The sequence below is a fragment of the Nostoc sp. C117 genome (assembly GCF_043099735.1).
Taxonomy (GTDB): Bacteria; Cyanobacteriota; Cyanobacteriia; order Cyanobacteriales; family Nostocaceae; genus Nostoc.
In genome coordinates, this window is the sequence record NZ_CP170991.1 from 2,574,699 (window position 1) to 2,632,369 (window position 57,671).

The 57,671-nt window shown below is 39.9% G+C and carries 45 protein-coding genes and 2 pseudogenes (2 of these 47 cut by a window edge); 32 read left to right on the forward strand and 15 right to left on the reverse strand.

The window, feature by feature from the left end; translation table 11 throughout:
• The 6 genes and pseudogenes from ACFG4S_RS11625 to ACFG4S_RS11650 form a co-directional block, all read left to right on the forward strand.
• Positions 1-1,557 carry the 3' portion of a hypothetical protein gene (locus ACFG4S_RS11625; protein WP_392534943.1) on the forward strand. 576 nt of this gene lie to the left of the window's left edge, so only the last 1,557 of its 2,133 coding nucleotides appear in the window; its start codon lies beyond the left edge, outside the window; the stop codon is at positions 1,555-1,557.
• 600 nt (positions 1,558-2,157) lie between these two features.
• A complete protein-coding gene (locus ACFG4S_RS11630; RefSeq protein ID WP_392534944.1) occupies positions 2,158-2,373 on the forward strand; it encodes a hypothetical protein in 216 nt (71 codons plus the stop codon).
• A gap of 6 nt (positions 2,374-2,379) precedes the next feature.
• Positions 2,380-2,784, forward strand: a complete 405-nt coding sequence (locus tag ACFG4S_RS11635) for a type II toxin-antitoxin system VapC family toxin (protein WP_392534945.1) — start codon at positions 2,380-2,382, stop codon at positions 2,782-2,784.
• A 650-nt stretch (positions 2,785-3,434) separates the two neighbouring features.
• Positions 3,435-4,010 (forward strand): Uma2 family endonuclease, encoded by a 576-nt coding sequence (locus ACFG4S_RS11640; protein WP_392534946.1) that lies wholly within the window; start codon positions 3,435-3,437, stop codon positions 4,008-4,010.
• Between the two features lie 325 nt (positions 4,011-4,335).
• Positions 4,336-4,851: a DUF6756 family protein gene (locus tag ACFG4S_RS11645; RefSeq protein WP_392534947.1), complete on the forward strand. Its 516-nt coding sequence runs from the start codon at positions 4,336-4,338 to the stop codon at positions 4,849-4,851.
• 65 nt (positions 4,852-4,916) lie between these two features.
• A pseudogene (locus tag ACFG4S_RS11650) lies at positions 4,917-5,090 on the forward strand (DUF433 domain-containing protein); the annotation flags it as partial.
• A gap of 13 nt (positions 5,091-5,103) precedes the next feature.
• On the opposite strand, the gene crtR reads toward ACFG4S_RS11650, so the two are convergent.
• Positions 5,104-5,994: a beta-carotene hydroxylase gene (crtR, locus tag ACFG4S_RS11655; protein WP_392535963.1), complete on the reverse strand. Its 891-nt coding sequence runs from the start codon at positions 5,992-5,994 to the stop codon at positions 5,104-5,106.
• A 391-nt stretch (positions 5,995-6,385) separates the two neighbouring features.
• Between crtR and pyk the strand changes: the two genes are divergently transcribed.
• Positions 6,386-8,155: a pyruvate kinase gene (pyk, locus tag ACFG4S_RS11660; RefSeq protein ID WP_392534948.1), complete on the forward strand. Its 1,770-nt coding sequence runs from the start codon at positions 6,386-6,388 to the stop codon at positions 8,153-8,155.
• Between the two features lie 106 nt (positions 8,156-8,261).
• Here the strand turns inward: pyk and ACFG4S_RS11665 are convergent, their stop codons facing one another.
• Complete coding sequence (locus ACFG4S_RS11665) at positions 8,262-10,043, reverse strand: M61 family metallopeptidase (protein WP_392534949.1); 1,782 nt, start codon at positions 10,041-10,043, stop codon at positions 8,262-8,264.
• Positions 10,044-10,526: 483 nt separating this feature from the next.
• Positions 10,527-13,889, reverse strand: coding sequence for a pentapeptide repeat-containing protein (locus tag ACFG4S_RS11670; RefSeq protein WP_392534950.1), 3,363 nt, complete (start codon positions 13,887-13,889; stop codon positions 10,527-10,529).
• Between the two features lie 348 nt (positions 13,890-14,237).
• On the opposite strand from ACFG4S_RS11670, the gene ACFG4S_RS11675 reads away from it, so the two are divergent.
• Both ACFG4S_RS11675 and ACFG4S_RS11680 read left to right on the forward strand, forming a co-directional pair.
• Positions 14,238-14,639 (forward strand): CU044_2847 family protein, encoded by a 402-nt coding sequence (locus tag ACFG4S_RS11675; protein ID WP_392534951.1) that lies wholly within the window; start codon positions 14,238-14,240, stop codon positions 14,637-14,639.
• On the forward strand, positions 14,636-15,346 hold the full coding sequence (locus ACFG4S_RS11680) for a TIGR04283 family arsenosugar biosynthesis glycosyltransferase (protein WP_392534952.1): 711 nt from the start codon (positions 14,636-14,638) through the stop codon (positions 15,344-15,346). The genes ACFG4S_RS11675 and ACFG4S_RS11680 overlap by 4 nt, the downstream gene beginning before the upstream one ends.
• 142 nt (positions 15,347-15,488) lie before the next feature.
• On the opposite strand, the gene ACFG4S_RS11685 is transcribed toward ACFG4S_RS11680, so the two are convergent.
• The 5 genes from ACFG4S_RS11685 to ACFG4S_RS11705 form a co-directional block, all read right to left on the reverse strand.
• Positions 15,489-15,875 carry a VOC family protein gene (locus ACFG4S_RS11685; RefSeq protein WP_392534953.1) on the reverse strand — a complete coding sequence of 129 codons (387 nt, stop codon included), beginning with the start codon at positions 15,873-15,875 and terminating at the stop codon, positions 15,489-15,491.
• Positions 15,876-15,959: 84 nt separating this feature from the next.
• Positions 15,960-16,487: a PEP-CTERM sorting domain-containing protein gene (locus ACFG4S_RS11690; RefSeq protein ID WP_392534954.1), complete on the reverse strand. Its 528-nt coding sequence runs from the start codon at positions 16,485-16,487 to the stop codon at positions 15,960-15,962.
• Positions 16,488-16,587: 100 nt separating this feature from the next.
• Positions 16,588-17,004 carry a hypothetical protein gene (locus ACFG4S_RS11695; protein ID WP_392534955.1) on the reverse strand — a complete coding sequence of 139 codons (417 nt, stop codon included), beginning with the start codon at positions 17,002-17,004 and terminating at the stop codon, positions 16,588-16,590.
• A gap of 83 nt (positions 17,005-17,087) precedes the next feature.
• Positions 17,088-18,797 (reverse strand): iron uptake porin, encoded by a 1,710-nt coding sequence (locus ACFG4S_RS11700; RefSeq protein WP_392534956.1) that lies wholly within the window; start codon positions 18,795-18,797, stop codon positions 17,088-17,090.
• A gap of 698 nt (positions 18,798-19,495) precedes the next feature.
• Complete coding sequence (locus tag ACFG4S_RS11705) at positions 19,496-22,543, reverse strand: bifunctional YncE family protein/alkaline phosphatase family protein (protein WP_392534957.1); 3,048 nt, start codon at positions 22,541-22,543, stop codon at positions 19,496-19,498.
• 469 nt (positions 22,544-23,012) lie between these two features.
• Here ACFG4S_RS11705 and ACFG4S_RS11710 point away from each other — a divergent pair, with 469 nt between their 5' ends.
• Both ACFG4S_RS11710 and ACFG4S_RS11715 read left to right on the forward strand, forming a co-directional pair.
• A complete protein-coding gene (locus ACFG4S_RS11710; RefSeq protein ID WP_392534958.1) occupies positions 23,013-24,434 on the forward strand; it encodes an esterase-like activity of phytase family protein in 1,422 nt (473 codons plus the stop codon).
• Positions 24,435-25,199: 765 nt separating this feature from the next.
• A complete protein-coding gene (locus ACFG4S_RS11715) occupies positions 25,200-26,477 on the forward strand; it encodes an APC family permease (protein WP_392534959.1) in 1,278 nt (425 codons plus the stop codon).
• A gap of 518 nt (positions 26,478-26,995) precedes the next feature.
• Here the strand turns inward: ACFG4S_RS11715 and ACFG4S_RS11720 are convergent.
• The 5 genes and pseudogenes from ACFG4S_RS11720 to ACFG4S_RS11740 form a co-directional block, all read right to left on the reverse strand.
• A pseudogene (locus ACFG4S_RS11720) lies at positions 26,996-27,223 on the reverse strand (hypothetical protein); the annotation flags it as partial.
• 1 nt (position 27,224) lies between these two features.
• Positions 27,225-27,620 (reverse strand): type II toxin-antitoxin system VapC family toxin, encoded by a 396-nt coding sequence (locus tag ACFG4S_RS11725; protein ID WP_392534960.1) that lies wholly within the window; start codon positions 27,618-27,620, stop codon positions 27,225-27,227.
• Complete coding sequence (locus ACFG4S_RS11730) at positions 27,617-27,841, reverse strand: hypothetical protein (RefSeq protein ID WP_392534961.1); 225 nt, start codon at positions 27,839-27,841, stop codon at positions 27,617-27,619. The genes ACFG4S_RS11725 and ACFG4S_RS11730 overlap by 4 nt, the downstream gene beginning before the upstream one ends.
• 144 nt (positions 27,842-27,985) lie before the next feature.
• On the reverse strand, positions 27,986-29,266 hold the full coding sequence (locus tag ACFG4S_RS11735) for a VWA domain-containing protein (protein WP_392534962.1): 1,281 nt from the start codon (positions 29,264-29,266) through the stop codon (positions 27,986-27,988).
• Entirely contained in the window at positions 29,263-30,519 is a 1,257-nt protein-coding gene (locus ACFG4S_RS11740; protein ID WP_392534963.1) for a VWA domain-containing protein, read from the reverse strand. The genes ACFG4S_RS11735 and ACFG4S_RS11740 overlap by 4 nt, the downstream gene beginning before the upstream one ends.
• 238 nt (positions 30,520-30,757) lie before the next feature.
• Between ACFG4S_RS11740 and ACFG4S_RS11745 the strand changes: the two genes are divergently transcribed.
• From ACFG4S_RS11745 to ACFG4S_RS11755, 3 genes are all read left to right on the forward strand, one after another.
• The gene (locus ACFG4S_RS11745; protein ID WP_392534964.1) at positions 30,758-31,420 is read left to right on the forward strand and encodes an ATP-dependent Clp protease proteolytic subunit; all 663 of its coding nucleotides are present in this window, start codon (positions 30,758-30,760) and stop codon (positions 31,418-31,420) included.
• Positions 31,421-31,559: 139 nt separating this feature from the next.
• Positions 31,560-32,171 (forward strand): ATP-dependent Clp protease proteolytic subunit, encoded by a 612-nt coding sequence (locus ACFG4S_RS11750; RefSeq protein WP_334962102.1) that lies wholly within the window; start codon positions 31,560-31,562, stop codon positions 32,169-32,171.
• A 200-nt stretch (positions 32,172-32,371) separates the two neighbouring features.
• On the forward strand, positions 32,372-32,992 hold the full coding sequence (locus tag ACFG4S_RS11755; RefSeq protein ID WP_392534965.1) for a DnaJ domain-containing protein: 621 nt from the start codon (positions 32,372-32,374) through the stop codon (positions 32,990-32,992).
• A gap of 219 nt (positions 32,993-33,211) precedes the next feature.
• On the opposite strand, the gene ACFG4S_RS11760 is transcribed toward ACFG4S_RS11755, so the two are convergent.
• Positions 33,212-34,411 carry a PLP-dependent aminotransferase family protein gene (locus tag ACFG4S_RS11760; protein ID WP_392534966.1) on the reverse strand — a complete coding sequence of 400 codons (1,200 nt, stop codon included), beginning with the start codon at positions 34,409-34,411 and terminating at the stop codon, positions 33,212-33,214.
• A gap of 237 nt (positions 34,412-34,648) precedes the next feature.
• Between ACFG4S_RS11760 and ACFG4S_RS11765 the strand changes: the two genes are divergently transcribed.
• The 3 genes from ACFG4S_RS11765 to ACFG4S_RS11775 all read left to right on the forward strand — a co-directional run bounded on the left by ACFG4S_RS11765 (position 34,649) and on the right by ACFG4S_RS11775 (position 39,121).
• The gene (locus ACFG4S_RS11765) at positions 34,649-35,440 is read left to right on the forward strand and encodes a basic amino acid ABC transporter substrate-binding protein (RefSeq protein WP_392534967.1); all 792 of its coding nucleotides are present in this window, start codon (positions 34,649-34,651) and stop codon (positions 35,438-35,440) included.
• Positions 35,441-35,745: 305 nt separating this feature from the next.
• Positions 35,746-37,707: a serine/threonine phosphatase gene (locus ACFG4S_RS11770; RefSeq protein ID WP_392534968.1), complete on the forward strand. Its 1,962-nt coding sequence runs from the start codon at positions 35,746-35,748 to the stop codon at positions 37,705-37,707.
• Between the two features lie 133 nt (positions 37,708-37,840).
• Positions 37,841-39,121 (forward strand): protein kinase, encoded by a 1,281-nt coding sequence (locus ACFG4S_RS11775; protein ID WP_392534969.1) that lies wholly within the window; start codon positions 37,841-37,843, stop codon positions 39,119-39,121.
• 54 nt (positions 39,122-39,175) lie between these two features.
• Here the strand turns inward: ACFG4S_RS11775 and ACFG4S_RS11780 are convergent, their stop codons facing one another.
• Positions 39,176-39,394 (reverse strand): DUF4327 family protein, encoded by a 219-nt coding sequence (locus ACFG4S_RS11780; RefSeq protein ID WP_096535973.1) that lies wholly within the window; start codon positions 39,392-39,394, stop codon positions 39,176-39,178.
• 898 nt (positions 39,395-40,292) lie between these two features.
• On the opposite strand from ACFG4S_RS11780, the gene ACFG4S_RS11785 reads away from it, so the two are divergent.
• The 15 genes from ACFG4S_RS11785 to ACFG4S_RS11855 form a co-directional block, all read left to right on the forward strand.
• Positions 40,293-40,718 carry a tetratricopeptide repeat protein gene (locus ACFG4S_RS11785; protein ID WP_392534970.1) on the forward strand — a complete coding sequence of 142 codons (426 nt, stop codon included), beginning with the start codon at positions 40,293-40,295 and terminating at the stop codon, positions 40,716-40,718.
• 58 nt (positions 40,719-40,776) lie between these two features.
• Positions 40,777-41,766: a UDP-N-acetylglucosamine 4,6-dehydratase (inverting) gene (pseB, locus tag ACFG4S_RS11790; protein ID WP_392534971.1), complete on the forward strand. Its 990-nt coding sequence runs from the start codon at positions 40,777-40,779 to the stop codon at positions 41,764-41,766.
• Complete coding sequence (gene pseC, locus ACFG4S_RS11795) at positions 41,724-42,938, forward strand: UDP-4-amino-4,6-dideoxy-N-acetyl-beta-L-altrosamine transaminase (protein WP_392534972.1); 1,215 nt, start codon at positions 41,724-41,726, stop codon at positions 42,936-42,938. Before pseB ends, pseC begins: the two co-directional genes overlap by 43 nt.
• Positions 42,939-43,076: 138 nt before the next feature.
• Positions 43,077-43,961 (forward strand): aldo/keto reductase, encoded by an 885-nt coding sequence (locus tag ACFG4S_RS11800; RefSeq protein ID WP_392534973.1) that lies wholly within the window; start codon positions 43,077-43,079, stop codon positions 43,959-43,961.
• A gap of 274 nt (positions 43,962-44,235) precedes the next feature.
• Positions 44,236-45,015: a cytidylyltransferase domain-containing protein gene (locus ACFG4S_RS11805; protein ID WP_392534974.1), complete on the forward strand. Its 780-nt coding sequence runs from the start codon at positions 44,236-44,238 to the stop codon at positions 45,013-45,015.
• On the forward strand, positions 45,015-46,307 hold the full coding sequence (locus ACFG4S_RS11810; protein WP_392534975.1) for an aminotransferase class III-fold pyridoxal phosphate-dependent enzyme: 1,293 nt from the start codon (positions 45,015-45,017) through the stop codon (positions 46,305-46,307). The genes ACFG4S_RS11805 and ACFG4S_RS11810 overlap by 1 nt, the downstream gene beginning before the upstream one ends.
• Positions 46,308-46,518: 211 nt before the next feature.
• Complete coding sequence (locus ACFG4S_RS11815; protein WP_392534976.1) at positions 46,519-47,013, forward strand: GNAT family N-acetyltransferase; 495 nt, start codon at positions 46,519-46,521, stop codon at positions 47,011-47,013.
• 194 nt (positions 47,014-47,207) lie between these two features.
• The gene (locus tag ACFG4S_RS11820) at positions 47,208-48,236 is read left to right on the forward strand and encodes an N-acetylneuraminate synthase family protein (RefSeq protein ID WP_392534977.1); all 1,029 of its coding nucleotides are present in this window, start codon (positions 47,208-47,210) and stop codon (positions 48,234-48,236) included.
• 69 nt (positions 48,237-48,305) lie between these two features.
• Positions 48,306-49,496, forward strand: coding sequence for an ATP-grasp domain-containing protein (locus tag ACFG4S_RS11825; RefSeq protein WP_392534978.1), 1,191 nt, complete (start codon positions 48,306-48,308; stop codon positions 49,494-49,496).
• Positions 49,497-49,501: 5 nt separating this feature from the next.
• Positions 49,502-50,203, forward strand: a complete 702-nt coding sequence (locus tag ACFG4S_RS11830) for a hypothetical protein (RefSeq protein ID WP_392534979.1) — start codon at positions 49,502-49,504, stop codon at positions 50,201-50,203.
• Between the two features lie 109 nt (positions 50,204-50,312).
• Complete coding sequence (locus tag ACFG4S_RS11835; protein WP_392534980.1) at positions 50,313-50,858, forward strand: class I SAM-dependent methyltransferase; 546 nt, start codon at positions 50,313-50,315, stop codon at positions 50,856-50,858.
• A complete protein-coding gene (locus tag ACFG4S_RS11840; protein WP_392534981.1) occupies positions 50,855-51,673 on the forward strand; it encodes an amidohydrolase family protein in 819 nt (272 codons plus the stop codon). Before ACFG4S_RS11835 ends, ACFG4S_RS11840 begins: the two co-directional genes overlap by 4 nt.
• A 10-nt stretch (positions 51,674-51,683) precedes the next feature.
• Positions 51,684-52,634 carry a glycosyltransferase gene (locus ACFG4S_RS11845; RefSeq protein ID WP_392534982.1) on the forward strand — a complete coding sequence of 317 codons (951 nt, stop codon included), beginning with the start codon at positions 51,684-51,686 and terminating at the stop codon, positions 52,632-52,634.
• Between the two features lie 325 nt (positions 52,635-52,959).
• Entirely contained in the window at positions 52,960-53,652 is a 693-nt protein-coding gene (locus tag ACFG4S_RS11850; protein ID WP_392534983.1) for a PIG-L deacetylase family protein, read from the forward strand.
• Between the two features lie 284 nt (positions 53,653-53,936).
• Positions 53,937-57,671, forward strand: partial view of an FkbM family methyltransferase gene (locus tag ACFG4S_RS11855; protein ID WP_392534984.1) — the 5' portion only. Its footprint extends 1,869 nt past the window's final position; only the first 3,735 of its 5,604 coding nucleotides appear in the window; its start codon is at positions 53,937-53,939; its stop codon lies off the right edge, out of view.

Here is a 57,671-nt window from a genome sequence, read left to right on the forward strand (position 1 = left end):
CATAAAAATATTCAGATCACCGCTTTTGCAGCAATTATATTTCCTGTAATACTTGCTTTTGGCTTTAGCGGATTTGATCTGAATGACAATCATCAAATCAGACTTATCACTCCTACCACTCCTACCACTCCTAGTAAAGAAGAAGTTGAACAGAAAGCATTAGCATTAAATTCAAAGTTTGAACAGTGGCGAGGAAAACGCCAAAAAGAGATTGCTAAACATAAAACTCCATACCCTATATACATTATTTCGGCGCAGGGAGGTGGAATCTTTGCTGCTTATCATGCGGCATCAACGCTATCACGATTACAAGATTTATGCCCTGCCTTTGCTCATCATGTTTTTGCCATTAGCGGTGTCTCTGGTGGTAGCCTTGGTGCTGCGGCATTTTCTAGCTTGGTTAAAACTGCACCTCCTTCAACAACACAGGATTGTTCGCTAAAGTATAGGCAGAATGAGCCTCTAAAGAATAATAGGGGGCTCCTAGAAAACAGAGCGCATGAACTGTTAGATAAAGACTTGCTATCTCCCTTGCTTGGAGCAGGATTATTTTCTGATTTTGTTCAACGTTTTATTTTTATTCCTATTGAGAGTTTGGACAGAGCCAGGGGTCTAGAGTATGCGTTTGAAGGTGGGTGGAACAAAAAATGGAGTGAGGATAATAATCCCCTTGCAAATTCTTACTACGAGCATTGGAATCCAGATAAAGATGATGCTCCTGCTCTTGTCTTAAATACGACAGTAGTAGGGACTGGAGAGCGTTTGTTGTTAAGTCCGTTCAACTTCAATTCTCCAGGTTCAAAATTTCCGCCTCTTAATGATATTCGCACTGTTGCTTGTAATGTTAATGAAACTGGTGGTCTTATTGACTTTCCTCTCAGTACGGCTGCTGTCCTCAGTGCTAGGTTTCCATTAGTCACTCCAGTTGGTTGGTTTAAAAAATGCAACGATGCGAATGGTAAAGCCCTAATAAATAATAAAAATGAAACATTAACTTATAATAATGGTCTGAAAACTCGTTTAGCAGACGGAGGTTACTTTGAAAACTCGGGTTTCACAACTGCACGAGATATAGGTCAAAGGTTAGAAAAAATTTTAGAAAAAGAGATCAAAGATAAAACTTTCAAAGTTGTATATCTAGCCATCACTGATAACTCTTTCTTAGAACCCTCAAAAGTCGAAGGACTAAACGAACTGTTGTCACCACTTCTAGCTTTGTTGAACTCAAGAGAAGCCAGAGGACGTAGTGTTATTAAGCAGGGTGAATACGAACTAGACGGAAAAATTCCTGATAATAAAAAGAATGATTTACAGGAGCATCGGTTTAGGCAATTCTATTTAACTCATGTAGACGGTAAAACTCCAGTAAAGAACAATGACGGTAAAAATCCAGTAAAAGCGCCTGAATTACCATTAGGATGGTATCTCTCGAAAATTTCTCAAAACGCGATCAGGGATAGGGTTGGAAATCCTATAGATTGTTCACCTGGGAAGCCAGAGGATAATAATAACTGTGTAATGAAATCTATCATAGAAGAAGTAATGTCGAGCCAATAGAGAAACAGCAGCACAGTTATTAAGTTTAGCGATCGCTCTTAAGCTCTCATTTTGGAGGTCAGAAGTCCAGTTATAGGTTTAAGGATGACACTAGGAGCGATCACCAAGCGATCGCACTTTCGGGAAACTTTCGAGGTGATCGCTCAAATCCAAAACCCTCAACAAAACAGAGAAAGCAAGGGGCTAAAATCCTTCGTACACCAACAAATTTCTCTGTTTATCTTCCCTGTAGCAACTTCCGTCTTCCTTGCAGAAGCTTCTGCCTTCACGTTTCCGTGTTTCGCGCACCCTGTAGTAGCTTCCGCCTTCCTTGCAGCAACTTCCGCCTTCACGTTTCCGTGTTTCGCGCACCCTGTAGCAGCTTCCGCTTTCATGTTTGGGTGTTTTGCGTAGCCTGTAGCAGCTTCCGCCTTTAATATAACGGGAGTTTAATTACTGCGATCGCTTTGGGAGGTTATTTTTATATAGCGATCCGATTTCATTTATAAAATTATTTGCGTAGTCAGGCAACAGTCAAGAAGGCTCTTTGAGTTATACTGAAATTTTTCAAAAATCAAATATGATTCCTATAGGTTAAAGTTTATGTAAGAGGTAAGCTATATGTTAAAAACAATTCAAGGAATTTATAAAAACGGCAAAATTGAATTAGCTGAAACACCAGAAGGCATCACTGAAAGTCTAGTGTTTGTCACCTTCCTAGAAACTAAACCCAGCCAATGGCCAGAAATAATCATGCAATATTCAGGTATAAAAGAAAGTATTATCTTTGAATCATATCGAGACGAACTGATAGCACCGAACGAAATAGAACTTTAATTATGTATGGGTTATTTACTGGATACTTGCGTCATTAGTGATGTTGTCAAAGGAGAAGAAAACACCCTCAAGCGAATAAAGTTAATCTCCCCTACGGAAATTTTTGTTTCATCTCTAACAGTTATGGAGGTGAAATATGGATTAGCTATAAACCCACAACGCGCTGTTAAAATCCAATCAATTATTGAAATATTATTAAGTTCAATTACAATTTTAGCTTTTGATTCAAAAGAAGCAGAACAAGCAGCCCACATCAGAAGCTTTCTTAAATTAGCTGGTTCACCTATTGGTGCTTATGATGTACTTATAGCAGCCACCGCACTAATCAATAATCATATTGTGGTGACATCTAATGTCGGAGAATTTCAAAGAGTACCTAACTTGCAAATCGAAAATTGGCGTTCTGTGTGAATACCTTGCTCTTCCCCTAACTTACCGTGAGCTTCTCCAGCTTGCCTAAATGTATAATTCTTAAAGTAAAACAGTATAATAACTTCCGTCTTCCTTGCAGCAACTTCCGCCAAGACGTTTCCGTGTTTCGCGCAGCCTGTAGCAACTTCCGCCTTTAAGATAACGAGAGTTTAATTACTGCGATCGCTTGCATACATTACCAAGCAAAATTACTGATTCAGCTTTGTTTAGAGAGCGATCCAATTGATTACTCTTGTACTAATTAAAAGTGCGATGCCTAGGTTGGGCTGCGCCTACACACTCTTTTGCTGCTTAAATTGAGGAAACTTAGTTTGCTTACCGCAGGGTGTCTACAAAGAATAAGTCAGACATAAATCACTCTTTTGATTTTTAGTAAATGCGATTGCATAAAATTGTGCCGCAGTAGAACTTTTGGCTTTTTTGGGATGGTAGTATGATTAAATTGTATGTACAACTTTATTTTTTCCAAAGTGTTGAGTAGCTAACGATAAAATCGTGCTTTGTCGCTGATAAAATTATATAGCTTTTTTATTTCCCTACACGTTGAAACGCTACTACAAGCCAATGTGCAATTACTCATGATTTTTTGAGGTAGTACTCAAAAAAAACCTTTATTTAAAAGTTGGGCGATGACACAGACAACTACAGAGCGTCTATACTCTTTTGAAGAATATCTCGCTTATAACGATGGTACTGATAGCCGTTATGAACTGGTGGATGGGAAACTAGAACGCATGAATCCGCCAATTTTTAGACATTTACTACTTGCTAAATTCCTTGAACAGACATTTGACACAGAAATCAATCGCTTGAGTTTACCTTGGCTATGCTTTAGAGAAGCGGGGGTAAGAACGGGATGGCGAAAGTCAAGATTACCTGATGTTTATGTTGTCGCGGCTGAACAGGTAATGGAATTCCTTGATGAGTCTGCTGTTTGTCAGTCTGCGCCGATATTAGTAGTGGAAGTTGTCAGCCCTGATTCAATAAAACGCGATTATCGATATAAACGTTCTGAATATGCAGCGTTAGAGATTCCTGAATATTGGATTGTAGATCCAATAGAGTCAAAAATTACGATTTTATTGTTGTCAGAAGGATTGTACGAGGAAAAAGAGTTTAGCGGGAGTGAGCAAATTGTGTCTGCAACTTTCCCGGAAATTGCGCTTACAGTTGAACAAGTGTTGTCTGCGGGTAATATTGGTTAAAAAATAGACCATCCCTTCTACTAGTTGTGGCAAGACCGTAAAACTCTGGGCTTACTTAAATAACCTAGTACCGCAAGGCAAAAGTCAAAAGTCACCCTTCGGCTGCGCTCAGGGTAAAAAAGTCAAAAGTATTATCGAATAAGCTCTTTAGGGATTTTAAATGGTTGCTCTATTTATTGCCTCAGCCTTTACAAGCATCACAGCCAGTAGTGAAGTCAAAAGTGTAAAATATTCATATTAATAAATAAAAGCGAACTGCTAAGAACACCAAGGAAACAAATCGTCATTATTTATAGAGAATTGGTATTAGAGCGATGTAGATTTTATGACTCAACGCTTAGATTTCAGAGTAGATATTGAAGAAGCCATAAAAACGCTAAACCTTTCTTGCAATGATTTCAGGTTAGTTAGCCTTCATGAATACGAGCAGATATTAGTGTCAATTCTTGGGCGATTCACAAGCTTGGGTAAAAAAGGACTAAATTATCCCTGGTGGTGGGGTTCATTCAAAGAACCGTCTTGCTCAATTCATCTCGAACATGCACCCGACTTTTTGAAAGAACTTGTACCTCTAGAAGAGACAGTATGGTTTGTGACTGAAGACTGGAAAACAACTAAACAGCATGGTAATTACTGGCTCTATGAGGGCAATATCGTGGTAATTGCCGACCTAATAGCAGAAATGTATGGGTTTGAATATTATATAGTCTCGAAAAAGTTTGAGTGGCTACTGGGCGAAGATCGTCACGGAGTATTAATTGGTGTTGGGCAGTCTATGACTGAAAAGATAGAATACTTAAAATCAAATCGTGAAAACGTCAAATCGCTTCAGCATTTTTAACAAACAACCTTTGAGACAACCAGAGCTAGGATAAGAAGGTAGTCTATCGCAGACAAGCTAACTATATGACATCCACATCGCGTGTTGTTCATAGCGACCCCGATATATTAGGGGGAACTCCTGTTTTTGTTGATACTCGTGTGCCGATAAAAACCTTACTCGATTATCTAGAAGCTGGTGACTCACTGGATGAGTTTTTAGATCGCTTTCCCAGTGTCAGCCGTGAGCAAGCGATCGCTTTATGCAATAACTCTATTCTTTTTGATGATGAAACCGAATTCCTAAAAAGATGTCGTAAACAAACTCAAAAAAGTCCTTTTTCTGCAACAATCCTGAAGTTTGATAACATCCTTTTTCATCTAACAGGGGCTTCATCATATAATACGCGGGTTGGTAATTATACCAAGGAATAGAAGGCCACAAATGATGGATTAAGTGGTAATTCTGTCCCATAATCAAGATATTAAGAATCGGGTTAGGATAGACGCGAGCATTTTTCCAGCGATCGCGTTCTACAAAAGGACGATGCGGTAAATAATCAAAAAATAATCCTAGTGCTATCCCCACCACAAAAGCAGGTATGAACCAAAAATTGAGAATGTAACCTAAAAAGTGGTACTGAACTGAAATATAAATAATTAAACCGATAATTAAACGGCTAATAAACCATTCTAATAACTCATATTTCCGCCACAGTCGCCGTTGAAAGAAAAACACTTCATGATACAAAAACCGTACTGCAATCAGCCATAAAGGTCCACCTGTAGAAACATAATGATCTGGATCGTCTTTGGGATGATTCACATGACCATGATGCTGCAAATGCACCCGCGTAAACACTGGAAAAGCAAAAGCCAGCATCAATGCACTACCATGCCCTAAAATTGCATTAATTACTCGGTTGCGATGTGCAGATTGATGACAGGCATCGTGAATTACTGTCCCAGCACAATGCAAGGCAATAGTATTAACCCCAAAGCATAGCCAATGCGGCCATTGCCAAAGCCAGTAACCAAAGTTAGATAATACCAGCATTGCCACAGCCGCGGAAAATAGCAGTAGCGTTGGATTTGAATCACCAGGAGGTGCTAACAATTCTTTGGGTGGGATTGTCAGTGGCTTTTGTACCTCCGACGCGAGCATGATTGACATTGACTCTTTCTTTACTAAACATTACGAATATACGATCAACATTAGGGAATAATAAAGTTTTATTAACTTTTGTATAGCAATATTTATGCACAGCTTAGCATATCGGCAGATGAATAACGCTATGATTCCAGACGAGGCTTAGTCTTTACTGATAAGTGGGGTATGACAATTGGCAATAAGTTGATGGGATAAACTCCTTCGTGCGGAGGATGGAGACAAGATTGGTGTACTATATCTAGTCTATCCAAACCCCCAACCCTAGCCTTCGCTCTCTCATAATTCCTTTCTAACTGCTTAAATCTATTGGTATAGCAGTGATCCAAAAGGAGATGCCACTTAGAGTTACGATAACTTCCCAGATAGCTCCCTAAATTCATCCCCTATGCAATTAAGAGATTCTCTACGCCGGACAAAAATTGTCGCTACTATCGGTCCCGCCACAAGCAGTCCTGAAATGCTCAAGGCGATTATTGAAGCGGGAGCAACGACACTGCGGCTAAACTTCTCCCACGGAACTCATGCCGATCATCAGCGTAGTATTCGCTTAATTCGGCAAACAGCCTTTGAACTCAATCAGCCAGTGGCTATTCTCCAAGACTTGCAGGGACCAAAAATTCGCTTGGGGAAGTTTGATAACGGATCTATAGTTTTGGCAAAAGGCGATCGCTTCACCTTAACCAATCGTCCGGTTATAGGCACACAAGAAATTAGCTGCGTCACCTATGATTATTTAGCCCAAGAAGTCCCAGTTGGTGCAAAAATCCTCCTTGATGATGGACGAGTAGAAATGGTCGTGGAGGAGATTAACCGAGACAAAGGTGATTTGCATTGTCGAATTACCGTCCCTGGTAAACTTTCTAACAATAAAGGGGTAAACTTTCCCGGGGTTTACCTGTCAATTAAAGCAATGACCGACAAAGACCGAGAGGATCTGATGTTTGGTCTAGATCAAGGTGTAGATTGGGTGGCACTTTCCTTTGTCCGCAATCCCCAGGACATGATCGAAATTAAAGAGCTAATTTCCAGTACAGGCAAGCAAGTTCCAGTGATTGCCAAAATTGAAAAGCACGAGGCCATTGAACAAATGGAGGCGGTTCTGGCTCTGTGTGATGGGGTAATGGTTGCCAGAGGCGATTTAGGGGTGGAATTGCCCGCTGAAGATGTTCCGGTACTCCAAAAACGGTTGATTGCCACAGCAAACCGCTTAGGGATTCCCATCATCACCGCCACTCAGATGTTAGACAGTATGGTGAGCAATCCCCGTCCCACTCGCGCGGAAGTATCGGATGTGGCCAATGCGATTTTAGACGGTACAGACGCGGTGATGCTTTCAAATGAAACCGCGGTAGGTAGCTTCCCTGTAGAAGCAGTGGCGACAATGGCGCGGATTGCCGAGCGTATGGAGCAGGAGGAAGCCCAAAACTCAAACTTACGTTCTTTGAGAGATACCCGGCGCTCTATTCCCAATGCTATTAGTCAGGCTGTGGGTCAAATAGCAGAGCAACTCGGAGCCGCAGCAATCATGACCCTAACCCAAACCGGGGCAACTGCTCGCAATGTCTCCAAATTTCGTCCTCATACACCAATTTTGGCTGTAACACCCCATGTAAACGTGGCGCGACAACTACAGATGGTGTGGGGGGTAAAACCGCTGCTAGTGCTAGGATTGCCTTCCACTGGTCAAACATTCCAAGCTGCGATTAATGTGGCTCAGGAGCTGAAGTTACTTTCTGAGGGAGATTTAGTAGTGATGACTGCTGGCACACTCCAGGGAATTTCCGGCTCAACAGATTTGATTAAGGTTGAGGTAGTGACGGCAATACTAGGTCACGGAATTGGACTGGGACAAGGTTCAGTCAGTGGTCGCGCACGAGTGGCTAATACTGGTATGGATATTAGTAACTTTAATCATGGAGATATTTTAGTCGCTTCCCGTACTAATGCCGATTTTGTGGACGCAATTCGCAAAGCTGCCGGGATTATTACGGAAGATGAAAGTCTTACAAGTCACGCAGCAGTCATTGGTTTGCGTCTCGGTGTACCGGTGATTGTGGGTGTGAAACAGGCAACACAGGTAATTCGAGATGGGGCAATTCTGACGCTGGATTTACAACGGGGTTTGATTTATTCTGGGGCGGTGAAAACCCATTAGTATTGAGAGTGGGGACAAGGGGGACAAGGTAGACAAGGGGGACAAGGGGGACAAGGTAGCAATATTTCTCCCTTGTCTCCCCCTTCTCTCTTGCCCCGTGCCTTTATCAAACAGTTGCGATCGCTACCCCCAGCCATCCAGCAAAGTTTTGCTGCTGTGTAGAGTTAGGATAATCTACAGGTTTTACTTGATATCGAGTGGGATGTGGTGAGTCTAGGGTGATGGAATAAGTACGCAGTTCGTCTTGGTGGAAAACTGTGACTTCAATTTTATCGCTTGGTTGGTAATCTTTGAGGCGATCGCCTAAGCCATTTCCCATTACCTTAATCCCATCAATTGCTAGTAACTCGTCACCTGCATCAATTCCCCCTAATTGTGCAGGTGAACCCGCATCGACAAACTTAATCATCTCCCGCCCATTCTCAGTATTTATTTTGACACCCAGATAAGGTTCTTCCTGCTGCTCTGCTACTAACTGCAAGCCAAAGGGTTGTAGATACTGATTAAACGGCAAATCTTCAGTACTATCAATGTAGCGTTTGAAGAAATCAGTCAAATTGATTTCTGCCACAGATTCTATAACTTCCTGTAACTGTTCTGGGGTATAGCCAATTTCAGCTTGTCCAAATTGCTGCCACATTTTCAGCATCACATCATCAAGGGAACGCTGATTGTTGTGAGTAGAGCGAATCAATAAATCCAGCAATAACGATACCATTTCTCCCTTTAAATAGTAAGAAATTTGGGAATTGCCGCTATTGGCATCAGGGCGATAGAGTTTAATCCAAGCATCAAAACTTGACTCAGAAACGGGTTGTACTTTGCGCCCCGGTGTAGCTTCATATCTGCTAATTTCCTTGCTCAAGTTATTCAAATAGGACTTAGCATCATAAATTCCCGCCCGCAAAGGAATTAACAAGTCGTAGTAACTAGTAGTACCCTCACAAAACCACAAGGATGGGGTGTAATTTTCTCGATCGTAATCAAAAACTTCTAATGCTTTTGGGCGAATCCGCTTGACATTCCACAAGTGAAAGAACTCGTGTGCGACTAATTGAATAAAGCGATCGTACTTTTCTGGAACACGAAACCCAAAACGCTGGTAAATTAAAGAGCAAGAATTTTTATGCTCCAAACCGCCAAAAGCTTGGCTAAATAAATGTAGGAGAAACACGTATCGTTCATAGGGCAAACCGCCGAACATCTGCGCTTCTACCTGGATAATTTTTTGAATGTCAGTAATTAGCTGCTGGACATGGTAACTACCTCGCCCCCAAATTGCCAGTTCATGAGGTTTTCCTAAAACCTCAAATTCATATAATTGGTGAGAACCAATCTCAAACGGAGTATCAACAAGAGTATCAAAATCCTTAGCCAAGAAAGTATTCGTTTCCTCACCAACAGGTGGTAAAGCTGTAGTTACTTGCCATTCTGGGCGTGATGGTATGATGGTGACGCGAATCGGTTGCTTATCTGACCCAGGTATTCTAAAAAATAATGCCGCACCATTGAAATAACCGTGGGTAGCATCCAAATGATTTGTCCGTACCGATAGCTCATTAGCAAAAATGCGGTAACGTACAGTTAATTCTGAAACACCTATTTTGTCTACCTGCCAGTGATTTTTACTGATTTTCCGCCAAGGTAAAGGCTTATTCTCTGCAAAAGCAGCAAAATCTTGTAAGTTCTTGGCGTATTCCCGAACTAAGTAAGAACCAGGTGTCCAAACGGGCAGTTTTAAATCGAGAATCTCTGAGGAGTAATTTACAATGCTTAAAGTCACCTCAAACAAATGGTTTTCTGGTTGCGACATTGCCACGAGATAATGAATCGTTGGCTCAGTTTCCTCAAGGTTGGTGTTGGGACGAGTTGCTGTGGCTTCAGTCATCTTGTTTTCTAAGTTAATAGTCGATGGGTAATTTTCCCCATCATGACAAATTTACCTTTTAACTTTTGACTTTTATAGAATAGGACTCAATACTTCTCGGGTTTTGTATTTTTAACTCGGAATTGGGTTTGGAGTAAAGGTTACTGGGTTTGGGTTAAAGGTTTTTTCTTTCCCTTTCCCCTTTTCCCCTTAACCGAGAAATATTGGAATAGGACTTACGCAATCATCACATTCAGGTAGATGGCAAAATCACCATTAGTAGCACAGACCAATTGTATTAAGACATCCTGGCAATGAATTTCAGAGTGAAGCGATCGCTCTTTGATGCCATTTTTTCAGATTAGATGCAGAGTTCGCAGAAGTTGCTTCAGGGTTCGCAGAAGTTGCTTCAGGGTTCGCAGAAGTTGCTTCAGGGTTCGCAGAAGCTGCTTCAGGGTTTGTCTTTGTTTGGTGCGATCGCTTAATTATAAAAACTCATTGCGATCAAATAGCTCCTTCTGGTGGTAAACCAAGCTGGCGACGAAAAACTTCATCGTATTCAGCCTTCTTCCAATTTTTAGCAGATTTAACTTGCTCAGGAGTTAGGTTTTTAGTATTTCCGAGGTCAGCATTGCTGAGGTCAGCACCACTAAGGCTGACACCATTGAGATTAGCACCATTGAGGTTAGCAACGCTGAGGTCAACACCATTGAGGTTGGCACCATTGAGGTTAGCACCATTGAGGTTGGCACCATTGAGGTTAGCACCATTGAGGTTAGCACCATTGAGGTTAGTACCGTTGAGGTTAGCACTACCGAGGTCAGCGCCACTGAGCTTGGCACCACTGAGGTTAGCACCACTGAGCTTGGTACCACCTAGTTTCGCATTTCTGAGGTCAGCACCGCTGAGGTTGACACCATTGAGATCGATCAAATCAGAAATGTCGGCATCTCTAAGATTTGCATTAGGAGCAATTAAGAGCATTTTCTTGAAAGCAGGATCGAATCGTTGGCTAAATTTAGTTTCTTTGTCATAAAAAGCACCCTTAAATTGGTTATAACTGCCTATGTATTCACTGAGGTCAGTGCCTCTGAGGTCAGCAGATCTGAAGTCAGTTTCATCGAGGATAGCATTTTTAAAGTTAGCATTTCTAAGGTTAGCAGCCCTGAAGTCAGTGCGCCCTAATTTAGCATTCTGAAAGTTAGCATCCTTGAGGTTAGCACGCCCGAAACTTACCAGTCTTTCATTAATACCAGTAAATGTATGAGCATCGCTAAAATTAGCACCAATGAGATTAGCACCGCTGAGATTGGCACCGCTGAGATTGACTCCACCAAGTTTGGTAAAAGAGAGATCGGCATTCGTGAGATTGGCACCCATTAAGTTGGCACCGTAGAGTTTGGCAAATTCGAGATCGGTATTCATCAGGTTGCTATGACTGAGGTCAGTCAAACTGAGATCGCTACGCCTTTTAGGATCGGCATCCATAAACTCTTCACGACTGAGGTCAGTAGGACTAAGGTCGATACGACTGAGGTTTGCACCCCTGAGATTTGCACCTCTGAAATCTTTACCAGCTAAGTTATCACCAGCTTGTACTAGCTTTTCCAGTGCTTGAATTCTTGCTTGACTGTACTCTTTTCCCTTAAAAGCATCGACAGTCTGCCAAAGGTTTCTTATTCTAATCTGTCTCTCAACTACAATACCTAAATACAGCGATAAACCCAGCGGAATAATTAAGAAAAAGCCAAAGCTTTTAAAGCGATTATTCCGTCTTTGTCTGACACTTGCTTGAATAAACTCATTTACTAGCTCTGATAATCTCAAGTTTTCAGTTTGTTGGTTTTGAAAATCCTTTGCTTCTTTTAAGCGTTTTCCCTGAAGCAAGTAATCTTTTGTCTTTCTTCTATCTCGCCATTCAATAGCTGCGGCTTCAATTTTCCGCTTTTGTCGCAGTATGTCCCGACTTTCCTCAATCCATTTGCGTAATAGCAACCAATGGCGAATCAGTGCTTCATGTGCCACATCTACCACAGCAATTTGATTAGATAACGTACTGGTGACAACTAGTTTCTCATCAGCTAACCGTTGAATTATTCTATTAATCACAGCTTCTGGATGCTGCGAAGTAACTAAATCTCGTTGCACAACCTGTCTGCGGGTATCTTCTGTTCCTTCTCCCAACTGCGTCAATTCTAAAAAAATCCGCTTTGTTGCTTGCTGTTCCTCAAGCGATAATGACTCATAAACTTCTGTAGCGCGTGTTTGCAGCGTTCCCCTGACTCCACCTAGTTTGCTATAGATAGTCAGGGTTAACCGTTCTTCAGTTCTTTGCTGCCATAGTTCTGTCAGCGTGTACTGCAACAACGGTAAACTCCCCGGTGAATCTTCTACATCTGCAATCATTTGAGAAACTAATTCCGGTTCTACTGCTAAGTTCACTTGTTCAGCCGGTTTGATAATTGTTGTTTCTAATTCCTCTCGATTCATCGGTGTTACTGTTACTAAATGCTCTTGAATCTTCTTAGCTAGTCCGCCATACTCTTGTTCCAGACATTTGCCAAAAAAATCAGCCCGCATTGTGATTAATAGGCAGAGTTTATTGTCATCCCGTTGCAAAGCACCTAACACACATTCAAAAAACTGCTGTCGTTTTCTAATGTCTTGACATTGAGTAAAAGTTTCCTCAAATTGGTCTACCACTAACACGACGCGCTGAGTTTGTGCAGCAGTAATCAACTGTCCTAAACCAACTGCGCCTTTAGCAATTAATTCTTCAGCTTTTGCTAATTGTGATGCGCGTTCAATATCTGATAATTCTGATTCTACAAATACCAGGGCTAAATTTTGTAAGGGATTAATCCCTGGTCGAAATATTTTCAACTGCCAAGAATCGCTCCCTGATAACCTACGTCCTAACTGTAATTGATAAAGTAAACCTGCTCTGACAACACTAGATTTACCACTTCCTGATGCTCCCAACACAGCGAGGAAATTACCCGATCGCACTTTCTCTAATAATTCGTCGGTTAACGCTGTTCTGCCATAAAATAAGTTGGCATCTGCTTCTGTACAATCAAAATAAGATAACCCTTTATAAGGACAAATAGCTGATACCTGTACTGTGGAGTTAACAGGAGAGAAATTCCATTTGCGGGTGAGATTAATTGCTTCACCAGAGTTAGCAAAAATTGGACGCTGCGGGAACGGGTGATGTTCTTGATTGAGCAAGTCTACTAAGGTGTAGTTACTCACCCAACGGTCTTGTTTTGGTTCTAAACCTTTCAGCAGTGCAGCAGTGAGAACGCTGTGTTGGCTGTTAATCTCTTCAAAAGCTACTTCAAAATCACGAGAAGCCGCAATAAAACACCTATCTCTACCTTTACCGCGATCGCCTGGATCTGCCTCTGCAAAATTTAGCACTTCTCCGCTATAGCAGCAATCCAAAATTACAATTTGTTGTCTTACTTCACTTTCTTGCAGCAGTCGCCGCAGCCATTGCAAAGATAATCCCCAATTACCCGCATCGGGGTTGACTTCACTCGTCGCTAAAAAGCCTTCCTGAATTCCGATATTTTTCCGCAAACCATGACCAGAAAAATACAGTAGCGCTGTGTCTGGCGGCTTACCATACGGCTTAAACAATTGAACGATCGCTCTTTCTAACTGAGTTAAACTAACTTTAGTTTGCTTACCAATGCGAATCGTCTCATTTTCCTTGTCTTTGACTGCTGGTAGCCGCGTTACCCGAAATTCGCCGTATTGTTGTAAGATTTGAGCGATCGCTTCACCATCGGTAGCTGGCGCATTAAGACTCTTTAAGCGGTCATAAGTATTAATTCCCACCACCAAAGCGTCTCGACTCATCTTAGTAAGCTTTATGATAGTTTAGTCGCATTATTTCCAGCTTCTACAAGAAATTTACCGCATTTTCCGCAAAAATGTATAGAGTTGCACAGCTGGACTATCTTAGAGGTTGTTTGAAAAGTCATGATTAATGTATCTAGTATTCTTTTACCCCACCCTAACCCTCCCCTTGGAAAGGGGAGGGAACCAGATTTTCTTGTTTCCCCCTTTATTTCTTGTTTCCCTCCTTATTTCTTGTTTCCCCCCTTTATAAGGGGGGATTAAGGGGGGTAATCATTCGATTAGTATGACAACATAGAACTTTTCAAACAACCTCTAAGACGCAATTATTTTAGGCAAGATTACCCCATGACTCAACTCACACCTATTCAGTTAGAAGATGGCACGATTATTTACATTGAAGCTACAGATAACGTAGATGCACCGCCAGTTAGGATCGAAGTCTCCCCACAGGGAGAAGAAGAAGCGCTAATTGATAAAGGATGGGATGCTGATGCTGCACAAAAACAAATACTACAAAATTTCCAAGCAATTGAAGGTACAATTCGCGCTTACACTGTTTATTCACTTAATGCTTTTAAGAAAATCCCTGTTGCTAATATTGATAAAGTCACTCTAGAATTTGGCATCAAAGTTGGCGGTGAAGCAGGTATACCTTACGTAACTAAAGGTACGGCTGAAAGTAATCTGAAGATAACGGTAGAGTGTTCGTTTCCTAAGCAACTGGAAAAGATAACTCCGCAATCATGAGTCAGAATATTGACGCAGCTAAAATTTCGATTATTATTCCGGCTATTAATGAAGCGGTGAATATAAAAGAAGCTATTGCTACTACTGAAGGCAGTAAAAATATAGAAGTGATTGTAGTAGATGGTGGCTCTAGTGATGATACTATGGCGATCGCTCAGTCTTTAAATGTCAAAGTTATTTCATCATCTCCCGGCCGTGCTGTGCAAATGAACGTGGGTGCTGTAGCGGCTAGCGGTGATATTCTGCTATTTCTCCACGCCGATACCCGTTTACCTGCTGGGTTTGATGAGATGATTTGCACAGCTTTACAACAACCTGAAACTGTCGCTGGTGCATTTAACTTGCGGATTGATGCATCCCTTTTGAGTTTACGATGGGTAGAGTTTGGTGTGAAATGGCGATCGCATTTTTGTCAAATGCCTTATGGCGACCAAGCAATTTTTCTCACCAAAGCAGTATTTCAACAAATCGGCGGTTTTCCCGAATTGCCTATCATGGAAGACTTTGAACTCATGCGTCGTCTAAAGGCGATCGGACGTATTACAATTATCTCAACACCAGTTGTTACCTCAGCTCGGAGATGGTTGCAAAAGGGTGTGTTTAAAACTACACTACTCAATCAAATAGTAATTATTGCTTATTTATTCGGTGTTTCACCTGAGCGAATTCGTCGCTGGTATCGACGAGAAAAATTTAAGCGGATTTAAGCTGTTTATCAGGTAAGTAGTATATTTTAGTGGCATTAGATTCCATTGCTCAATAATGGGATGATTGGGGCTGATACGGGGACACGATGATGATGTATCGATCCAAATTCTCAAATCATCCTGCAATTATGCAATACCAAGTTTAATTTTCATAAATCTCTAATGGCAAATTATCTGGGTCTTTAAAGAAAGTAAATTTCTTGCCTGTAATTTCGTCAATTCTAATATTTTCTGTTTCCACACCTTGGGAGTTTAAGTAAAAAACAGTTTCGTCGATATTATCAACTTTAAAAGCCAGATGTCTTAAACCACAAGCTTCTGGGCTACTAAAACGTGGCGGAGGATTTGGGAAAGAGAATAATTCTATTTGACCATTTTCTCCAACACGTAAATCTAATTTATAAGAATTTCTTTCCGCCCGGAATGTCTCTTGAATAATTAAAAAACCTAAAGTTTCGACATAAAATTTTTTGGAGCGATCGTAGTCAGAACAAATAATAGCTATATGATGAATATCAGTAAATTTCATTTAATTTTTGCCTTTTTTAATACAAAAGCTTAGAGAGTGTATGTGGCTGAAAAAACAACCACATTACACCCTTTCAAGTCGAGATTAAGCTTTAATCTTTTTAATCGATCTTACCTTTCTTTGCAGTAACAAGCCAATACTACCAACAACAAGTGTGCTAGCTAAAGTGCTAGGCTCAGGTACTTGTCGATAAGAAACTGTACCTAAATTGGAAGTTTCGGAGGAGGCGGAAAACAATATTCCAGAAATGTCGTAACTTTTAGAAGGATTAGCTTTGTCGAGGAAGCTGTATAGCAATCCAATAGGTGCGTTCTCTCCTAAGGATACAGTTGGAAATGCAAGGGGATAATCTGGATATTCAACATCATCCTTTGCAGTGTAAATATTAGAGTCATTATCAAATTGGAAAGTTAGCGATTGAACTGGTGCTACCGGGATATTATCATTACTAAAAGTTGAGTCATCAAAGCTAAATAACCCGTTCCCTTTAGCTGTAGAACTATCAACAGTGAAAGCATAATTAACAATTGCAGCGGAGGCGGATTTAGCGCTGAATGTAGCCAAACCCAGAACAAAACTAGTAGCGATCGCCAATTGGGGAAACAATTTCATATCAATTTTCCTGAAGATAGATTTGTGTAAACGATCTTGACAGCGAAGCATGGCAGAAAATATTGAGAGATGATACGAAGAGAACAAACACCAGCAACAATTACCAATCAGGTGTTGTGACAACTAATTGTGTCCAAGGTGTGCAATCTGGTTTTTCAGCAGTATCTTTAGTAATCGGAGCATTGCACCCACGTACTTTAAACGTGTACTTTGTCAGATCTCTGGCTCCGGTATAAGTCCAATTACGTGCTTTTGGGTCATCGATTTGCGTCATATCATCTTTATCGTCGCCCCAACTCACTTGATAAAAATCATTTTTTTGACATACATCCCAAGCAATCTTAATTCTCCGGACTCTGGTTGTATCTGCAACCAAATTTGATGGATTTCTGGAATCACAAGGAGGATTATCTGTTTTGTTTTCGCAGTTACTAGTACCAGGGGTGCATTCAGCTAGTGTTTTGACTGGGGGAATTAACGCAGTCGAAAGTGTTGTTAATAAGATGACAGAGGTCAAGCTAGATCTGAAAAAGATGGAACTAAATCGCATTTTGTGCATAAAAAATCCTTCAATTGTCTTGACTAAAACCACAGCAAAATTTAGAAAGTAAAGGTAGTTCTAATAACTCCCAAGACAGCATCATTATTACGATCGTCATGGTTAGGAGCAGTCAGCCAAATCAAACCAGGGGTGATGGTAATGTTGTCTGAAATTTTGTAGCTGTAAAAAGCTTCAACGTGCCAAGAGGTATTTCTGTCTCTTGCAGAGTCGCGGTTTTGCGGTGCGATTATCTCTGTAAATAGATTAGCGATCGCCCCATCAGCACCAGTTACTTTCGGTTCCATCCCGACAACGATTCCCGCTAAATTGCCTTTTTTACCCAAATCCGGGAAAGCCAAAGCAACTGCATAATTCCAAATATCGGCATCTCCTACGCCCAAGACACGGCTTTTGGCATAGCCAGCCCAAGCATTAACCAAAAAGCCGGAATTTACTTGATAAGATGCTTCCAAACCGTAAGCGTTGGTGGAAGTAGGCGAATCAGTAGCTAACGCCAAGTTAGCCTTTTGGCTTCCTGTACCTGGGATTGCCAAATCTTCACCCAGGTTGTTGTAGGCATTGACGTAGGTTAAACCGATGGTGAAGCGATCGCTAGGTTGGAAAGTCAATTGCGCGATCGCACCATAAGAACCATTAAATAAACCGTTGCCAGCGTTGGGATTGGATGCTGTACTAGATAAATATCCCAAACTCAACTCCAACTGATCCGAGAGGCGATGTGTCACCCCAACCCCCGCGCCCGAAGGCACAAAGTAGTAGACTGAATTGCGGCTACCAAACTTAGTTAAAGCACCTCTAGCTCCTTCATCTCCATCTAAGAAAGGGTTGACTGTATCAACGAAGTCTTCAACTTCTCCTTCGTTGGCAAAAAAAGTAACTTCAGTTTTTTTGCCTAGAGGAAATCTGTAAAACAGCGTCTCAACTCCCACTTGATTATTTTCCGGATCTTCATCCCCAATATCTCCATTAAAAGCGAGAGTCCCTTCTGTTAATCTAGTTCCAGTGCCACCCTCACCAGAAAAGTAATTCAGGTTGAGAGCCTGTAATCGAGTTCTGAGTAAATCTTGGCCAGTAAAACTAGTGTCAAAGTTAAGGCGAACGCGATCGCCAAAGGTAGTGTTTCTGGGAATATCAGCATTATCTGCATCTTGCCCAGATACAAACCCTGATATCGCAAAGATGGCCTCACCATTAAGTTTTGTGGTGGTGGAAAACTGCTGTTTTTCCAGAGTTTCCAGGTGAGGTTCTAAAACATCTACTCGACCCTTCAAAGTAGCCAATTCAGCCGCAAATTGTTCTTGTAATTTTTGCAGCGTTGCTAAATCTTCTTTCTTAACTATGTCAGCTGTTGCAGTTGCAATTAGTTCATTTACCCGATCTAAACAGGCATTAATCCCGGCGGCAAATTCGTAACGAGTTAAAGCCCGATTACCCCGATAATTTGCATTCGGATAACCTGCAATACACCCATAACGCTCGACTAAAGATTGCAAGGCAGCGAATGCCCAATCTGTCGGCTGTACATCCGACAGTTGAGAAACAGATGTTACCTGGGCTACTGATTCAGACTTAGCATTCTCAGGAGATAGCTGAACTTCAGTATCTTGCTGTTGAACAGTACCAGTTTTAGCTGGTAGTGCGTTGGCATCGCCCGCCGCAGACATCGCCCCAGTTGTGGTAGTGATTACCGATAATAACCCCAAAACCACTGGAGAAATCGGCATCCACTTCCAAAACATTTTGATCATTTTTCTCTAATCCTCACATCATTTACTATCAATTGAAAAAAACAAAGCAAATTACCGGGAAATTAACCTATCAATACGCTTCAGCCAGCTTGCTCATTTCTCGAATATTTCTCTAATACAAAGCTACGGTGTAAAAACAAATCTTTTAAACTTGCTGGTTAACGTAACTTCAGTTGCAGGTCAATGCAATCAAGTTGCAGGTCAATGCAATCAAGTTGCAGGTCAATGCAATCAAGTTGCAGGTCAATGCAATCAAGTTGCAGGTCGATGCAATCAAGTTGCAGGTCTAGAGACTTGTGTGTACACCGTAAAAAGAAAGACTATTTTCCTGATTACCAAAGATGCAGCACTGCTTGTTTGAAAAGTATTTTGCTGTGACTTTAGACACTTTTAGATCCCTCCTAACCCCCCTTAAAAAGCAGGGCTGATTCATTCCATTTCAAACAGGATTTGTCAAGATGGTTAGCGAGAAAATTGTCAGTAAGCGTGACGAAGAGATGAACATTTAAGCACTGAAATATCAGTAAAATAGTTGGTTTCATCAGCACGCCAGTAACAAAATAACTAATTTTTAATCGCTAGAACCCTTGATTTTTAAAGCTCTTTAGGGAATGAATCGGTCCTGCCCTTAAAAAGGGGGGAACCGGAGTCAAAGTCCCCCTTTTTAAGGGGGATTTAGGGGGATCTAAAACATTTTGCTACCAAGAAGAGGACTTTTTAAACATCTTCTGAGCTTCAGTAGAGTTAACTCTTTCACTCAATTGCCAATGCTTTAGCAGTTGAGCGCGATTTTGCCGTAAGTCTTTCCGGTTACGTTCTTCAGGATAAGGAATATTATCACCCTTAATTCCTGCCCAGAGAATTTCGTTGAATTCTTCTGGATCGAGCTTATCTTCACCGACAAAATTGAAGTCTTTAGTCATAGCAGCCCACCATTTCTTAGCATTTAGAATGGGCATAGCTGCTGTCTTTTCAACATTTTTGTCTTGACAAGCTGGGACTAGTTTCGGGTCTACAGGATCGGCACACAAGTTACCTGGCACAATAGCTGTGTAAGGCTCAAAGTTCGGTTCTCTGGTGAAGGCATCTGACATTGGTTCAGCATTAGCATCAGTAATTGCCAAGTAGCCAATGTTTAACAAATCCTCCATTGTCCGCAATACGCTAATGGTGTTGTAGTTAGTGCTGACGAGAGCGCCGCGTTTTGTGTAAGGCGAAATAACGTAGGCTAAGGAACGGTGCGAATCAACATGATCTGGTCCATTTTGGGAATCATCTTCAATGATGAAAATTGCTGTTTCCTTCCACTCAGGCATGTGAGAGATTTTCTCTACCAACTTGCCAATAGCATAGTCATTATCTGCCATTTGCAATTCAGGAGTATTTAGTCCAGCCAAAGCAGTGCCAAAGGAACCAAAATGATCGTGAGATAAACGCACAAGCATTAAATTGGGTAGTCCATTTTGCTTTAGATCCCTTTCCCATTCGCTGTACAAATAAGTATCAGCATTATTTTGATCGAATGACCGGAAATAAAGATCGGTTTTATCCAACAATACAGTTTTAGTAACGGGAGCTTGAGGAATCTTGTCAGCGTAAGGAGTTGGGGAAATGGGGATATAAGCCGGGTTTTTCGGATCGGGTTTAGTTGCATCGGGTTGACTAGTAACATAGGGAGCGCCGTTGTCAACGAAGAAACCGTAATTACGTACAGTCTTGCCAGCACGTAGCGCCGTATCCCAGAGATAACCACCAATGGCATCCGGCTGGAGATTACCGTCTCCTTCGGGAGCATCAACATCCCTGTCTCCAGGCAATATGGAAGACTGGCCAGAAGGATCTAAAATTCCTGTTATACGGGTATTGATTGGCGAATTATTTGACGAAGTTTGGGGTAGTGCGGTACTGATATTCCGATTTGTACCTTCGTAATCGTAGGTTAAGCCGTTAAAGCCGGCGTTACCGTAAAGAACTGATTGAGTTTTTTCGGTGTAGTCTGTAGTACGGGCGTAAGTAGACCAGTTCCAACCCACTCCACTAGATTCGCCACTGTCGTAGAAGTTATCAAAAGTAGCAAAGCCAAGGGACAGTTTGTGATGGTTGGGTGAAATATTGTTGGGAAACAAGGTAAGTGCTGGGTCGCCATTACCGACAGGTAAATCGCCGAGTACCTGGTCATAAGTACGGTTTTCTTTAACTATGTAGATAATGTGCTTAATTTTGCCTTGTAAATACCTCATTGTCCGGTCAGGACGACGATTGTAAAAACCGTTGTTTTTGTCTACCTGAGTTGAAAGCATAGCTAAAGTACTGCTTTTTGGCACTGGAATAATTGAAATCCCAGCTTTTTCTAAAGCCCAGTTGTAATCATTTTTAAAATTGGTGTTACGTGCAAGTCCCGCTGCTGTCGTGCGACTGTTTGAGGGGTTGGGGCCAGAATTGCTCTTAGCATTAACAACATACAGCTTTTGACCATCCCGACTGACGCTTACAGAATTAGGATACCAGCCAGTGGGAATGCGTCCAGTCACTCGACCAGGTTGCAAGTCTACAACAGCGATCGCATTTTCCCCGCCTAAGGTAACGTAAAGTGTGCATCCATCTGGGTTTAAGGCTAAAGAGTTGGGATTAGCACCTTTATATTTATCACCAGGTCGAGACAGAGAGATGGTTTTGACAACGCTATTGCTATTGGTATCAATGACCGAAATCGAGTCATCATTACCATTAGCCACGTACAATCTATTTTGATCCCGCGAGAGTAGCACTTTGTTTGGTTGACTACCTACTGGTATACGGGTAATCTCTCCAGAAGTAATGCCAACAGCCAGCACTTCGTTATCCCGCTGGCTGCTAATGAATACTTTACCTGCTTGACCGTTTTCTGCACTTTTGATGGCGACATCAAAAGGAAATTCTCCGGTTGCTACTTTATCACCTGGCTTAAAGAACTTAATTTCTTTAGTTACCTTACGGGTAGTACCATCAACGATTGAAATTGAGTCGTTTTCAAAATTAGCAGCGACTAAGGTATTACCATCCTTACTAACCGCCAGACCCGCGACAACTGCTCCTGTAGACACAGCCTTAGCTGCCGTATCCTTTAACAAACCACCATCATATTTAGGGAAGGGGTCAGTTTGGTTAGAATTGTGACCTAGTAAAATAAAGGGAGCATCCGGTACGTACTGGCTACCATTAGACGCATAAACATAAATGCGATCGTCAATGCCGCCTGATACAAAGAAGCGTGAGCCATCTTTAGCCCAAGCTAAACCGTTATAAGTATTGGGGATATTAATCTGTTGTTTTTTAACTAACTTACCGCTACTGACATCATAAACAAAAACCCATTCTGCTTTCGGGGTTTTTGTAGTAGTCGGTTTGCCGGTTAGCGGGTCTAATACAGGATATGTGAAAGTACTACCTGTATTTTCATCTTTGAAGTTTTGGTTATAGCCACTGGTAAGCACCAGTAGAGTTTTTCCATTTGGGCTAAGGGCTGTGCTTACGGCTTCAGCAGCATCAGCATTATCATCTGTACGCAAACCAGTTGCTAAAGGTGCAAAAGTCGAGCCTGGTGCGGCTGCGGGCGTGATGATTTGACCTGTGGGTAGCAAAGCGGCTCCACCCTCTAAGTTACCAACAGGGCTGGTAGTCCGAGCGTTAACTGATTCTATAGTTGTACTCAAACTACTTACCAGCAAAAGACTTAGTAGATACCCTTGGTTTCTGCTAGGTTTCATACAATTTTTCTATGATAGGGATAACCATTCAATACAGATGTTTATGGTTAATGGTTAAGCTATGAATAATTTTTGGTTATGTTTTGGTAGTGGCGCATTTTATTTAGTGATGGTCGTTGACTGTTAACGGTTAACAGTTAACAGTCAACGATCATCAAGACTGCTTATATAATTTAGAGGCGGATCGACTTACTAATAATTTTATTGTCCTAATTATTTAACTATTTTTACTTTTGAATTCTTGCGTTTTAGACTTTATTTTTATCCGATTTTATATATAAAGTAGTTTTTTCTCTCTGGCTAGCAGATTGATTGATAATACTGCTGCTTAGGGTTTTTCAAGTGACTTTAATAATTTTTGCTTAATCCCAGCTTAACTTTTTTTTAACCATAAGACATAGATAATAAAAAAGTAAAAAAAGTGACGATATTCAAGAATAAATACTGTCTTTTAGCAATAGAACTGATTATGCTCAACAAAAGTTTCATTTTGTCGTTGTTGGCTGTATTTGCTGTGGCTCCTGCTGCCAACGCAGAGGTTAAATTAATTGCAATTGGCAGCCTAGATGGTAAGATTAGCGATCGCTCCCAGGAAACATCTGCTCCCCTGGAAAACGGCGTTCCGGGAAACCTCTTGGGTGGTATCGGATCGGGACTTGCCTACGCTGGCGATAACACGTTTATCGCTATCCCAGACCGAGGTCCAAATGCCGTGTCATATAACAGCGCTGTGAGTGACACAGCATCCTATATCAACCGCTTCCAAACTATCAAACTGGAACTCAAGCCAAACTCGCGTGGTTCACTGTTGCCCTTCAGCCTTAACCCTTGCTTAATTGATACGACTCTGCTATTCAGTAAAGAGCCTCTTTACTACGGTACTGGTGAGGGATTGGATCTACCTAGCGGTGTCCTAGCCCTAAATAAGAAGAATCAAAACTATTTCACTGGACGCTCAGACAACTTCATCTCCACCCAAGTCTCAACTTATCCTAACGATGCCCGTTTCGATCCTGAAGGCGTGCGTGTATCCAATAATGGAAAAGATATCTTTATCTCTGATGAATACGGCCCCTATATATACCAATTTAACCGCCGTACAGGTAAGCGGATCAGAGCTTTCACTCTCCCTAGCAAGTTTGCAGTCAGCAACTTAAGTCCCGTTAGTGATACAGAGATCAGTGGTAACACCTCCGGTAGAGTTGCGAACAAAGGCATGGAAGGACTGGCAATTACTCCCGACGGTAAAACCCTGTTTGGGATTTTGCAAAGTCCCCTGCTCCAGGACGGTGGGACTAATGGCGCCTACACCAGAATCGTCAAGATTGACATCGAAACAGGTGCTACCCAAGAATACGCCTATCAGCTAGATAATATTGGTACGGCTGCTAAACCCAAGTATCCCACAGTCAGCGAGATTTTAGCCATTAGCGATCGCCAATTCCTAGTAGATGAACGCGATGGCAAAGGCTTGGGCGATGGCTCCAAAGCTGTTTTCAAGAAGATTTACCGTATCGATCTGACCAATGCTCCAGAAGTCAGCAATATCACTGGAGAAAGCAACCTTGCCAGCAAGGCAATCAGCAAAACCCTGTTCCTTGATGTGGTGGCTGCGCTAACTCAAAACGGCATCAAAGAAGAGGACATTCCTGCCAAGCTTGAAGGTTTAGCCTTTGGAGAAGATGTGTTTATCAATCGGGTGAAAAAGCATACCTTATTCATCGCCAACGACAACGACTTTCTTGGTACTTTAGCACCAGATACCAACCATCCGACGAGTGTTGACAACCCAAATAAGTTTTTTGTCTTCGCCGTTGACAGTACCGATCTGCCGGGTTTTGTGCCGCAGAAGTTCAGAGGTCAAGACGAGGATATCAGAGGTGAGGATTGATGTTCGGTTTAGTTGATACTTAACCCTCTTCTGTCACTCTCGGAAAACAATAATCTCAGCCTGATTCTGAGAGTTTTATTTCATCAAGGTTTGAGGCTTTATTTTCTAACAGAAAATAAAGCCTCAAACCTTTTGGACGATTGGATTCTCCCAGTCTCACAAAAGAGGGTTAATCATTAGAAGCTGTTAGAGTAGGCAAAATGCCCACTCTATATACTTACTAATTTGACTTGTTTGCTAGTTTATTTAAGTAAGTCACGCATTCATTTTGGTGTATGTTGAGCCGAAAGCTTGGGATGTCTACAACGGGCTAGGCCTAATAATTCTGCTGATTCAGCAAAAATCTTTCAAGGGTTTACTGGTGACTCTGTTGGTTAGTAGATAAGGCTGAACCATTGAGCAAACTATCACTACTCTATTAAATGCACAAGTCTAGCCTCAATCCCCAGATATAAATTATGAAATATTTAATGAGACATAGATTAGAATGAATGCATAAATAGTTTTAATCAGGAACTTGCTTATAAAATTGGGCGCAAGTAAGAAACCAAAATAAGCAAGGGAATTTATAATTAGCTCTAAAACCTTATAAATAAAGTTTTGAGACAGCCAGTAATGCGTGGCTTTCTGACGTGATATTGGCTCAAGTAGCTGTACACGTTAGTAGTATGTATGGACAGAAAATAGTGTAACAATATTGGTCAGCTTGATTATCTGCGTGCTAGTCAACAATTATAAGACTATCTATTCCTAAAGAGGTTACAGGTGTCAAGCAAAAAAATAGGTTTTTGGTCTGTGTGGGCATTGGGTGTAGGAGGTATTGTCGGTGGACTTTTTCCAGCGCTGGGAGTTGCAATTCAAATAGCTAATACAGGCGCACCACTGGCATTTGTTATCGCTGGGACAATAGCCTTGATAACTACTTATGCTTATGCCAAACTTTCGGTAGCTCATCCATGTCGAGGCGGGACAGTAACTTTCTTAAACCAGGCTTTTGGTCTAGGGCTGTTTAGTGGGACACTGAATCTTCTATTATGGTTTAGCTATGTAATTATGCTTTCCTTTTACTTACAGGCATTTGGTAGTTATGGAGTTAACCTTTTTACAGAATCTACTCAACCTATTTGGAAGCATTTACTGATTAGCTTGGCAATTTTAGGGACGACTGGACTAAATCTACTAACTGCCAATCATATTGGGAAATCTCAAATCTGGATTGTCAGCTTCAAACTGGGAATTTTGATACTCTTCATTACTATGGGTAGCGGTCATATCGATATTTCTCGTCTACAACCAGTCTCAGTGTCATCGTTACAGTCAATTTTCTCAGGAGCAATGGCGATCTTCTTATCTTATGAAGGCTTTGAGCTAATCGCCAATACAGCAGAGGATCTTGTCAATCCCAAGTACACTTTGCCACGAGTTTATTACTCTGTAATTGGGTTCGTTATTTTGGTTTACGTTTTAATAGGACTCGTCACCTTGGGAGCAGAACCAATAGAACAAATTTTGGCAGCAAAAGACTATACTTTAGCTGAAGTTGCTAAACCAATTATGGGGCAATTTGGATCTGTTCTAATTACTATTGCTGCTCTGTTATCAACTATCTCAGCTAGTAATGCAACACTCTACGGTTCAGCTCGTTTTAGCTCTATTATTGCTATATCTAGGGGGTTTGACTCTGGCAGTCAAATAAATGGCTATAACCAATCTTCAATTGGCTTATTTATTACTAGTGGTATTACTCTGATAATTGCCAATTTATTTGACATAAATCGGATCTCAACGATGGGTAGTGCTGGATTTCTGCTGATATTTGCTGCGGTTAATTTAGCTAATGCTCGTATGCATCGTTATACGAAAAGTAAGCAGTGGATTTCACTTTTAGGTGCTGGAATATGTTTGGTGGCACTAGGAATGTTAATTTGGTTTGCTTTGCAAACAGATCCCCAAACTGTCTGGGTTTTAATATTCATGGTAGGAATAGCCATAGGTATCGAAGTAATCTACTACCTGTCAAACAACCGACAGATGCACCTTTGAAAACGCTTTAAACAATGAAAGATTATGGGCGTATACCCTCTAGACCAAAATACATCGCTTTATATTGAAATAATCTGGATTTCCGTTACTCGGTGCATTGGTTTAGTTGGCTTTTCAGTGGCGATCGGTTGATCGGCTTTTAGTCAATTTATTTAATAATTCAATAACTTTATCCCTCTTCTGCCACTCTCCGAAAACATTTGCCATTTCTGAATTCTAGAGCTTTTGTATAGCAAGCGATGTCTACGACGGGCTATTCGGCGTCGCGCGATTCTTTTCTAATAACAAATACAAGACCCATTTTTTTCTAATAGTATAGCTTGTATTGGCTGCCTCATCAGGCTTCTAGCGATTGCCCTCGCGGAGAGTGGCAGAAGAGGGATATAGGGGTTATATTATATAGATTAGCATCAAAACACTTCATTGTTTGAGATTTTTTAACCCTTCATAGTAAGAGCAAATAATAGCTACGTTATTAAGTCCAGTAGTTTTCATAAAAATTATGAATTATGAATTATCTATTCTTGTAAAATCGTTTTTGATGCAATTCTAGTCTTCTTTAGGTCTGCTTCGGAAAGTTCTTCGCCAGCTTGTAGGCGAGTGTCAGAAGTTTGTAACACTGTGGCTGCACCTTTATCTCCGATTTGTAGGGCAGTTTTGGCGGCTGTTTGCAACATGGTTGCGGCACCAGTGCGATCGCCTTGTTGCAATTTCACCTCAGCTAATTGGGTTTGGCGATACTTTGCTTTACTTGAGTTCGGGAATTATCTGAATCAGTCGAGTCTGAAAGGCTTTGTCGTAGGTGATGATAGGTAAACTTTCGAGTTCAGCCTGAGCCATGATCATGCGATCAAAGGGATCTCGGTGGGCGATCGGTAGGCTTCCTGCTCTGAGGGCATGGGCTGTGGCGATCGCAAGTTCGATAAATTTAGCCTGATGCAATATCTGTGAATATTGCTCAACAAGTTGTTTGGCTTCGGGTAGTTTACCCATACGGTATTTAGTGGCAATTTCCCAAGCAGAAGCACTGCTGACAATAATCCGATGATCTGGGTTGCGAATGATGTCTCGACAGTCAGTGTGGAGTTTTGGATCGTCAAAAAGCCACCATAGCAGGATATGGGTGTCAATGAGGTAGCTCATTCCCATTCCTGGAGTTCCTCTTCTGGTAGTGGTTCAAAGAAAGCATCGCCGAGTTGTCCTTTCAATAAACCAGGGGTGCGGGGTTCGACTTCGCTCACCGCAAGGGGTTGTATATTTTCTTGACTTAAACCTAGCCGAAAGTAGTGAATTAGGTCATAAAGTTCTGCTAGTTTGTCTTCAGGGATGTCTTGCAATTCTTGGACAATCTTCCGGATTAGCATAAGTCAAACTCTTCGGTGGTTGTTAATCAATAAGTTAGGAATATGTGACTACTCTGTTGCTCAATTGAGGAATAAAATATTTTTTCTCGCTTTGCGCTAAGGCGCGAAACTTTCATACCGTTAATTAGCAATGTTGAATTTTTACTATTCCTGTAAAATCGTTTTTGATGCAATTCTAGTCTTCTTTAGGTCTGCTTCGGAAAGTTCTTCGCCAGCTTGTAGGCGAGTGGCAGAAGTTTGTAACACTGTGGCTGCACCTTTATCTCCGATTTGTAGGGCAGTTTTGGCGGCTGTTTGTAGCATCGTGGCTGCACCAGTGCGATCGCCTTGTTGCAATTTCACCTCGGCTAACTGGGTTTGGCGGTACTTTGCTAATGTTAAAACAGATTGCTGCACCTGAGAATTAGACGTTGGTTGATACGCTCCCACCACATCTGCATACACCGCCAACATAGGCGAAAGTAAGCCTTGCTGGTTAACCAAAGGGTCATCATAGCGGATTTGCAAATGGCCAATTACCTGTTTGCCTTCTGGTAACTGTCCCAGATAAATATTAGCCAAAACTACCCGTTCTAAATCCTGCATCAAATCTCCCAAACGCACAGCAAAGCTACCATCCGCTTCTGGTTGCACTGGTAACTCGATTGTGTCTGGGGCAACTTGAGCAATGGGTTTAAATTCTGCTAGTCGGACATTGGGCACTAAATACAACAACAAGTAGGCATTAGTTAACCCAACAGATTGAATCCGCCCAAACAGGCGGCTAAACTGCTCCACAGCTTCTTCAGGATGCTCAATATGAGCTAAACTACCACCACCAACATCGGCAATTTTTTCTAGCAAATCCTGATTCCAGCTATTGCCAAATCCAAAAGTGTTGATAGTTAGGTTCAGCTTGGCAGCTTTTTGGGCGAGTTCCAAACAACGCTTATTGTCATTCGGGCCAATATCCCACTTCCAAATCCGCAAACCGCTTTCACCATGCCCATCTGTCAGCAGAAACGCCTGGGAAACAGCGCCTCTTGTGCCCTTCATCAGTTCTGTAATTCCCAGTTCCAAACCCTCAGCGATGACAGTGCCGCCGCTAGCGCTGAGTTTGCTTTTGATTTGAGATTTGATGCTTTTGGGGTCTTCGATCGCCTGGTTAGGGATAATCACTTCCGCAGAACCGGCAAAAGCCACAACTGAGATGCGATCGCCAATTTTCAACCGTTCGATTAATCCTTCCACTGCTTGAATCACCGTTTTAATTGGTCGTCCATGCATGGAACCACTTTTATCTAAAATCAAGCAGAGGTTAAGGGGCAGATTTTGGTCAAATTCACCAGCGATCGCCGAAATTGTCATTGCCAATTGACGTTGGCTACTGGTTTGAGCCACATCAACATTATTGTCATTTAGCGCCGATAGTAATTTAACTTTCATTGAGGAGGGGTATCTTGCAAAACTGTTTTCGAGACAATTCTGGTTTTCTTGCGATCGCTTTCAGATAAGTCTTCTCCAGCTTGCAGCTGGGTGGCAGAAGTTTGCAACACCGTCGCGGCACTAGTATCTCCCATTTGCAGGGCGGTTTTGGCAGCCGTTTGTAACATCGTCGCCGCACCAGAACGATCGCCCTGTTGCAATTTCGTCTCGGCTAACTGGGTTTGGCGATACTTGGCTAATGCCAAAATAGATTGTTGCACCTGAGGATTGAGATCTGGTTGGTAATTTCCCGCGACATTCGCATAAACTGCGATATTTGGGGTCAATAAACCGATTTCGTTGGCGGCTGGATCGTCGTAGCGAACTTGGACATTAGCGATCGCTTGTTTCCCTGAAGGTAATTGTCCCAAATAAATATTAGCTAAAATTACCCGTTCTGCATCTTTCATTAAATCTCCCAAGCGCACAGAAAACCGTCCGTCAGCTTCTTGTTGCAAGGGTAACTCAATGGTATCCGGAGAAACTTGGGCAATTGGTTTGAGTTCCGCTAGCCGGACATTAGGCATGAGGGAAAATAGCAGATAAGCGTTAGTCAAAGCTACTGCTTGAACCCGACTAAACAGGCGACCAAATTCATCCACCGCCTGTTCGGGTTTTTGAATATAAGACAAAGTACCCAAACCAGCATCAGCAATTTTTTCTAAAACATCTTGGTTCCAATTATCACCAAATCCCAAGGTGTTCAAAGTTAAATTATAGCTGGCAGCCAATTGGGCAAATTTCAAACAGCGATTATTATCACCATGTTCATTTTCGCCATCGGTTAATAAAAAGGCTTGGGAAACAGTATCTTTTTTGCCCTTCGCCAACTCCTCAATGCCCAAACGCAATCCTTCATCAATTGAAGTTCCACCATCGGCAGCGAGGCGATTAATTTGTTGTTTAATTTTTTCTGGATCTTCGATACTTTGACTAGGTATTAAAACTTTAGCACGGTGATCGAAAACTACAACACTGAGGCGATCGCCAGGTTTAAGTCTATCCACCAAACGATTCGCCGCTTTTTTCACCGTTTCTAGCGGTCGTCCGCTCATGGAACCACTATGATCGAGAATTAAGCATAGATTGAGTGGCACATTGCGATCTTGAGTTTCGGCGATCGCAGAAATCGAAATTCCTAACTGACGTTGACTATTCAGTTGATGAGCGTCCAAATTACCATCATTCAAGACAGGCTGCAAACTAACCTTCATAACTCAAAGTCCCTATTCAGGATATACAGATTTATAAATAACTTCAAAGCACTACCTTAGCGCTACGGAAAACTTACCTAACATAAATACACTAATATAATCAGAATATCTTAGAAGCCAAACATTGGCAGAGGTTAAGCTAACTTAAGCATTAGGGAGAAATCCGCACCTTGAGTCCAGCTTGCATCGCGCTAGGATGTATTACAGTTAACGGCATAGTTTCAGGCGATCAGTTGCTATGGACATTTCCCCAATTAAGGCTGTTCAAGCCCCATATTACGGCGATAACTTTTACCGGACACCACCGCCAGATTTACCTTCCCTCTTATTGAAGGAGCGAATAGTCTATATTGGGATGCCACTGGTGCCTGCTGTCACGGAATTAATCGTGGCTGAGTTGCTGTTTTTGCAATCCGATGACCCAGAAAAGCCCATTAAAATCTATATCAACTCCACCGGTACATCTGGTTACAGTGGCGAACCCATTGGCTTTGAAACCGAAGCCTTCGCTATCTACGACACGATGAAATATATCAAGCCTCCTATCCACACCATCTGCGTCGGTTCTGCGATGGGTATGGCAGCCATGCTTCTCAGTGCTGGTACAAAAGGTTGCCGCGCTAGTTTGCCTCACTCTTCGATTATCCTGCATCAGCCCAAGAGCTACGCCCAAGGTCAAGCAACGGATATTCAAATTCGGGCAAGGGAAGTTTTGGTAAATAAAGGGGCGTTGGTTGATATTTTAAATCGCACCACCGGACAGCCTCCAGAAAAAATTATCAAAGACATGGATCGGCTGTTATATCTAACACCTTACGAAGCGAAGGAATACGGTCTCATTGACCGAGTTTTTGAAAAAGAAGAACTCGCCAATCCCCCACTCCCAGCCAGTGTTCTTTAGTGAGTGCTGTTAGCGCTAGCGGGGCGTTTAGCCCGTGCTGAGTGCTGAGTAGAGACGCGATTAATCGCGTCTGTATAGGAGTTATGAGTTATTCCTGACTCTGCGATCGTCCCCAAATTATTAAAAACGGAGCAAATTTATGCCTATAGGCGTTCCTAAAGTTCCTTACCGGATGCCCGGAGGACAATATACAGATTGGATTAGCATTTACGATCGCCTTTATCGGGAACGAATTATTTTCTTGGGGCGAGATATTGATGATGAAATTGCCAATCAAATTATCGCTGTAATGCTCTATCTGGACTCAGACGATCCAGGTAAAGATATTTATTTATACATCAATTCCCCCGGTGGAATGGTCACCTCTGGCATGGCTATTTTTGACACCATGCAACATATTAAATCAGATGTCGTGACTATTTGCGTCGGTTTAGCTGCTTCAATGGGGTCTTTCCTCCTAGCAGCTGGCACCAAAGGCAAACGCCTAGCATTGCCACACTCACGGATTATGATTCACCAGCCTTCAGGCGGTACCCGTGGGCAAGCAACCGATATCGAAATTGAAGCTAGAGAGATTCTGCGGATTCGTCACCAGCTCAATGGCATTTATGCCGATAAAACAGGTCAGACCATAGCAAAAATTGAAAAAGATATGGATCGTGACTTTTTCATGTCTGCTGAAGAAGCGAAAGAATACGGTTTAATTGACCGTGTGATTGAAGAAAGAACCTCGGTGGTAACTGGGGAATAGGGAGGCAGAGGGGCAAAGGGGCACAGGGGCAAAGGAGAAAAATTAATTAATAACCTATGCCCATGCCCAATGCCCTTCCCTGAAACAAACTGTCAACATTGAACTTTAAAATAGCAAATTAGCCCTTATGATTAATATCTCAGGCTGATAGCTGATAGCTGATTGCCTATAGCTTGATATTTGATAGCTCGTAGCTCAAGATGGATGTTGGAGATTGCTACCGTTTATTGGGTTTAAGGTCGGGAGCTTCTTTTGCTGATATAAAAGCGTCTTACCGACGACTGGCGCAGCAATATCATCCCGATATCAACCCAGATGACAACAAAGCCAAAGATAAGTTTATTGCGTTGACAGAGGCTTACAAACTCCTACTGACAGTAGTTTTGCCAGAGGAAATAGCCGCAGATTCACCTCAGGTTGCAACATCTGGGCGCGATCGCGCCAAAGCAACGCATAGGGAAAAAACACCAACGACGGTAACAACCCAACAACCAGCGACACCAAAGCCGCCAAATCTGTTGGAAATAGAACAGCGGCTAAAGTGGAAGACTTATGAGCAATTGCAGCGATTTTTGCAAGAAAGACGATTTCCCCAAGCGATCGCCCTAGCAGAAGCTTTAGCAGATCGTTTATCAGGGGATGCAGAAGTCCGCCAATGGCTAGCAGTTGCCTATCAAATTTCGGGGCGGGCACTAATTTCTGAAAACCAACTCCTCAAAGCCAGAATTTATCTCAAAAAAGCTCTAAAAACAGACCCTCATAATAAAAGTCTTTGGCACGAAGTCCAGCGCGATTTTCAGCGTTTAGAACAAATTTTTTAAAAAGTATAACTAAGTAGGTGAGAATAAATCAAACTATATTAAGTAATGTAAAAAATCTTGAAATTATTTTGTAGTGAGGGCTTCAGCCCTCACTACAAACCTTTAATTATTTACGCCGACTTACTTACAGAATTCACAATCAAATACCGATAAATCTCGTTTCCTAGCAGAAGCGGGAAACGAGGTAAAAATCTTATTTAATTACGAATTATCCGCTCATCACTCCCATTGGCGCAACACTTCTCCAAGAGTAGCGATTCCCTCAACAATTTTCTGAGTAGGTTGAAAGCTAAAAGCTAACCTAATGGCATCATCTCCCTGACCGTTACCGTAGCAACCAGTTCCTGGGAGAAAGGTGACGCCGTGTTCTGCCGAAGCAGTTAGGAGTGCTTTGGCACTGATATCTGGCGGCAATTTACACCAAACAAAGAAACCGCCATCGGGACGTAAAGCAACTACATCGCTGGGAAACTCTTGAGCGATTGCCTCTAATAACAAATTACACTTATGGTTGTAACAGGCGATTAGCTCCTGAATGTGATGAGCTAGTTTGCCTGTGGCACAGTAGCGGCCAAGTACATAACTAATAAAAGGCCTTACAGGCTCTTCGCTTTTGAACATTGCTAAGCGCTTAATAATTGCTTGATGGCCACAAGCCCAGCCTAACCTCACGCTAGGGGCAATAATTTTCGAGAAGGTACTCACATATAATACCCATCCTTCTCGGTCTAGGGATGCCAGGGAGGGCACAGTTTCCCCTTGGAAGCGCAAATCGCCGTAGGCATCGTCTTCCACCACTACTACGCCATACTCAGCCGCTAGTGCTACTAACTTTTTACGGCGAAATAAGGGCATAGTAGTGCCTGTGGGATTGTGAAAAGTGGGGATGGTGTAAATAAACCTGGGTCGAATGCCCTTTTTCTTTAGATCGCTCAAAGTTTCTTCTAGAGCATCCACATCCATTCCCAATTCATCCACAGGAATGGTAATCAGGCGTGCGCCACTATGGACAAATCTAGCAACTACTCCCAAGAAGGTTGGACCTTCCACAATCACCACATCACCAGGTTCGATAAATACATCTGGTAGTAAGCTGAGAATCTGACTAGAACCGTAGCCAATGACAACGCGATCGCGATCGGCTGGGATTCCCTGAGCTTGCAAGCGGAGGATAATCTGCTCATACAGTTGATCTGAAGGTGGACCGTAGTTGAGGCCGATGGGAGCTTCTTCAAACAGTATCGCAGCACTTGCAGCCGCTAAGTCAGCATGGGGAAAGAGAATTGGGTCTGCTAGACCGTAGGTAAAACTGACAGAGAGTATTTTGCTTAACTCTGTGCCATAGGTTGGTGGTGCGAGTTTTCTAGCTCGTTCGGCAAACAAATCAGCAATTTGATAAGCATGAGTGGTAGAAGCCATAAGCAATTGAAAATTGGAATAAAGAACACACAAGAAGGGAATTAGCTAAAAGTCAGATCGAAGGCTTCCTCGGATCTGTTAGCGAGTAACCGATCGTCATTTCAAGAGAGTAGGGCTATTAAACTTTCACTAGTCGCCCAAAATTGATGGTAGATTCTCATTCGTGACGGATGTATTCTTTCTTATAACATCATCACAAGCATCGTGAATATTCACTGATAGAAGGGAATTACTATAGTGAAATTAATTAACTACAAGTGGCGGCAACTAATTCTGAGCTTAAGCTGTTTGCTACTGATTATTGGCTGTACTAATTTATATCCCACTAGCAACCAAGATATTAAACTTCTCAAGGTGGCCACAGACCCTACTTTTATTCCTTTTGAAATCCAAACGGCTAGCGGTAAGTTGGAAGGTTTTGATATTGATTTGATGAATGCGTTGGCTAAAGTCGTGGGGTTTGCAATTCAGTTTGAAAGTCTGCCCTTTGATGGTATGATATCAACTCTAGAAGCCAAAAGAGTTGATGCAGCAATTAGCGGGATTACGATTACCGCCGAAAGACTCAAAACAATTGCTTTTTCACGACCTTATTTTAAAGCCGGACTAGCGATCGCTGTACGGGAAAACAACCACAATATTAAAAACTTCAATACTCTTCAGGGCAAAAAAATTGCCGTACAAATTGGTTCCACTGGTGCAGATTTTGCTAAAACCATCCCCAACGCCAAAATTAGTACTTTTAATTCTGGGCCAGAATTTTTCCAAGACTTACTCAATGGCAATGTTGATGCTGTAGTTAGTGATGCTTTCGCTACTTTGTATGCAATTAAAAACGGGAAACTCAAAGGCATCAAAGTTGTTGCCGATTTACTCACCCAAGAATACTACGGAATTGCCACACCTAAAGATTCCCCCCATTTAAAGAAAATTAACAAAGCCATAGCCAGTATGTTATCCAATGGCACTTACAAGCAAATTTATCAAAAATGGTTTAACGCCGAACCTCCGCAATTACCAGAATCTTAGGTATTGGTCATTTGGCATTGGGAATGGGGAGACAAGGAGGAATTATTGAACAAGTCTCTCCCTTGTTTTCCCCCTCTTCCTTGTCTACCTTGTCTCTTATCCATGCCCCATACCCATTTCTAATGAATTAACTGCCAATATCTGAAATATTTATCTAATATGCGTCAGAATTAATACTGCCACCAAAATTTACTGTTAAAACTACAATCTATTGTAAGTCTACTGTAGTCAGGGGCAGCCAATTGTGGCACCTTGGATCTTAGTGGCTAGAACCACCTTAGAACAGGAATTAAGGAACTTCCACTATGCTGATTTGCCCTCAGTGTAAATTTGAAAACCCTAATACCAACAAATTCTGTCAAAAATGTGGCACGTCCCTGACTCACAAAGTCTGTCCTGAATGCAGTACTGATGTTCCTGTGAATGCACTACGTTGTCACAACTGTGGAACAGAATGCGGAACGGTATTTTGGGCAATTATTGCCAAAGAAGCGACTGGAGATGAGGGAGTAGGGAGAGATGAGGGAGTGGGGGAAGTAACTTCTCCCTCATCCCCCTCATTTCCTCTACCCCCTAGTTCTGAAATTACATTTTTAGATCCTCAGCAACGCTATCAATTGTTAGACATGTTACCTAGTCTAAACAATATTACTGAGGTAGAAGCAAGAGTTCTCGATTGCCAGACGTATCAAATATCACCGATTGAGGCAATATTAGGAAATCAGCAATCGGATATGGCAACTCCATCAGTGAAAGCAAATCCAATTCCTAGCCTTGCTAAGCTTTATATTGCCTTACAATACCAAGGTCAGCCAGGGATACCGCCGATTCACGATGCATGGCAGCAGGGTGATATGCAGGTAGTACTAATCGAAGACCGCTCGAATTGGCAACTTTTACTCGATTTGTGGCAAGAAGAGACAACGAGTTCGTTAAAAATTTTACACTGGTGTTATGAAATGACCCAACTTTGGGCGGTACTAGAACCAGTAAATTGTCGTCAAAGTCTCTTGGAGTTGTCGAATTTGCGATTAGACGAAGACCAAACGCTGGCTCTACAAAGATTGTATGTGGAATCAATCACCTGTGAGCCGCTGACTAACTCAGGTGAAGATGCCCAAGCCGGAACATCTCTGATTTCCGAGGAACCTTTAACTATCCAAGCTTTGGGACGGGTTTGGCAATCGCTATTTAGACAGTCTCAACGCACTCAATTTGGCTCTGTAGTCCACATGTTAGGGGATTTAGAGACTGGTAAAATTGAGACGATCGCACAGTTGCGATCGCGTTTGAATGAAATCTCCATTGAGCTGGAAGCACTAACAAGCGAAACTTTGCCCGCAATAAACGAGAAAGATACTGTGGTGCCTACTATTGTGCAATCAGATGAACCAGAAGAGATCATTAGTAAAACTGATGATATGCCAACTGTTGTCCTGGCAATGCAATTAAGTAGCTTGGAAGATGCAGGACGCACAGATCTAGGGCGTCAACGTCATCATAACGAAGATTACTTTGGTATTGAAACCAAAATTCACAAGCTCGAGTTGCCCAAAACTCGAATCCTCCAAGGGCATGGTTTGTATATCCTGTGTGATGGTATGGGTGGACACGCTGGCGGCGAGGTAGCCAGTGAGTTAGCAGTCAATACCCTAAGGCAATATTTTCAAGAACACTGGATTGCCAATGAACTGCCAACAGAAGATAGCATTCGTGAGGCAGTCTATTTAGCTAACGAGGCGATTTACAAGCTCAATCAACAAGATGCTCGTTCTGGAGTTGGGCGCATGGGTACAACTCTAGTAATGCTTCTAATTCAAGACACTCAAGCAGCAGTCGCTCATGTGGGAGATAGTCGTCTCTATCGCGTGACGCGCAAGCAGGGACTAAAACAAGTCACAGTAGATCATGAAGTCGGGCAACGGGAAATTACCAGGGGAGTGGAAGCAAATATAGCTTACGCCCGCCCGGATGCCTACCAACTCACCCAAGCTTTGGGACCTCGTGACGAAAACTCGATTAATCCTGATGTGGGCTTTTTCGAGATCAATGAAGATACCCTTCTGGTATTAGCATCAGACGGTTTATCTGATAATGATTTACTAGAAACTCATTGGCAGACTCACTTAGAACCGTTACTCAGTTCTGGGGCTAACTTAGAACGTGGCGTTACAAACTTAATTGATTTGGCAAACCAACACAATGGTCACGACAACATTACTGCTATACTAATTCGGGCAAAAGTGCGCCCAAATCTCGAGAGTTAAAGAAGGGACTGGGGACTGGGGACTAGGGACTGGGAACTAGGATAAAATTCTTTATACCCAATCCCCAATCCCCAATCCCCAATCCGCAATCCGCAATCCGCAATCCCAGTCCCCTTACCTTATAGGTTGTATTGTGGTTACTCTGACCCTGTTAGAACCGCAACAGAAAACGCCCGTCCATCAGTGGTGCTTTGAAAACTCTCCCATAATTCGGATTGGTCGAGCAGCTGACAATCACATTGTTTTAACTGATAGTTTGGTTTCTCGGTATCATCTAGAACTAAGACAAGCCAGTGCTGCCAGCCATGCCGATGCTTGGCAACTCATTAGTCATGGTACTAATGGAACTTTCCTCAATGGTGTCCTGGTGATGCAAAGCTCCATACCAGATAATTCCCTTTTGCAACTGGCACAGGGAGGTCCAATACTACAATTTCAAATCCAGGAGGTAAGAACACCAGAGGTTTCGTTGCCTTGGCAAGAGGTGCAAGGAATGCAGGAAAATGCCGCTCCAACAGTCTCTTCAGCAAAAAACCCTGGAATTTTTTCTTCCACTTGCACCCACGAAGGTAACTCCCCAAACAATCTGTTTTGCATCCACTGCGGTCAACCCCTGTCAGTGCAACAGACGATTCGTCATTATCAGGTATTGCGAACTCTTGGACAAGGAGGTATGGGTACTACCTATCTTGCTTGGGATGCAGCAGGTTTGATTGCGGGTATGCCACAACTGCTAGTGTTGAAGCAAATGAATGCTGATATGGTGAGAATTGCCAAAGCTCAAGAGTTATTTGAGCGGGAAGCGTATACTCTCAAATCTCTTAAGCATCCTGGAATTCCCAAGTATTACGACTTCTTTGTGGAGGGGGGAAAAAAATATTTGGCAATGGAACTAATTCACGGACAAGACTTAGAAAAACGTATTTTTACCACTGGACCAGTAACCCCAAGCCAAGCGATCGCTTGGATGATCCAAACCTGCGATATCTTAGATTATCTTCATAATCAAGAACCTCCACTTATCCACCGCGATATTAAACCCGCTAACCTGATGGTGCGAAGTTTTCAAAATCGCATAGTCGTGCTGGATTTTGGTGCAGTTAAAGAAATCGGCACAGCGCCCGGTACTCGTATTGGGGCAGAAGGTTACTGCGCTCCCGAACAAGAACGAGGACAACCTTTGACCCAATCTGATTTATATGCCATTGGACCAACGCTGATTTTTCTGCTTACTGGTGAAAACCCCTTTAAGTATTACCACCAAAGGGGGCGACACTTCAGGTTTGATGTGGGAAAAGTTCCCACCATTAATCCCCAATTAAGAGATTTAATCGACCGCGTTACCGAACCATTGCCACGCGATCGCTACCAAACTGCAAATGAATTAGCTATTGCCTTAGGTGCTTGCGAGTAAAAAGACTGGAACTGGAGACAATAAAGAGTTTTCCCAATACCCAATACCCAATTTTTACTCTTCATCCCAAGCTTCTACAGCTAACAATTCGCTAATTGGGTCTTGCATACTGAAGCCAAAGTCTAGCAATTCCTGTTTCCAGTGCTGCCATTCATTGCCGTAGAGCAAAGCGATTTTCCAGATGCTATCGCTTGGCTTGATGATATTGGATTCTATGAGTGATTGCACGTTACGCTGCAATTTCACCATTGGGTGAATTACTTGCTGAGTCATAACCTCGATTGAATTCAGATTTTGTTGGTAAATGCTTAATTAAAACCGCTTTCCATTCTGCAATTGTTGCCGGCTCGTAGAGTGGTGTAATTTGGTGAAGCTAGTCTTAACTTTCTAACTATACCATAACAAACTCTACTAACTTACTGGGAAATTGGATTTTGTACGGTAATCACCACCACAATAACTCTAATTTTCTCTAGTATTCGTTAAACTTCTTGCAGAAGTTGGGCAAGGGTTAAGGTATGGGATAGAGGTAAGGGATAAAAGCTAAGGAATGTTTCCATTTCTCCTTTTCCCTTATCCCCTCTTCTGTTTCCTCTTAACCTTTAGTCTTTTTCAACCTTTTGTGGACGCCAACTAGAACAGTTAGTCATCTGGTAATTTGCACTCTGGTAATTTGCACTTATCGTCCGAGTGAAGACGCCTAGGAAGAATCTATTTGTTTTAGTCACAAAAAATAGGTGTCTTTATCGAAGAAACGATAGAACAGCAAATACTTGAGAAGTTTCTGGGTGACGATGAAATCTGGGATTGAGTAGGAAGGTCTACCCTTTAATATTTCTTTAAACGTTATTTACGATATCGCAAACATTTAGAAATAAGCGAGTTTCTAGTAAATCTTTATATAATTTTAATATTTTGCTCAGAGTCTAAGATCTGGACGATTGACCTGTTTGGGGACAGGAGAGGGTTTTGCCCTGAGGCATAGAGGCTACCTGACTAAAATCTCTGTGCAGCATTCCTTTAGCATAAGACTTCCTCGGATTCCGAATCAGCATTTGAATTTTGTGTAAAAAATTTCTAGCCAAAATGTTAGTTTTGTTGGGAACATGGGTAACCTCATAACGGGAGGCTTGCTACTACCTCAGTATTTACCACAGCAAGTATGTAAAACATGACTGGTTCGGGGGATGAATACTTAATTTCCCGCAAAAAGCAGATTGAGCGGCGACAAAAGATTGTCACGATAGTGTCGTTAGTATCGTTTGTTGGTTCTACAGTGTTTGCAGTAATTCCGGCAATACAACAGGCTAGTCAACCTAAACCAGTAACTCCGTCTAGTTCTGTTGAGTCAGGATTACAGCAACAGGCGCAGGGCTATGAAATGATTTTACAACGCGAACCAGAAAACCAACTTGCTTTAGAGAAACTGTCTATAGTGCGATTGAACTTAAAGGATACTAAGGGTGCGATGGAACCTTTGGAGAAACTGGTGAAGTTGCACCCCGATCGGCAAGATTACAAAGTTGTATTAGAGCAAATTAAAAAGCAACAGGACAATAGCGATCGCAGCACAAACAAGCAGCCAAAATCTAAGTAAGCATTTCACTTAAATATTTTTGGAAATTAATAATTTTCAAATTAAAAATAAACAAAAAATGTTTGATAGTAAATCTATTTTGATCACTGGTGGTACAGGCTCCTTCGGCAAGCAATTTGTGAAAACGATTCTCAGCCGATATCAACCTCAGAAAGTCATAGTTTATTCACGGGATGAACTGAAGCAGTACGAAATGGCACAGGAGTTTAACGCACCAGCGATGCGCTATTTCATTGGAGATGTGCGCGATCGCGATCGTTTGCATATGGCAATGCGCGGCGTAGATTATGTTATTCATGCAGCAGCACTCAAGCATATTCCTGCTGCTGAGTACAACCCAATGGAATGTATTAAAACTAATATTCATGGTGCAAATAATGTAATTGATGTTGCCATTGAGCAAGAAGTAGAAAAAGTAATTGCTCTCTCAACAGATAAAGCAGTAAATCCGATTAATCTCTACGGGGCAACTAAGCTAGCAGCGGATAAACTTTTTGTTGCCGCTAATAATATTGTCGGGTCAATGAGAACCCGGTTTGCTGTAGTCCGTTATGGTAATGTGGTCGGTTCAAGAGGTTCAGTTGTACCTTTCTTTCAAAAACTAATTCGGGAAAAATCCACAGAAATTCCTATTACCGATCCACGCATGACCCGCTTTTGGATTACCCTGCAACAAGCTGTAGATTTAGTTTTCAATAGCTTTGAAAGAATGCAAGGAGGAGAAATATTTGTACCTAAGATTCCTTCAATGAAAATTACTGATTTGGCTGAAACACTCGCACCAGGAGTCCCAATTAAAATTATTGGGATTAGACCAGGAGAAAAACTACATGAAGCCATGTTTTCGTCTGAAGCTTCACACTTAGCCTTGGAGTTTGTAGATCATTATGTAATTAAACCAACTATTGAATATGCCTATTCTATTGATTACACTTGTAACGCTTTGGGTCAAAAAGGAATCCCTGTAGCAGAAGGTTTTGAGTATAGCTCTGAGATCAATACAGAATGGCTAAAAGGTTTCCAACTACTGAATATGTTGAAGCAATGAGTAACTATATTCCTTATGGACGGCAAGATATTAATCAAGAAGATATTGATGCTGTAATTGATGTTTTGCGCTCAGATTGGATTACTCAAGGCCCAGCTATAGAGAGGTTTGAACAAGCCGTTGCTAATTATTGTGGAGCAAAATATGCCGTAGCGGTTTCTAGTGCGACAGCTGCATTACATATTGCTTGTCTTGCTGCTGATTTGGGACAAGGAGATATTTTCTGGACATCACCAAATACCTTTGTTGCTTCAGCTAATTGTGGACTTTACTGTGGTGCAAAAGTTGACTTTGTTGATATTAACCAAAATACCTACAATTTGAGCGTAGATGAATTAGAAAATAAGTTAGCTGAAGCAGACAAGCAAGGATGTTTACCAAAAGTATTAATACCTGTACATTTTGCCGGACAATCCTGTGAAATGCAGACAATTGGCGCTTTATCGCAGGAATATGGGTTCAAAATTATTGAAGATGCTTCTCACGCGATCGGCGGAAGCTATCAGGGACAACCTGTTGGTTCGTGTCAATTTTCTGATATGACAGTTTTTAGCTTTCATCCAGTAAAGATGATCACAACTGGTGAAGGCGGTATGGTGCTAACAAATCATGAGGAATTTTATCAGAGATTGATTAGATTAAGAAGTCATGGCATAACTCGCAATCCAGATTTAATGCAAGGAGAATCTCACGGTTCTTGGTATTATCAGCAACTAGAACTAGGCTTCAACTATCGGATGACAGATATCCAAGCAGCATTGGGTATTAGTCAAATGCAACGACTGGAGGAGTTTATAGAACGTCGCTGGTTTTTAGCAAACCGCTATAATCAACTACTGCAAGACTTACCGTTAATGCTGCCGTGGCAACATCCAGATAATAAATCTAGCTGGCATCTTTATGTGATTAGGCTCAAACTCGATAAGATTAATAAAACTCATCGGCAGGTATTTGAAGAACTTCGCAGTGGAGGAATTGGTGTAAATTTGCACTATATTCCAGTTTATCTACAGCCTTATTACCAAAGATTTGGTTTTCAATTAGGGGACTTTCCACAGGTTGAGCAATACTACGAGGAAGCTATTAGTATCCCATTATATTATGGGCTAAATGAAGAGAGTCAGGATAAAGTAATAGTTTCGCTAATAGAGAGCCTGACATTATCACTTTAATTCTTAAACTGAATAATGTCTTAAAATTCTCTTTCAGAAAAAGTACTAACGATAGTGTTCAATAAATATTTGTATTTCTTTATTATCCATAATTAGGATATCTCAATAAAAATACTAGTAAAAATATATAACTTTCTTATGAAATTGGGAATTGGTACTGCACAATTTGGTTTGGACTATGGATTATCTAATAATTTCGGAAAAACTCCATCAACAGAAGTATCTAAAATACTTAATTTAGCAACTCTCAATGGAATTCATGCTATAGATACTGCATATATTTATGGAAAAAGTGAGGATGTTTTAGGTGAAATCCTTTCAGAACAACATAATTTTGATATTATTACCAAGACACCTCAGTTCTCCAAGGCTACTCTAAGCAGAGATGATTCTGAATTTTTAGAAAATACATTTTATAACTCTTTATCTAGGCTAAGACAATCAGGTATATATGCTCTATTAGTACATAATCCTAATGACTTATTAGTAAAAAATAGTCACTTCTTAATGGAAAAAATGTTATTTTTAAAGTCTCAAGGATTGATCAAGAAGATCGGAGTTTCTGTCTATACAAGTGAACAGATTGATTGCATACTTTCTAAGTACTCAATAGACATCATACAAGTTCCCATTAATGTACTAGACCAACGCTTACTGCTTAGTGGCCATTTGTCCAAACTAAAAACTCTAGGTATTGAAATTCATGCTCGTTCTATATTCCTACAAGGACTATTACTAATGTCTAGAGAAGACATTCCGTCTTATTTTGATTCCATTAAAGGTCATCTTAATGAGTATCATAATTTTATTAAAAACCAAGGCTTCTCGTCTCTTGAGGCAGCACTCAGCTTTATGTTCAGTATAGATGAAATAGATATTTGTATTTGTGGTGTTAATAATTATCAGCATTTAGATGAAATATTAGCTGCCATGAACAAGGTAGAATTAAAATTTGGAAAAGCATTAGCAAGATTTTCTATTTCAGATAAATCAATACTCAATCCTTCTGACTGGAGAATTTAATATGAACTAAGATAATGATTTGTATCTAGGAAATTAGCTCGATAGTTTTAACGTAATAAATATATATTATATTCTCATCTAAAAAGTGATTGTTATTCTTTTAGAAGTAAGTTTTTATTCGAAATAAAACGAAGTAATAATGTTATATATAACTTATAAAAGTTACTTTAAATCATGAGAAGCGAGACTTAACTATAAAATATTGTGATTCTTCTTAAAGATACTTATGTGTTGTTCTTCAAAATTGATTTTATAACTTTTACCCAATATTTTTATGATTTTAGGCATTCTACAAGCTCGAGTTTCCTCATCACGACTACCTGGAAAAGTTCTTAAACCTATTCTTGGTTCACCTATGCTAGTTAGGCAAATTGAAAGATTAGAACGAGCTTGCTTAATTGATAGGTTGATAGTTGCTACAAGTAATGATGTAAATGACAATCCTATAGCTGAATTATGTCAGGAATTAGACATAGAAGTTTTTAGGGGAAAACTGGATGATGTTTTAGATAGATTTTATCAAACAGCACAGCCATTAAAACCGGAAAATATTGTCAGATTAACAGGTGATTGTCCTCTAGCTGATCCATATTTGATAGATGAGGTAATACATTTTCATTTATTAGGAGGTTTTGACTACACAAGTAACTCACTAGAGCCTACGTATCCTGATGGCTTAGATGTGGAAATATTCCGTTTTAATTGCTTGAATATAGCATGGAATGAAGCTAATTTGCCATCACAACGAGAACATGTTACATCATTTATTAATCGACAACCAGAGCGTTTTAAACTTGGTAACTATAAGAATGATATAGATTTATCATGTTTACGTTGGACAGTGGATGAGGCGTTAGATTTTGAGTTAGTTACAAAAATATATGAATATTTATATCCTAACAAAGTAAATTTTACAACGCAAGATATTTTAGAACTATGCAGTATATATCCCGAATTAAAGACTTATAATACTTGCTATAAACGTAATGAAGGATTTGAAAAGTCTTTACTTGAAGATGCTATATATTGTAGGCAAATTCTCAATAATAACTAATGATGGAAAAACGTTATCAACACTCAGAATATCTTTTGGCAAGAGCACTTAAAAGCATACCTCTAGGTACTCAAACATTCAGTAAAAGTAAAACTCAGTATCCTTTTGGTGTTTCTCCTTATTTCTTGACAAGAGGACTTGGAAGTCATGTTTGGGATGCAGATGGAAATGAGTATGTTGACTTCATTAATGGATTGGCAGCAATAATGCTGGGATACAATGACCCAGATGTCACAGCAGTAGTACGTGCCCAGATGGAAGAAGGAGTGGTTTTTTCTCTGCCCCATCCCATTGAAATGCAGGTAGCTGAAAAATTGATTGAGATAGTCCCTTGTGCAGAAATGGTACGCTTTGGCAAGAATGGCTCAGATGCGACATCAGGTGCTATACGTTTAGCTAGGGCTTACACCGGCCGAGACCATATTGCTGTTTGCGGCTATCATGGCTGGCATGATTGGTATATTGGGTCTACAACTCGTAACTTAGGAGTACCAAAGACAGTTCAGGCGCTGACTCATACTTTTACCTACAATGATTTGGAATCCTTACATAAGATATTTGAAGAGTATTCTGGTGAAGTGGCTGCAATAATCATGGAGCCAACGAATGTAGTTGAACCTAAAGAAAGCTTTTTAGAAAGTGTTAAGGAGCTAGCTCATCAAAATGGTGCGATTCTAATTTTTGATGAGACAATTACAGGGTTTCGTTTTGCTAATGGCGGTGCTCAGGAATACTTTGGTGTCATCCCAGATTTAGCTACCTTCGGTAAAGGACTAGCCAACGGCTATCCTCTGTCTGCTGTGACAGGTCGAGCGGATATCATGCATTTGATGGAGGAAATCTTTTTTTCTTTCACCTTTGGAGGTGAAACACTTTCTTTGGCAGCAGCATTGGCAACAATGACTAAATTACAGAAGTTGCCAGTTATTGAAACACTAAGCAAACAGGGACAAAAAATAATATCGGGACTACAGCAACTAATTGAGTGTCACTCAATCACCCACTTTGTATCTATCTCTGGTTACCCTTGTTGGTCTTTTGTGCTATTTCAAGATGTATCTTGTTATAGCCATTGGCAGATTAAAAGTTTATTTTTACAAGAAATGTTTGCCAGAGGAATTTTGACTCTTGGCACTCATAACATGAGTTATTCTCATAGTGATGCTGATGTAGAATACCTACTGGAAGTCTATAATGAAGTTTTTGTAATTTTGAAAAATGTAATTGATGAGCAATCACTTGAAAACTATCTCAAGTGTCAGCCGTTAGAACCATTATTTAAAATCAGATGAACTTGCTTTTTGGTTTGTTTTGATGGATTTATCTAAATAGGTACAGGTTACTTGCTACTAAAAAAAACTAGAATTGGAGTAGCATAACAATGTTTCGGTTGGTAAGATAGGGAAAGTAATTTCAGATTTACTTGTAATATTATATGAAATACCAATAGCTATACCTAGACTTGGACAAAAATTTGTTGACAGCGAAGTAAGGATTAGAGTGTTGATACATCTAGAAGGTGAAGAACTGAAATTAAGACTAGTAAGCAAAGAAGATTGTAAATTATTGTGGGAGTGGGCCAACGATCCAGAAGTAAGAGCATCTGCTTTTTCCCTAGAACCAATACCTTGGGAAACACATATTCAGTGGTTTACTAAGAAGCTAAAAGATGAAAATTGTTATATATTTATTGCACTTGATAAACAATATATACCGATAGGACAAGTACGTTTTGATATGTTAAATAACAAAGAGGCAGAGATTGATCTTAGTCTTGAACGCAAAAAGCGTGGTTTAGGCTACGGTAGTTTATTAATCAATATTGCAATAAATTCATTTTCTACTTTTACAACAGTACAAATTGTACATGCTTTTATTAAGCCCAACAACAAAGCATCAATGCAAGCATTTCAAAAAGCAAAATTTAGAAAAGTTAATATAGAAAACGTAAAAGATAATATAGCTATACACTATATTTGGGTTAGAGGAAATGAGTAATCAATAATTTATATGAAAATTAATTTTAATTATTAGTCAGTAAATTGTCGTTTGGTAACCCTTGGCTTTCTTCTAATTAACAATATTAGAGTTAGCAACTATTGAAAAAAATAATTATAGTGCTTTATCAAAGCGTATTAAATTGTAGCTACTAATTTAATTTCCAAATTCTATTTTACTACACTTTTTAAACAATGATGATCTCTAAAAAAATATTAGTTGAAGGTTTTAAAATTGGTGGAGAAAAAACCTATGTAATTGCAGAGGTCGGTTCTAATCACAATCAAAATCTTCAGTTAGCTTATGAAACAATTGATGCAGCTGTTGAATGTGGTGCAAATGCTGTAAAATTTCAGTCTATTAATATTGAAGAGTTATATTATTTACCTTCATTAGCTATCCGTGAACTTCATCGCAAGATTGATTTGGCTGAAGAGTGGCATAGTTTGCTGAAGGAATATAGTGATAAAAAGGGGATCACCTTCTTCTCTTCTCCAACTTACTTAAAAGCTGTGGATATTCTTGAAGAAACAGGCGTTTCACTATATAAACTCGCATCAGCTCAAATAGGAACATTTCCACAGATTGTAGATAAAGTTGCTCGCACAGGTAAGCCCGTTATTATTTCTACTGGTATTGTGAATTACCGTGAGCTACAACAAGTTATATGCATTTTTCAAAAGGCAAATAATACAAACTTAATTATCCTTCACTGCAATAGTATATACCCTACACCTTATAACAAGGTAAACTTAGGCTTAATAGATATTTATAAACAGATGTTTACATACTTGGTTGGATTCTCTGATCATACAAATGGAATTACTATTCCCATAGCAGCTGTAGCAAGAGGAGCTTGTGTAATTGAAAAACATTTTACCTTAAGTCGAAACCTACCTGTACCTGATGCAGGTTTATCACTTGAACCATCAGAATTTAAAGCAATGGTAGAGGGTATCCGTGCAGTTGAGGAAGCAAACAATCTCACACCACGAACAGAAATTATGTCAGAAGAGAAAACTTTTAAGGAAGCTATTTTGTATCGTTTAGTGCTGAAAAAAGACAAAAAAAAAGGAGAATTATTACATTTTGATGATTTTACTTACTTACGATATTCAGAGGGAATTGATTGTAGAGAGATATTTCCAAATATACCTACTTATATTACTAAAGACTTATCGGCAGGAAGCCTATTAAAACCTGAAGATGTAGTGCACAAATAAAATAGCATTGTAGGCTTTGACTATATTTTATACCAACATAAATTTCTAAATTTCTTCAGATAGGCAACCATGAAAAAAGCATTAGTTATTAATCTTGGCTGGGAACAAGAACCACTACTGGATGTTATTAGTACTACTGGTTGGGAATTGTATGGTATTCATTATGAAGAAATTTTTTATCGAAATGAAGTATTTAAAGAAGTTTTAATTGCTGATATTCGTGATTTGCCGACTATTACAAAATTTGCAGATTTAATTAAGCCGGACGCAGTGATTTCCGACCAGTGTGATTACTCGCATTTTGTACAAGCAGTATTATGTGAGAAGTATCAATTACCTGGTCCGCGCATCAAGCAGTCCCAGATTTCATCCAATAAGTTTTTACAACGTAGTATAGCAAGTGAAAATAGTATTCAGGTTCCTCAGTTTCGTAGAATTATTTATCCATCTGAAGTATATGAATTTGCAGATGAAGTAGGTTATCCACTGATTTTAAAACCAGTGGATAACCGGGGCAGCTTTGGGGTATCTAAGGTCAATTCAAAGGAAGAAGTTTTATTAGCTTATTTAACTGCTTTAAGTAATAGCCATTCGCGCTGGGTTATCGCTGAACAATTTATCAAAGGTTTTGAAGTTACTGTAGACGGGTATTGTTTTCAGAGAGTTCCTTACTCTTTAACCTTAGCTAAAAAAGGACACATTGATGAACAGAGACAAGTTTCAGTGGATATCAAATATCCTGGTGAACTACCCGATGATCTCTACGAAAAAGTTCTTAAGAATAACGAAGAAGTCATCCGCAAACTTGGCTACGATTTTGGGATGACTCATTCAGAATATATGGTGACACCTGCTGGTGAAATCTATTTAATTGAAGCTGCAAACCGAGGAGGTGGAGTTTATACTTCTGAAATCATTGTACCCCACGTATCTGGAGTAGATATACTAGGAGCTTATATAAACGATTGTTTAGATATCTCAACTGCTATCGCTCCCAAAAAAATTGGCAGGCAGGAAGTAATACTGAAATTTTTCTCGTTAAAACCGGGCAAAATTAAGGCTATAGAAGGAGTAGAAAGCGTCATTAAAGATCCAAGCTTACTCAAATTTCGACTAACTGTGCAACCAGGAGACATCGTTCAGCCTATTTATAATGATGCCAATCGGCATGGTTTTGTTATTGTTAGTGCAGAAAAAGATGTACGAGTTCAAGCACAAAAAATCGTTGATAAAATCAATATAATTTATGAAAAAAATTAATAGACATGGAAAATATTCAATCTGAAATAATCAATTTAATAAAAAAGAATCGTATTTCCAGTGTTGAAGTTGCTGATGCTCTTAGCAAATCAGGTGTTATCGAAGGACCTAAACCTCTGAATCGTGGTAAGTTTGTAGTTGGAGAAGTACAGTATATTTATGGTTATTCTGAATCTAACTGGTCAATTCATGAACATGGAGAAAATATAAAAGAAAGATGCATATTGTTTGTCGATACATTTAACTTTCATGATAAAGCCGCATTTGGTGATATTGTAGCCAAATATTTTATCTTATATAAAGGTGTAGAAGGTATTGTAGTGAACGGTTTACTAAGAGATGTACATAGACTGATTAAAGAAGACTATCCTATTTGGTGTACAGGTATTACACCACTTGGTTGTTACAATCACTATGTATCCCTTTCTGATGATATTCGAGAGATGGCAGCAGCAAAACGTCAGTATCTTGAGGGGTCAATTATGGTTTGTGATGACTCAGGATGCACATTGATTGCAAAGCAGCAAATTAACCAAGAATTGTTTCGCAAACTTGATTTCATAGAGTTGCAGGAAGACATTTGGTATTACTGTATTGATACGCTGAAGTGGTCTACTTATAAAACGATTTGTGAAAAAGCCTACCTTAAAGAACGAAATATCTTACCTGAAGTACTGAAGCAACGAATGAAAGAATTTGATTTGTAATACACAACTTATGCTAAATACGAAAAAAATTTCTGAACAAACTATACAACGCTATTCAAATCGTTACCAACAGATGGGCCGGCACATCCATACTCTGGGGTGGGGAAACGTGGAGCAGCAGGTTTATCGTTTCAGTCAAACTCTCGCTGCTGTAGATTTTTCAGGCAAGTCAATATTGGATATAGGTTGTGGTTTTGGAGATTATTTGCATTTTATTCAAAATAAAAATACAGCCTCTTACTGGGGTTGGGATTTAAACTCTAATTTCGTACAAGAAGCCAGAATTATCTTTGGAGAATTTGGGAAATTTGATGTGGTTGATGTTTCAGTTGAAGATAATATCAAAGTTTATCAGGGAGGTGTGGATATAGCAGTCATGCTAGGACTGCTTAACTATAACTTGAATAGTGAAGATGATAACTATGCTTATTCACAACAACTTATTTGTAATGCATTTTCACTAGTAAAAGAGGTGTTGATAGTTGACTGTCTCAGCGCTTATCGAACTCCAGACTATCCGGTAGAAGATTTTGTATTTTATCATGAACCAAGTCGTATGCTAGATTTTGCGCTCAGCCTGAGCTCTAACGCTGTCTTGAAACACGACTATGCTCCCATACCGCAAAAAGAATTCATGCTATTCATTTACAAATGAAAATTTTTGACTTCAATTTACATCTACCTGTAGTACAAGGTAAAGATGTTCATAATGTTATTGAGCAGGATATGAGTCTCTCTTTGGAAGACTTGTACAAAGGATTTAAAATACATTATCCGGTATTTCAAGAATTGGCTGGAGCCAATTTTATGCTGTTCAATCAAGAACTGCTCCAAGGCAGTCTTAAGAATTTCCATGAACTCTGTACAGCTAAACTAGCTTATACTATACTCACAACACTAATTGACTTCCGTAGGCAAGATATTGTGCCTTATATTGAGAAGGCTATAGCCGAAAAAGTAAGGGCTATCATGTTTAATTCTTACTTGCAAAAAATTACAGAATCTGATTTTCAGGATGTCCTCAGAGTATGTCAGTTTGCTGAAGCTAATAAGATGTTGATCTGTATAGATGCTAGCTATGGTACATCAAAAATGTATTCATACGACAATATGAAACTAGCTTGTTTTATTGCTGATTTTGTAAGTCGTGTACCTATCGTGATTATCCACAGTGGAGGGTATCGCATTTTAGAAGCTATGTTGCTAGCCCTTGATAAACACAACATCTATTTGGATACTTCCTTTTCTCTACCTTATTATGTTGGCTCGTCTTTGGAGCAAGATTATGCTTTTGCATATAAAAAGATTGGAGTACACCGGATTCTTTTTGGTTCAGATCATCCTTATGTCCCTTTTTCGGAAGCACTGATTCAACATTTACAATTTTTTGAGAAGTATAAATTTACGGAATCAGAGATTGAACAAGTCATGTATTATACAGCTATCAATCTTTTGCATGAGAATACATAAGCTTCTCATTTTGACAGAAGCAGGAAACGGTATTGGCTTCGGCCATTTTATGCGTTGCAGTGCTATTCAAGAATTTATCCAAGAAAAGGGAGTTGAAACGGATATATATCTTGATATACACGGTGAGACAGATATTAAAGGCAACTTTATAGTTTGTAAATGGCGAGAAAATTTTTCATATCTATTGAAAGAAAATTTACACACGCATGTTTTAGTAGATTCTTATATAGTAAAGGAATCTGCGTTATTCAGCCTGAAAAATAATTATTCTAAAGTGATTGCTCTGGATGACTATCACCGCTTAAATTATGGAGTAGACTTGATTATAAATCCAAATATTTTTGGCAATAGCATATACTATAATATACCATCAGTTGGTGGAAAAGAATTTATTATTCTTCGCCAAGCTTTTCGTAAAGAAAGACATAAAGTAGTAATTAAGGAAAAAATAAAATCAATATTATTAACTTTAGGCGGCAGTGATTATCGTGATTTACTACCTAATTTAATTTTTAATTTAGTTAGTAATTTTCCTGAATTTAATTTACATGTTGTCTCTGGAAATTTTGACTATATGGAACAGCTAAAACAGATTTTCAAAGACTATTCCTCTCTCAAACTTTATGGCTTTCTCGATGGTATTCAGATGAAAAATTTAATATTGAGTTGTGATCTTGCCATTTCTGCCTGTGGTCAGACATTACACGAATTAGCTTATCTAGGACTCCCAACAATTGGTATATGTATTGATAAAGATCAAGAATTGAATATGATTGAGTATTCACGACTAGGTTTTTTACTTAATCATCTTTATTGGAACCAAGCAAATCTGTATAAAACTTTGAATAGAATCATTGATATATATCAATCTTTAAAATTGCGTATTTCTATATCTCAAAAAGGAATAAGCAACATTTATTGTAATGGATTAGAAAATATTTTTGAGGCAATATTTAAATGAATATATTAAAAATATAGATATACTAAAACATAAATAAAACAAATTTGCCTTGATACTTAGACAAAGAACTTAATTATATGATTTAACATATCATGTTCAGAGTAGGAAAATTAAATCTTATTAAAAGGAATAGATATAGAACTACTGTCTGATTTTTTAACAAGATTTCAGATAAAACCTTGAAAGAAAGGGCTTTTCAGTCTTAGTATGTTTTCAAAAACCAAATCGGAGTCCTATATGTAATTATATATATGCTATGCAAAAAAATAATCTTTTTTAAATCGTTAGTAATACTTCTTGTAAACAAACGGATGCTCAGTGAACTATGGCTAATAAGCATATATTAGTAGTAGCAGCTCATCCCGATGATGAGGTACTGGGTTGTGGTGGTGCGATCGCTAAACACACTCAGCAAGGTGATATTGTTCATGTTCTCATTTTGGCAGAAGGAGCTACCAGCCGTACTCCACAGCGCGATCGCAAAAAGCTACAACATGAGCTTTCAGCTTTGGCTGAAGTAGCACATCAAGCTAGTGAAATCTTGGGGGTGACTTCCCTTACGCTGCATGACTTCCCTGATAACCGCATGGACAGTTGCGACTTGTTAGACATAATTAAAGTCATAGAACAAGAAATTGTTCAATATCAGCCAGAAATTATTTATACTCACCATATTGGTGATGTTAATATTGACCACTGCCGTATTCATCAAGCGGTAGTAACTGCTACTCGACCGATGCCTGGTAGTACTGTTAAAACTCTGCTGTTTTTTGAAATTGCTTCTAGTACTGAATGGCAAACTCCGGGTTCAGCTCGTGCCTTTGTACCAAACTGGTTTGTGGATATATCAGAAACCTTAAGTTTGAAACGAGAGGCGTTAGCAGCTTATGAGTCTGAGATGCATCCTTGGCCTCATGCTCGTTCTGTTGAGGCTTTAGAGCACCTAGCTCACTGGCGTGGTGCTAGTGTAGGTGTCGAAGCTGCTGAGGCTTTTATCTTAGGTAGACAAGTGAATTAGTTGAGGCAGTGAAGTGAGATATTGCTGTTGTAGTAATACTCTAAGTAGTTGATTTAAATTTTTACAAAGGCTCACCATCCTGTAATCACCGTGAATTCACAGAAGTAATTTTGCGTTTAGCGTAAATCTAGAAGAAATTATCAGTAAAATTCCCCTTGGATACATAGTAAATATAGCGTTAGATTGCTTGAGTTAATAGGCGATCGCTTTGCATTGCTCCAGTTATGGGAATGGGAGATATTGTCAAATCACTAAAATATTTTTTTAGTAAGTAAATCAACGCTATGTCTACCAAAAATAAAGTTATTTTCTTTTCTCCGTATGGTTTGTGGTTAATTCATAACCAACTGGATGCTGTTGTAGCTACTGCATTACAACTTCGTGACTGTGAAGTTTTGGTTGTAGGTTGTGACGGCATTTACAATGACTGCGCTATTACAAGGTTTAATAGCAGCGAAGAATTATGCAAAAGCTGTTCTCAAGTAGGCAAAAACTTTTTTGAAGATTTATTTGGTCTACCCTGCACACAACTACGCAATTTTATTGAAAATGATGATTACACAATTGCTAACAATTGGATAAAAACAGTCAGTCCTGAAAATTATAATAATGCTGTATATAATGACTTACCAATTGGTAAATGGGTAACTTCAACTATTTATACCCACTTTCGTATATCTGTTACAGGACTAGCTAGTAATCACATCCGAAGAGTTCATAGAAAATATTTAATTGATGGTTTAGTTACTTATAATGCACTGATTAGACTATTTAATAATTATAAACCAAGTAATCTATTTTTATTTAATGGACGATTTGCTCCCTATCGCATTGCCTTTGAAGTAGCACATCAGCTAAAAATCGATGTCATAACTCACGAAAGAGGTTGGATTGATGATAGCTTTATCTTTTTTGACAATACTACTACATTGAATACACAGCCACTTTTAAATTGTGTAAAAAATTGGCAAAATACAACACTAACTAATGAAGAACTAGCACAAACCAAGAATTATTTCACAAATCGTGAATATGGCTTGGATATGAACTGGCCATCATTTTATAATTTTCCAACAAATCATATAGATATTCGTCGTCAATTAAGAATACCTTTAGAGGCTAAAATTTTTGCAGTATTTACCTCAAGTGAAGATGAATTAGCAGCATTAGATGATAGAGCAAGAATTACTGAACAATTTAATATAATTGCCAATTTAATAGAATTATTTAAAAACAGAAATGAATACTTAGTAATTCGTCATCATCCTTATATAGGAGGCAATAAAGATACTCCAATAGAGACAGATTCTTTATCAAAAGCCTATCAACAGGTATTTTCTCTACCAGAAAATGTCCGCGTTGTAATGCCATCTGAACAGTTAACTTCTTATGCATTGCTTTGGCATACAGATGCAGCGATCGCCTTTTTTAGCACAGTGGCAATTGAAGCGATCGCTAGAGGCGTACCAACAGCAACATTAGCAACTTCATCCTATGAAAAAGCCTCACGATACACTCTTCAAGATACTAGTATTGAACATCTAAATCAACTTGTTGATAACCTATTGACAGATTCATCTAAACTAACAACAGAAGATTTAAAGAGACTTTATCGTTTTACTAATGCTTACTTCTTTAAATTTTCTCATAAATTTCGCTCAATTGGTATAAAGAATTTTTATTCCCACGACTTGAGATTTAAAACTTTAGATGATTTACAGCCAGGTAACGATCCAACTTTAGATAAAGTTTGTAACAGAATTATGCTAGGTTCTTCTCTCGATAATTTACCTAGTAACGATTTGGATAATCGATTGCCAGAACAAGAAGAAGCTTTTTATAAGCAAGAATTGCAAGAAATAGAAAATCATAAAAATCTCGTCAGAAACCAGAGTTTAAATTATCATAATAATTTAGTTTCCGATATTTATGTAGTAGCTATTATATATGTGAAATACAAAACTTTCTCCCCAATTGAAAGTCAAATTTTACCTGATTATTTCCATAAATCTCGATATAAAAATATAGTAATATATGAAGTTAATAATTGTGAATTAAGCGATTATAAAACTATCATAGACTCTATTTTATCTTTAATAGAAAATATAGTAGCAGATTATATACTGATTGCTAACAACTATACTCAGTATGATGAATCATTTATATCCTCAGCCATTGATATCCTAACATCTACAGATTCTCAAGATATAAATGGAGTTTTTACCGGAGGTTGGCTATCAACTGTAGAAAACAGAATAGAGGATGGCGTATTTATTTCTGGGGTATTCAATCAGCAAGAAAAACTTGTATTCCGCCAGGGAAACATTACATATCCACAAGCATTAGAAGTACTTCCAATGCTGAACATTCCGCTTAGTGTGTTGTCATTTGGAATACTTAGAAAGAGTACACTAAGAGAAATTCTGCAAGAAGTCGGAACAATCCCAGAAAATCAGACTGCTCAATACTTATTTGAATCCGTTTTTAATAGTGATAATATTTGTAAAATTGAACTGCCTAAGCTTGTTATTCGTCAAGAGTTAGAAGTCTTGAAAGCTGTTAATAACTCAACGCCAGAATTGCCAATTCATTTTTTTACAATAGTCCTAAATGGGCAACCGTTTATTCAGTATCACGTTGAAGTATTTAAACATCTTCCTTTTAAATGGCATTGGCATATTATTGAAGGCGTAGCTGATTTAAAGCACGATACAGGTTGGAGTGTGAAACTGGGTGCAAATATCAGTGAGGAAATGCATAAAAATGGTCGTAGTTATGATGGGACTACAGAATATTTAGATGAAGTAGCACAACTTTTTCCAAATCAAGTCACTATATATCGAAAACCAGAGGGTATTTTTTGGGACGGAAAACGAGAAATGGTCAATGCGCCACTTGTCAACATTAAAGAGGAATGTTTGTTGTGGCAGGTTGATGTAGATGAATTGTGGACATTAAAGCAGATTTGTACTACTAGAGAAATGTTCATTAACAATCCTGATAAAACAGCTGCTTTTTATTGGTGCTGGTGTTTTGTTGGTGAAAAATTGATTATCAGTACTCGTAACTGTTATACACAAAATCCTCAACTAGAGTGGCTAAGAACTTGGAGATTTAAACCAGGAGCATTTTGGGCAGCACATGAACCGCCCATATTAGTAGAAACCTCATTAGATAGTCAATATCAAAATGTAGCAGCAATCAATCCTTTCTTACATCAAGAAACTGAGAAACTTGGTTTAGTTTTCCAGCATTTCGCCTATGCAACAGCGAAACAATTGCAATTTAAAGAGCAATACTATGGTTACACTAATGCTACTTATGAGTGGCAGACTTTGCAAGAAACAACTAAGTTTCCAGTTCTTTTGCGTGAATACTTATCATGGGTAAGAGATGAAACGAGGGTTGATACTGCTGAATCATTGGGTATAGTACCAATTGCACAGAAAGAACTTAGTACGAATAATTGGCGATTCTTACAAGAAGATGAAATGCAGCAGCAAATTGCACAAATTAAAAAATTAAGACCAATAATTATAGTCGATGGTGTTTTCTTTCAACTCCATGAGACTGGCATTGCTCGTGTTTGGAAATCCTTGCTTGAAGAATGGGTTAAAACCGGATTTGCTAGACATCTTATTGTCCTTGATCGTCAAGGAACTTGTCCCCAGATTGCAGGTATTAAATATCGGACTGTACCGTTATATAACTATTACAAAACTGAATCTGACAAGGCAATGTTACAGGAAGTGTGTGATGAAGAAGATGCAGATTTATTTATATCTTCTTACTATACAATGCCGACAACAACGCCTTTTGTCTTCATGGCACATGACATGATACCAGAAATCATGGGCGAACTTTTGGGATGGGACTTAAATAATCCACTTTGGCAAGAAAAGCATTATGCAATTCAGCACGCCATAGCCCATATAGCTGTTTCAGAAAATACAGCTAAGGACTTAGTAAAGTGTTTTCCTGATATTTCCTTAGACTCTGTAGCAATTGCTAAAAATGGT

What these genes read in the sequence shown, in the direction of transcription:
- ACFG4S_RS11755 (WP_392534965.1), top strand. Translation starts at nt 32,372, where the DNA reads ATGGATGTTGGAGATTGCTACCGTTTATTGGGTTTAAGGTCGGGAGCT.
- ACFG4S_RS11850 (WP_392534983.1), top strand. Translation starts at nt 52,960, where the DNA reads ATGGCTAATAAGCATATATTAGTAGTAGCAGCTCATCCCGATGATGAG.
- ACFG4S_RS11630 (WP_392534944.1), top strand. Translation starts at nt 2,158, where the DNA reads ATGTTAAAAACAATTCAAGGAATTTATAAAAACGGCAAAATTGAATTA.
- ACFG4S_RS11685 (WP_392534953.1), bottom strand. Translation starts at nt 15,875, where the DNA reads ATGAAATTTACTGATATTCATCATATAGCTATTATTTGTTCTGACTAC.
- crtR (WP_392535963.1), bottom strand. Translation starts at nt 5,994, where the DNA reads ATGCTCGCGTCGGAGGTACAAAAGCCACTGACAATCCCACCCAAAGAA.
- ACFG4S_RS11735 (WP_392534962.1), bottom strand. Translation starts at nt 29,266, where the DNA reads ATGAAAGTTAAATTACTATCGGCGCTAAATGACAATAATGTTGATGTG.
- ACFG4S_RS11640 (WP_392534946.1), top strand. Translation starts at nt 3,435, where the DNA reads ATGACACAGACAACTACAGAGCGTCTATACTCTTTTGAAGAATATCTC.
- ACFG4S_RS11665 (WP_392534949.1), bottom strand. Translation starts at nt 10,043, where the DNA reads ATGACTGAAGCCACAGCAACTCGTCCCAACACCAACCTTGAGGAAACT.
- ACFG4S_RS11825 (WP_392534978.1), top strand. Translation starts at nt 48,306, where the DNA reads ATGAAAAAAGCATTAGTTATTAATCTTGGCTGGGAACAAGAACCACTA.
- ACFG4S_RS11745 (WP_392534964.1), top strand. Translation starts at nt 30,758, where the DNA reads ATGGACATTTCCCCAATTAAGGCTGTTCAAGCCCCATATTACGGCGAT.
- ACFG4S_RS11810 (WP_392534975.1), top strand. Translation starts at nt 45,015, where the DNA reads ATGATGGAAAAACGTTATCAACACTCAGAATATCTTTTGGCAAGAGCA.
- ACFG4S_RS11710 (WP_392534958.1), top strand. Translation starts at nt 23,013, where the DNA reads ATGCTCAACAAAAGTTTCATTTTGTCGTTGTTGGCTGTATTTGCTGTG.
- ACFG4S_RS11730 (WP_392534961.1), bottom strand. Translation starts at nt 27,841, where the DNA reads ATGCTAATCCGGAAGATTGTCCAAGAATTGCAAGACATCCCTGAAGAC.
- ACFG4S_RS11770 (WP_392534968.1), top strand. Translation starts at nt 35,746, where the DNA reads ATGCTGATTTGCCCTCAGTGTAAATTTGAAAACCCTAATACCAACAAA.
- ACFG4S_RS11645 (WP_392534947.1), top strand. Translation starts at nt 4,336, where the DNA reads ATGACTCAACGCTTAGATTTCAGAGTAGATATTGAAGAAGCCATAAAA.
- ACFG4S_RS11725 (WP_392534960.1), bottom strand. Translation starts at nt 27,620, where the DNA reads ATGAGCTACCTCATTGACACCCATATCCTGCTATGGTGGCTTTTTGAC.
- ACFG4S_RS11750 (WP_334962102.1), top strand. Translation starts at nt 31,560, where the DNA reads ATGCCTATAGGCGTTCCTAAAGTTCCTTACCGGATGCCCGGAGGACAA.
- ACFG4S_RS11800 (WP_392534973.1), top strand. Translation starts at nt 43,077, where the DNA reads ATGAAATTGGGAATTGGTACTGCACAATTTGGTTTGGACTATGGATTA.
- ACFG4S_RS11840 (WP_392534981.1), top strand. Translation starts at nt 50,855, where the DNA reads ATGAAAATTTTTGACTTCAATTTACATCTACCTGTAGTACAAGGTAAA.
- ACFG4S_RS11785 (WP_392534970.1), top strand. Translation starts at nt 40,293, where the DNA reads ATGACTGGTTCGGGGGATGAATACTTAATTTCCCGCAAAAAGCAGATT.
- ACFG4S_RS11705 (WP_392534957.1), bottom strand. Translation starts at nt 22,543, where the DNA reads ATGAAACCTAGCAGAAACCAAGGGTATCTACTAAGTCTTTTGCTGGTA.
- ACFG4S_RS11760 (WP_392534966.1), bottom strand. Translation starts at nt 34,411, where the DNA reads ATGGCTTCTACCACTCATGCTTATCAAATTGCTGATTTGTTTGCCGAA.
- pseC (WP_392534972.1), top strand. Translation starts at nt 41,724, where the DNA reads ATGGCTAAAAGGTTTCCAACTACTGAATATGTTGAAGCAATGAGTAAC.
- ACFG4S_RS11830 (WP_392534979.1), top strand. Translation starts at nt 49,502, where the DNA reads ATGGAAAATATTCAATCTGAAATAATCAATTTAATAAAAAAGAATCGT.
- ACFG4S_RS11675 (WP_392534951.1), top strand. Translation starts at nt 14,238, where the DNA reads ATGACTCAACTCACACCTATTCAGTTAGAAGATGGCACGATTATTTAC.
- ACFG4S_RS11805 (WP_392534974.1), top strand. Translation starts at nt 44,236, where the DNA reads ATGATTTTAGGCATTCTACAAGCTCGAGTTTCCTCATCACGACTACCT.
- ACFG4S_RS11700 (WP_392534956.1), bottom strand. Translation starts at nt 18,797, where the DNA reads ATGATCAAAATGTTTTGGAAGTGGATGCCGATTTCTCCAGTGGTTTTG.
- ACFG4S_RS11820 (WP_392534977.1), top strand. Translation starts at nt 47,208, where the DNA reads ATGATGATCTCTAAAAAAATATTAGTTGAAGGTTTTAAAATTGGTGGA.
- ACFG4S_RS11780 (WP_096535973.1), bottom strand. Translation starts at nt 39,394, where the DNA reads ATGACTCAGCAAGTAATTCACCCAATGGTGAAATTGCAGCGTAACGTG.
- ACFG4S_RS11635 (WP_392534945.1), top strand. Translation starts at nt 2,380, where the DNA reads ATGGGTTATTTACTGGATACTTGCGTCATTAGTGATGTTGTCAAAGGA.
- ACFG4S_RS11690 (WP_392534954.1), bottom strand. Translation starts at nt 16,487, where the DNA reads ATGAAATTGTTTCCCCAATTGGCGATCGCTACTAGTTTTGTTCTGGGT.
- ACFG4S_RS11680 (WP_392534952.1), top strand. Translation starts at nt 14,636, where the DNA reads ATGAGTCAGAATATTGACGCAGCTAAAATTTCGATTATTATTCCGGCT.
- ACFG4S_RS11740 (WP_392534963.1), bottom strand. Translation starts at nt 30,519, where the DNA reads ATGAAGGTTAGTTTGCAGCCTGTCTTGAATGATGGTAATTTGGACGCT.
- ACFG4S_RS11670 (WP_392534950.1), bottom strand. Translation starts at nt 13,889, where the DNA reads ATGAGTCGAGACGCTTTGGTGGTGGGAATTAATACTTATGACCGCTTA.
- pseB (WP_392534971.1), top strand. Translation starts at nt 40,777, where the DNA reads ATGTTTGATAGTAAATCTATTTTGATCACTGGTGGTACAGGCTCCTTC.
- pyk (WP_392534948.1), top strand. Translation starts at nt 6,386, where the DNA reads ATGCAATTAAGAGATTCTCTACGCCGGACAAAAATTGTCGCTACTATC.